The following is a 48,727-nucleotide window of genomic DNA, read 5'->3' on the forward strand; positions in this document are numbered from 1 at the left end:
TCCGACGTGATCGCAGGCGCCCTTGCCGGGGCCAAGGCGGACGCCTTCTGGGCCCGGATCCAGCGCATCCGCTCGGGCAACGGCGCGATCCTGGGGCCGTTCGAAGCCTACCTGCTGATGCGCGGGATGCGAACGCTCCACCTCCGCATCGCCGCCCAGATGGCGAATGCCGGTGCGCTGGCGCAGCGGCTCGACGCCCATCCGGCGGTGGCCCAGGTGCTGTATCCGGGCTTGGCCCGGCATCCCGGCCACGCGGTGGCGGCGCGCCAGATGAACGGCTTCGGCACCATGCTGTCGATCCGGGTCGCGGCGGGCGAGGCGGCGGCGATCGCGACGGCGGCCCGGGTGGGCCTGTGGAAGCGCGCCACCTCGCTCGGCGGCGTCGAGAGCCTGATCGAGCACCGCGCCTCGATCGAAGGCCCGAGCACCCCCTGCCCGCCGGACCTGCTGCGCCTGTCGGTCGGCATCGAGGATGCCGACGACCTGTTCGCCGATCTCGATCAGGCCCTGCGGCACGGTTGAGGGATCCGGCCGAGGGAGCTTCCGGCGCGGTCTGCGCGTTGAACCGGCGACGCTTCTTCGTCTCCGGTTCATGGGAGCCCCGCCATGCCTGCCGCCCTGCCCCTCGCGCTCCTCGGCGCGCAGCTCGTCCTCGTCGCGGCGGATGGCCCGCCGCGGCTCGACATCTCGGCCACCTGCCACTCCCCCGGCCGCGCCTCGGTCAGCCAGGAGGCGGGCGCCGATGGCTGCCTGCGCTCCGAGCGCTCGGCCGGCGACGAGCTGCGCAAGCGCTGGGGCGAGTTCTCCGGTCCGGCCAAGACCCAGTGCTCGCAGCAATCCCGCGCCGGCGGCTTCCCGAGCTACGTCGAGATGCTGACCTGCCTCGAACTCGCCAGCGGATCCGTGCCGGTGACGAGCCCCACCAACCGCGCCACCGCCGGCCAGGGCAGCCCCGCCACCACCGGCAGCGTCCGCGGCCGGCCGGCGGAGCGCGCCGACAGCATGACCGCCGAGCCCTCGGCGAGCCAGCGCACCGACCCGCTCACGGTGCTGGGCAAGCCTGCGAGGTGAATGGTCATTTTTTGAAGTGCTATGTATCGTCTGATGGGCTCGGCCGAAGTAGAAATTTGATTATTCTGCTCTATCCAGCCCGTCAACGATGGAGATACCTGTATTCACGAATTTTTGTTTTTACAGTGTAGCGAATTATGCTCTAGCCACGGCACAAAAAAGGGCGCCCTTGCGAGCGCCCCTTGAAACCATCAAAACAAATGTCGTAAGACAAAACAAAATTCGATCGCGTTACGATCAACAGCGCCCTTAAATTAGAACACCTTTTCGATAATCGCCGCGATAAGATAGATCAACGCAGTAATCAATCGATTCACAACATAATGCCTCCTTTCCTGTGATTCCACAGCGCAGGCCGCCATCGACGGCCGGTCCGCGATGGTTAACGAGTCTTAACGCGAGCTATGCAGGGATGCAACCACTTTTCTGGTCCATAAGGTGACAGTCTCCGGGCTGCCGCATTGGAACGTCACTACGCGCACCTCAGATCTCCCGCGGCGGCGACGCCTTGGCATCGTCCGTGGCCGTCGCGAGCCAGACCGGCGCCTCGCCGCGGACCGGGTGCGGCCGTGCAGGCGCCGGCGGCGCGGCGCGGGCTGCCGCGAGGTCGTGCAGTTCCGGCGCCTGGGCGGTGTCGTCAACGGTGAGGAACAGGCCGCGCCGGCGCGCCGCCTGGCCGAGATCGACGCGGCTGGTGAGCACGCTGAGCGCCGGGCTCGCCAGCAGGGCGACGGCCAGCGGCGCCATCCAGAGGGCGAGCCACGGATCGGCGGCATAGGCGAGCGCCGCCGCCAGCAGAACCCCCGCCACCAGCGAATCGGCCTGGAGCCGGCAGGCTTCCGACCACGGCACCCGGCGGTCGTCGCGGACCTGCGTGTCCCAGCGCACCACCCGTCCGGCGAAGGTCGTCGCCACCGCGCCGGCATTGAACAGGGTCATGACCGGCCAGAGCAGCACCCACAGGGCCTGTTCCAGGGCGGCGCTGACGAGCAGGTTCCGGGTGCCCCCGAAGGCCGCGCGGCGCTCCGGCGACAGCAGGACGTGGCCGAGGCTGAGGAGCTTCGGCAGGGCCAGCACGGCGAGGCTCAAGGCCGCCAGGGTCGCCGCCGCCGGCCCCTCGCCGGTCAGGCCGTAGGCGAGCAATCCGAGATCGCCGCTGCGGATCGCCTGCCAGGTGCCCAAGGCCAGAAAGGCGACCCAGACCGGCGAGACGAGATAGGACAGGATGCCGGCGCCGAGGTGCCAGCGGCTGCCGGCGGTGAGGCCCGGCAGGCCGATGATGCCGAGATGCTGGAGGTTGCCCTGGCACCAGCGCCGCTCGCGGCCGAGCAGGTCGGTGAGGTTGGTGGGCATCTCCTCCCAGGTGCCGGGCTCCTCCGGCAGCAGGCGCAGCTCCCAGCCGGCCCGGCGCAGGAACGCGCCCTCGACCGTGTCGTGGCACAGGATCTCGCCGCCGAGCGGCGGGCGGCCCGGCAGCACCGGCAATTCGGCATTGGCCGCGAAGGCTGCGATCCGCAGGATGGCGTTGTGGCCCCAGTAGCCCCCGTCCGGCCCCTGCCAGGTCTCCAGCGCCCGGATCGACAGCGGGGCGTAGAGCCGCACGGCGAATTGCTGGATGCGGGCGAACAAGGTGTCGCGCCCGGCGGCGTAGCTCACGGTCTGGATCAGGCCGGTCCGGGGGTTCTCCTCCATCAGCCGCACCAGGCGGCGCATGGCGGCGCCGGTCATCAGGCTGTCGGCGTCGAGCACGATCACGAAGTCGTATTCGTGGCCGTAAGTGGTGCAGAACTCGCCCAGATTGCCGGCCTTGCGCCCGGTATTCTCGGCCCTGCGGCGGTAGCGGATTGCCGGCAGGCCGGGCCCGGCGCTCTCGCGCCACGCCTGGATCCGGGCGAATTCCTGCTCCTCGGCCGCGGCGATGTCCGGGTCGCGGGTGTCGCTGAGGACGAAGAGATCGAGGTCGCGCCCGTCGCCGCCGGTGCGGGCGAGTGATCGGGCCATCACCCGGAGCGCCGCAAAGACCGCCGCCGCGTCCTCGGCATGGATCGCCACCACGGCGGCGGTGCGGCTGCGACCGCTCGCCTGCGGCGCGGTCCCGGCGGCCTGCCGCTCCACCGCCGACATCACCCGTCTCCCGAGGGCGGCGGCGATGGCGCCATAGAGGTAGGTCCAGGCGATGTAGCATTGCCACGCCATCGCCAGGCAGAACAGGACCAGCACCGCGGCGTCGAGCGGCCCGTCCGGCATGCCGACGGAGGCGCAGGCCGCCGCCGCGAGGGCAAGGGCCGTCGCCACGGTCGGCAGGACGAGGGCCAGGCGACGCCGGCGCAGGGACGCGGCCTCGCGACGGGACGGGTCCGCGCCGGGCGCAGCCGGCACCGCATCGTGCGGCGGGGGAACAAGGGACATGGGGCCGCGTGAACTCGATGGAGGGGAGCAGAGGGGAAGCGGCGAAGGGCGCCGCCGTTGCGCTATCCCGCTGGTCTGGCTTGGATCGTTCTCCTGGATCAATCGGGCTGAATGACGCCGGAACGATGACACCTGTTCGTGGCGCTCCGCTCCCATAGATACAGCCTGGAGGTATCCAGACCGGCATGGCCGGAACGGGACGAGCCTTGGCAGTACGACCTTTGGCAGTACGACCTTTGGCAGTACGATCCTTCAGGGAGCGCGACGGTTGCCGCAGACCATCCTGATCACCGGCGGGGCCGGCTTCATCGGCCGGGCCGTGGCGCGGGCCCTCGTCGCCCGGGGCGACCGGGTGCGCGTGCTCGATCGCCTGATCGAGCAGGTCCATGGGGACCGGGTGCGGCCCGAGGGGCTGCCCGATGCGGTGGAGCTGCGCATCGGCGACATCCGCGACGGGCGCGCCGTGGCCGAGGCGGTCGCGGGCGTCGATGCGGTGATCCACCTCGCCGCCGAAGTCGGGGTCGGCCAGAGCATGTACGACGTGGACCGCTACGTCGCGGTCAACGACCACGGCACCGCGGTGCTGTTCCAGGCGCTGATCGAGCGGCCGGTCCGGCGGGTGGTGGTGGCCTCGTCGATGAGCGTCTACGGCGAGGGGCTGTATCGCGGCGCCGACGGGCGGGTGCGCGAGCAGGTTGTGCGCCAGCCCCGCTCCAGGCCGGATGCACCGTGGGACCCCCTCGACGAGGAGGGCCGTCCCCTGGTGCCGGTGCCGACGCCGGAATGGAAGCGCCCGGCTCTGGCCTCGGTCTACGCGCTGACGAAATATGCCCAGGAGCGCCTGACCCTGATGCTGGCCCCCGCCTACGGCATGGAGGGTGTGGGCTTACGCCTCTGGAACGCCTACGGACCGGGCCAGGCGCTGTCGAACCCCTATACGGGCGTGCTCGCCATCTTCGCCTCGCGGCTGCACAATGGCGTCCCCCCGGTGATCTTCGAGGACGGGCACCAGCGGCGCGACTTCGTGCAGGTCGACGACGTGGCGCAGGCTTTCCTGCTCGCGCTGGACCGGCCTAAGGCCGCCGGCCAAGTCTACAATATCGGCTCGGGCGAGGACCGGTCGGTGCGCGAGGTCGCGGCCCTGCTCGCCCGCGCGATGGGCCGGCCGGACCTGACCCCCGAGATCGCCGGCAAGGCCCGGGCCGGCGACATCCGCCACTGCATCCCGGATCTCACCAAGGCGCGCGACGAGCTGGGCTATCGCCCAGCCCGCGACTTCACGGACGGGCTCACGGAACTCGCCGCCTGGGTGGCGGCGCAGGAGGAGGCCCGGGACCGGGTCGAGGAGGCGCGCCGCGAACTCGACCGGCGCGGGCTGGTGGCGTGATGGCGCTCCATTCCGGCCTCGCGGCTCGCCCGGTGCTCATCACCGGCGGCGCCGGCTTCATCGGCGCCAACCTCGCCGACGCCCTGGCGGCGGAGGGGCGGGACGTCCTCGTCTACGACGCCCTGCTGCGCCCCGGCGTCGAGGCCAACCTCGCCTGGCTGAAGGCGCGCCATCCCCGGCGGATCTCCGCCGTGACGGCGGACGTGCGCGATGCCGGCGCGCTGGCGGCGGCGGCCTCGGATGCCTCGGCGGTTGTCCACCTCGCCGCCCAGGTCGCCGTGACGACGAGCCTCGCCGATCCGGCGGCGGATTTCGCCGTCAATCTCGGCGGGACGCTCACCCTTCTCGACGCCCTGCGGCGGCGCCCCGACCCTCCTGCCCTCGTCTTCGCCTCGACCAACAAGGTCTATGGCGACCTCGCCGACCTGACCTTCCGGCGGGTGGGCGACGCCTACGCACCGGAAGACCCGGCCCTTCTCGCCCACGGCATCGGCGAGGACCGCCCCCTCGACTTCCACACGCCCTATGGCTGCTCCAAGGGCGGCGCCGACCAGTACGTGCTCGACTACGCCCGCAGCTTCGGAGTGCCGACCTGCGTGCTGCGGATGAGCTGCATCTACGGTCCCCGGCAGATGGGCACCGAGGACCAGGGCTGGATGGCGCATTTCCTGATCCGGGCGATGGAGCACGAGCGGATCACCGTCTACGGCGACGGCTGCCAGGTGCGGGACGTGCTCGATGTCGGGGATGCGGTCGCGGCCTACCGGGCGGCGCTCGCGCGGATCGCGCAGGTGAAAGGCCGGGCCTACAATCTCGGCGGGGGGCCGGGCAACGCGGTATCGCTGCGCCAGGTGCTGGCCGCCATCGAGGCGATCGTCGGCCATCCCCTCGATGTCAGGTTCGAGGACTGGCGCGCCGGCGACCAGCGCTACTACGTGTCCGATGCCCGCCGCGCCGTCGCCGATCTCGGGCTGCCTCCACCGCTGCCCTGGCGGCAGGGCCTGAGGCGCCTGGCGGACTGGATCGCCGAGAGCCGGGGCCGGCCCACGGCGCGTCAGGCGGCGCCGGGCTGACACACGCGCGAGACGCGCTTCGGTTCCCGTCTCGCGCCCGCGGCGACGGCATGGTCGAGCGCACGCCATGCACCTGCGGCATGACGGACGCCCCATTGGTATCAATCGCTTAACGGCATTCGGGCGAAAAGCCCTTGTCGTGCGGAGCGGCCCCGCCACTTCCTCCATAGTCGCTACCAGTATCTGCGATGCCCGTTCCCGGTCCAGGACAGCCGCTTTGAGAATCGCCCTCGTCAATCCGACCTGGAGCTTCGAGAACAGCATCTATTTCGGGTGCCGTTCCCCGCATCTCCCCCTGGAACTCGGGGCGTGCAAGGTGTTGCTGGAACGAGCGGGCCACACGGTGCTGATGCTGGACGGAGCCCTCGACGGGCTCTCGCTCGCCGGCTTGGCCGACCGGGTGGCGGAGTTCGCCCCGACGATCACGGTGGTGACCACCGCCCCGACCTACCTGTTCTGGCGCTGCGCCCAGCCCGAGTTGCGGGTGCCCCGCGCCTTCCTGGACGCGCTGGGCAACCGCGGCGGCCGCACCGTGGCGGTGGGCCCGCACGGGTCGGTCACGCCGGAGACGACGCTTGCCAAGCTCGCCTGCGACATCGTGGTGCGGGGCGAGTGCGAGGAGGTGGTGACGCGCCTCGCCGAGGGCGGGCTCGACCGGCTCGGCTCCGTGCCGGCCCTGGCCTTCCGCGACGCCTCCGGGACGGTCGTCACCGGCAGCCCCGCGGCGACCACCTTCACCGACCTGCCCGCCCTGTCCTGGCCCGACGAGTGGGTGGCGCGCCACACGCACCACCACCACCGCTTCGACCGGGCGCCGGAGGGACCGGGCGCCGAGATCGAAGCCTCGCGCGGCTGCCCTTATTCCTGCACCTTTTGCGCCAAGATCGACTTCCGGGACGCCTACCGGCGGCGCGCGCTGCCGCTCATCCTGGAGGAGGTCGACCGGTTGATCGCGCAAGGGGTGACCTACCTCTACTTCATCGACGAGATCTTCCTGCCCCAGGCGCCGCTGCTCGAGGCGCTCGCCGCCCGCAAGGTGGAGTTCGGGGTGCAGACGCGGATCGACCTGTGGAAGCCCGACATGCTCGACCTGCTGGGTGCGGCGGGCTGCGTCTCGATCGAGGCCGGCGTCGAGAGCCTGACCGAGGCCGGCCGCGCGATGCTCGACAAGAAGTGCCGCGCCTCGACCGACGACCTCGCCGAGCGCCTGATCCATGCCCGCCGCTCGGTGCCCTTCGTGCAGGCGAACCTCATCAAGGTCGCGGGCGACGATCCGGAGATGGTGGCGTCCTGGCGCGACCGGCTGCGCGCGGCCGGCGTCTGGGCCAACGACCCCGTGCCGCTCTATCCCTACCCGTCCTCGCCCGATTACCGCCGCCTCTGGGGCGAGCCGGACGGCGAGGCGTGGGAGCGGGCGCACGCTCATTACCTCGGCCAGTTCGACCGCTTCAGCGACATCCAGGAGGAGCGGCCGGCCCCGTTGCGCGAGTTGGAGGCGGCATGCTGCCCAGCCTGACGGTTCCGGCCGGACGACCCCTCCCCTATCGGGGGACGCCGGCCCTCAACCTGTTCATGACCGTCGATGCGGTCGGCGGAATCTGGCAATACGGGCTCGACCTCGCCGAGGAGCTGACCCGCCAGGGGGTCGGCGTCACTCTGGCGGTGCTGGGGCCGGAACCGTGCCAGGACCAGCTCCGTGCCGCCCGCGCCATCCGCGGCCTCGCCCTGTGCCCCCTCGGGGCGAGCCTCGACTGGACCGCCCTCACCCCCGGCGAGGTCGAGGCCGCCGCCGCCCTGGTCGCCCGCGAGGCCGAGCGGGCTGGGGCCGACCTGATCCACCTCAACAGCCCGGCGCTCGCCGCCATCACGGGGTTCTGCGCCCCGGTCGTGGCGGTGGCCCATTCCTGCGTCGCCACCTGGTGGGCGGCGATGCGACCCGGTCCGCTGCCGCCGGACCTCGCCTGGCGGGCGAGCCTGGTGGCGGAGGGCTACCGCCGGGTCGACACGCTGCTCTGCCCCACCCACGCCTTTGCGGAGGCGACCGCCGCGACCTACGGCATCGCCCCGCCCCGCGTGGTGCCGAACGGCCGGCGCAGCGCCGCCGCGCGCGGGCCGCGCATCCCGGCGGGCGCCGCCGCCTCGCCCTTCGCCTTCACCGCCGGCCGGCTCTGGGACGAGGGCAAGAACGCCCGCACCCTCGACCGGGCCGCCGCCCGGATGCGGCTGCCCCTGGTGGCCGCCGGCGACCTCAAGGGCCCGAACGCGGCGCAGTTCTCCCCCGAGCATCTCCGGCCGCTGGGGCGGCTCAGCGACCAGGACGTGGCCCGCTGGCTCGCCGGGGCCCCGATCTACGCCTCTGCTGCCCGCTACGAGCCCTTCGGCCTCGGCGTGCTGGAGGCAGCGAGCGCCGGCTGCGCCCTGGTGCTCTCCGACATCCCGACCTTCCGCGAGTTGTGGGACGAAGCCGCGATCTTCATCGCGCCCGACGACGAGGCGGGCTTCGCCCATGCCATCGAGATGGTGGCGGCCGATCCGGCGATCCGGGCGCGGCTCGGCGCCGAGGCGCGCAGCCGGGCCGAGGGCTATACGGTCGAGGCGATGACGGCGGGGGTGCTCGACGCCTACCGGGCGGTCCTGGAGGCACCGCCCCTGCGGGCCGGGATCCCGGCGTGAGGGTCGTCGCCTTCACGCAGTCCCTGCGCTCGTGCTGGAACCACGGCAACGCCCATTTCCTGCGCGGCGTGCTGCGCGAGTTGCAGGCCCTCGGCCATACGGTCGCCGCGCACGAGCCGGAGGGGTCCTGGAGCGTCGAGAACCTGCTGCGCGACCACGGCGCGGCCGGCCTCGCCGCCTCCCTGGCGCCCTATCCCGAGCTGACCGCCCTCATCGACCCGCCGGGCTTCGGCCAGGAGCACGCTGACTCGGACGCTGACTCGGACGCCGCCCTGGACGCCGCCCTCGACGGCGCGGACCTCGTGCTGGTGCATGAATGGAACGCGCCCGCCCTCGTGGCCGGCCTCGGCGCGGCGCGGCGCAAGGGCGGCCGCTTCACGCTGCTCTTCCACGACACCCACCACCGGGCGGTGAGCGAGCCCGCGGCGATGCGGGCCTACGATCTCTCCGGGTACGACGGCGTCCTCGCCTTCGGCGAGACGCTGGCCGAGGTCTATCGCGGCTGGGGCTGGGGGAATCGCGTCGTCGTCTGGCACGAGGCCGCCGATACCCGCCTGTTCCGCCCGCCCGCGGTGGAGGGCCCCCGGGAGGGGCTGGTCTGGATCGGCAATTGGGGCGACGGCGAGCGCAGCGCCGAGCTGGAGCACTTCCTGTTCGGGCCCGCGGCGCGCGCCGGGCTGCCCCTCGACGTCTGGGGCGTGCGCTATCCCGACGAGGCGTTGGCGACCCTGCGGCGCTCCGGGGCCCGCTACCGCGGCTGGCTGCCCAACGCCCGCGCGCCCGAGATCTTTGCCCGCCACCTCGCCACCGTGCACGTGCCGCGGCGCTTCTACGTCGAATCCCTGCCGGGCATTCCGACGATCCGGGTCTTCGAGGCCCTGGCCTGCGGCATCCCCCTGGTCTCGGCGCCCTGGCGCGACAGCGAAGCTTTGTTCACGCCGGGGAGCGACTTCCTGGTGGCGCCGGACGGCGCGGCGATGGAGCGCCACCTGCGCGACCTGGCGAACGATCCGGGCTTGCGGGCGGGACTGGCGGCCCACGGCCTGCGGACGATCCGGGCGCGCCACACCTGCGCCCACCGGGCGGCGGAGCTGCTGGCGGTGGCGGAGCGGCTGCGGCGGTGATCCGATTCCGGCGCTCGCGCCGGCGCCCCCGATCGCTGCCCTGTGCCTCGCCCTGTGGATGCGGCGTCAGCCCGCGTCCCGATCCTGGCGCCGCGTGGCCGTTACGCGGACAGATCCCGCCGCATCAGCGCATACATCCGGCCCCGATACGCAAACGTCTCGACGTTCCGCCATCCGATCTGGGCATAGAGCGCTTCGGCGCTGCGGGTATAGAGCCACAGGGTCGCGATCCCGAGGGCGGCGGCGTCCGCCTCGACCGCGGCGACCAGCCGGACGGCATGGCCCCGGCCCCGGGCCTGGGGCGCCACGAAGACGCCGGCGAGCCAGGGGGTCAGGTCGGGCCGCGGGTCGAGGTCGTGGGCCACCAGGCTCGCCATGCCGACGGGCTCGTCGTCATCGAGGAGCACGAAGGTGCGGGGCATCGGGCCGGGTCCGGCGGCGCCCGCGGCCTGCGCCGCCATCATCTCCGCGAGGCTGTCATCCTCTTCCTGCCGGAACGCCTCCCAGCGCCAGCGCCCGGTGAGGGGCGCGAGGTCGGGCCGCTCGGCGGTGGTGACGATCGCGTGGCGCATCGGGCGCTCCTTCCGCAGACGTGCGGTGGCCGATCGACGCACGTCCGACGAGATTCTTGTGTTGTCACGGATCATCCGTCGCAACACCCGCGACCGCGTCCGCGAGATCCGCCGAGGGTCGGCGGTGCTCGGCCCGATCGTGCCTGCTTCCGTCCTCGGTGCCACCCTCGTCAATGCCATCCTTGGCCGAAGCGACCGGTCGAGTGCATCAGGGTGTGCCCGCATTCGAGGCAGAGATAGCGGGTCTCCACGCCGCCGCCGAACGCCTCGACCACCGGGGTCGAGGCCACCACCATCAGCCGGGCATGGGGCCGCTCCTGCCAATGCGCGCGCATCTGCCCGCAGCAGGCCCGGCAGGCCGCATCGTCGGCGCTCATCGGGGGCGGCGGCCCGGGGCGGATCTGGAAACTCTGCTGGGCCATGCGGCGTCGGCCTCGTGCGGTTCAAGCCGCATCCGAAGCGATCCCGGGATGGGATGCCCGTCGGCCCCGCGGGATCAGCAAGAACGGGACCGGCGTCATGAGGCGGGTCGAGCGGGCGGAAGACCGTCCGCTCGGGGAAGAACCATGCGGAAGCGCCACCGCTCGACCGATACGGCCAAGCCAGATCGGCGTCGCTTCGCCGACGGGACGATAGCATTGTTTCGCGGGATTGCGGCAAGACTGTGCGGAAGGGGACCCTGCATGCCACGGTGGGTCTCCGGTAACCGTGGCCGGGGCACCGGGTGGCCCGCAGAGGGGAGAGGCTTCCGGGGCGGCTCCGTCGGGGAGCGATGCCGATCGCTCATGCCACCGCACCGGCGCGCGCCAGCGGGGTCGCCATCGCGCCGATCCGGGCCTCTGGCTCGCGGGATCAGGGGGCTCGTGCGGAGCGTGGTAGCTGGTCGGGCGACGGATCCCGATCCCGCTCTTCCACGGTGCCGGTACGGTGCCGGGGCGCGCGGTGCTGGCTGCCCTCACGGAACCGGAGACCGGTGCCCTGGTCGAGGTGAAGGACGACCGGCCGCTGAGGCGCTTCACGCAGACCGAGGTCGAGGCGGTGAGGGAGGCGGTGGCGCTCGTCGATGCGGCCGGGGCGTCGTTCGGCGCAATCCGCATCGCAGGCGGGGCCGGATGCCGTCACCTCGATCCCCCGGGGCTGACGCCGCCGGCCGGGCGGGTGACCGGCGCGGTCCGACGGATCAGTACTCGACGAACTCGCCGAGCCGGCCGGCGAGGCGGTAGGCGCGCTCGCGGGTGAGGCCGCGCAGGATCACCCGGGCATCGCTGTAGAGCGTGAAGGTGCCGTCCGCGTCGGCCTGGATCCGGATGCCCTCGTGCATCGCCTGCTTCATGGCTCGACGCCCTCCCCTGTCGCTGCGGCCCCTGTCCGGGGCGCGGAGGGAAACGCGCGGGAGCGCCGGAGGGTACGGCACCCGATCATATTTTTTAAACCATCGCGCGCGCGAAAAATGATCGCCCCCCGGAACCTTCGCCGTGGGATGAACCTTTCCCGTGACCCGCCCCGAGCGGGAAAAACCTCCCGCCTCGGCGGGCCGGCTCGCGCCCCGAGGGCGGGAGCCGCGCAAGAGGAGACACCAAGATGAAGACGCTGACTCTGGGCCTCGCGGCGGCCGCCGTTCTCGGCGCCCTCACCTTTGGCGGCGCGGCCTCTGCGGCCCCGGCGAGCCCGGCTGGCCTCCAGGCCGCTCCCATGGTGGAGACCGTGCAGATGACCCGCGGCGAGCGCCGGATGATGCGTCATCACCGGATGCACCGGCACATGATGCACCGCCGCCACATGATGCACCGGCGGCACATGATGCGTCACCGCCACATGCATCGCCATATGCACCGCATGTAATACCAACGGTCGTTGAAGACGACCGTTGGCGCCGGTCTCGGATTTACGCCAAGCCCAATGTCACGGACATCTGGGCTTGGCATTGGAACTTCGAGATCGAGCCAACGGCCGCGTCGATCTTTGGCCTGGCCGAGATCGGATCGATGCGTCAGCATCTTCGGCCGTTGGCATCAGGTCATCCGCTCCGCCCGATGCTCCCATCGGGCGGAGTCGTCTTGCGTCAGAACGGCCGATTGGCGAGGGCCGGCTTGCCGGCCAGGATCCGCTCGTCGACCTGGCGCACGTCGCGCAGGCCGCACATCGCCATCGTGACGTCGAGTTCCTTGCGGATGATGTCGAGGCACTGGGTCACGCCCGCCTCCCCGCCGGCCCCGAGTCCGTACAGGAAGGCCCGGCCGATGAAGACGCCGTGGGCGCCGAGCGCCAGCGCCTTGATGACGTCCTGGCCCGAGCGGATGCCGCCATCCATCAGCACCTCGATCCGGTCGCCCACGGTCCGGACGATGTCGGGCAGGGCCGCGATCGACGAGATTGCCCCGTCGAGCTGACGGCCACCGTGGTTGGAGACGATCAGCGCCTCGGCGCCGCTCTGGGCGGCCAGTTCCGCATCCTCGGGATCGAGGATCCCCTTGAGGATCAGCTTGCCGCCCCAACGGTCGCGGATGCGCTTGACGTCGTCCCAGTTGAGGCGGGGATCGAACTGCTCGGCGGTCCAGGACGAGAGCGAGCGGAGATCCCCCACCCCTTGCGCGTGCCCGACGATGTTGCGGAAGGTGCGGCGCTGGGTGCGCAGCATGTTGAGGCACCAGCGCGGCTTCGTCGCCAGGTTGACGATGTTGGGAATCGTCATCCGGGGCGGGGTCGAGAGGCCGTTCTTCACGTCCTTGTGGCGCTGGCCCAGGATCTGGAGATCGAGGGTGAGCACCAGGGCCGAGCATTGCGCCGCCTTGGCGCGGTCGATCAGCCGGTCGATGAAGTCCCGGTCGCGCATCACGTAGAGCTGGAACCAGAACGGCGCGTCGGTATTCTCGGCCACGTCCTCGATCGAGCAGATGCTCATGGTCGACAGCGTGAACGGCACGCCGGCCTTGGCGGCGGCGCGGGCGGCCAGGATCTCGCCGTCGGCGTGCTGCATGCCGGTCAGGCCGGTCGGCGCGAGCGCCACCGGCATGCTGACGGGCAGGCCCACCATGGTGCTGGCGAGCGTGCGGTTCGTCATGTCGACGGCGACGCGCTGGCGCAGCTTGATCGTCGAAAAATCGTCCTCGTTCGCCCGGTAGGTGCCCTCCGAGTACGAGCCGGAATCGGCGTAGTCGTAGAACATCCGCGGCACCCGCCGCTCGGCGAGCACGCGCAGGTCCTCGATGCAGGTGACGGGGCCGCTCGTGAAGAACCGCGACGTCCAGGAGGGCGGCCGCGACGAGGGCATTCGGGTGGCGTGCATGGCGTCTCGCTCGTTTCCGTCTCTTCTCGCCCCGCGCCGGGACAGCCTTTGGCCCGGCACGCGGGTTTTTGGTCTCACGCCCGCCCGGGATACAATCAACCGTTCGGGTCTGACCATCGTTTTCGCCCTGCGCCCGGCGCGGCCCGACACCGCGCGGATCAGGGGACGACCTCCTCCCGCGGGGTCGCGCTGAGTTCGGCCCAGTCCAGTTCCTCTTCGAGGCGCAGGTAGGCGTCGTCGCCGATCTCGTCGCGCTCGCGCAACGACAGGATCACCGCCCGGGCGGCCTCGACGGCGCGGCGGCGCAAGCGATCGGCGGGCAGGCTCGCCGGGGCGAGGCCCTCGTCATGCTCCTCCGCCTCGCGCAACGCCACGTCGAATTCCCGCCGCAGGGCCTCGGCATGGGGCGAGGTCTCGTCGGCCAGGCTGTCGCGGGCCGCCCGGTAGGCCGCGGCGCGGGCCCGGCCGATCTCGATCCCGACCGGATCGTCGTCGCCGAGCGAGAACCAGGCGAGCAGCGGGCGCAAGGTCAGGACCTGGATCACCAGGGTGCCGAGCACGACGCAGAACGCCGTCAGCACCACGAGGCCGCGATGCGGGAAGTCGCCCGGCAGCGCCAGGGCGAGCGCGATGGTGACGACGCCGCGCATGCCGCACCAGGCCACGATCGTGCCCGAGCGCAGACCGATCGGCTGGGGTCCGACAGGCCCGGCGAGGCGGTGCCAGAGCCGGGCGGCGGCCCGGGCGCCGAGCACCCAGGCGAGACGCACCGCGACCGTGGTGCCGAACACCGCCGCGGCGACGACCGCCGTGCGGCGTCGCTCCTCCGGGCTCAGGCCCTCGAGGATCGGGCCGATCTGGAGGCCGATCAGCACGAAGGCGAGCACGTTGAGCACGAACACCGCCGTCTCCCAGACGGTGTTGGAGGTGACCCGGAGATGGGCCGGCATGGTCTGGGGCGAGAGCCGCGACACCGTCAGCCCGAAGCTCACCACCGTCAGCACGCCCGAGACCTCGACCCGCTCGGCGGCGAGCCAGAGGCCGAAGGTGGCGACGAATTGCAGCACCACGGCGCTCGGCGGATCGGTGACCCGGCGCATCAGCCGGACGTAGAGCATCGCCAGGACCGGCCCGGCGATGATCCCGCCGACGATGCCGATCAGGAAGGTCGGGGCGACCTCGGCGACCGAGAACGAGCCGGTCGCCACGGCCCCCAGGCCCAAGCGGTAGATCAGCAGCGACGAGGCGTCGTTGAACAGGCTCTCGCCCTTGAGGATGGTGACGAGGCGGTGCGGCAGGCGGACATGCGCCAGCACCGAGAGCGCCGCCACCGCATCCGGCGGCGCCACGATGGCGCCGAGCACGATGCCGGCGGAAAGCGGCATGTCGGGGACGAGCCAGTGCACCACCAGGGCCACCGCCACGGTCGTGACCCCGACCGCCCCGACGACGAGGCCGGCGATCGGCAACCCGTTGCGCTTCAGGTCGCGCAGGCTGGTGTCAGAGGCGGCGTCGAGCAGGACCGGGGCGAGGAACAAGGCCAGCGCCAGGTCGGGATCGAGGCCCGGCCGCGGCACCTGCGGCACGAAGGCCAGCATCACCCCGCCGATGGCGAGAAAGGCCGGGAACGGCGCCCCGAGGCGCCGCGCCACCCCGGCGAGCAGGACCGCGACGACGAGCACGCCGGCGATCCATTCGAAGATCAGCATCATCCCTCCCGTCTGAAGGAGGGCAACGCGCGCGGGGCGTGGGTGGTTGAGGGACGCTCAGTCGCGCGGCAGGGCGGCCTGCAACTCGGCGATCTGGCCCGGGCGCAGGATGTGCCCGTCGGCGAGGACGATCCAGACCATGCCCGTCTCGATCCGGCCCGCCTCGACCACCGCCTCCCGCAGGGTCACGGTCGGGCGATCGCCGGTCTCGTCGCCCGGCCAGACGACGAGTTGCGCGGGGGTGCTCCAGTCGATGCGGGTGGGGTCGCTCATCACCGCGTCATCACCCTCCATTGCGGCCGGGCCGGGGCGGAATTGGTGCAACGGCGTGGCTGACGATACCCCACCGGTCGCTTGGCCATGTCGCTCTGCCGTCGCGGCTGCGATGCGGAGACCGGCGGCTCTCGCACGCCGCGCGGGGGGTCAGGCCGCGTTGGTGGCGCCGCCGAGACGCTCCATCAGGCTGCGCTCGTAGGCGACCAGCTCGCGCCCGATCTTCAGGGCGCGGTGATATTGCTTGGCCGCGAGTTCGTCCTGGATCGCCACCAGGTAGGGCGCGCTCGTGGGCATGCTGCGCAGGATCTCCATCGATTGCCGCACCAGGAGGTCGTCGGCCTCGATCGGATGGTCGGCGAGGTAGATCAGCTGGAGCGTCACGCACAGGCGCTTGCAGGCGGTGTCGGCGCCGCTCTCCGGGATGATCTCGCTCTCGCGCAGGAACTTGCAGGTGTTCTCGATCAGCAGGTTGGTCGAGCGCTCGCCGTTGCGGAGCGCCGCACCGTTGATGATCAGGCGCTCGAACGGCTTCAGGTGGATGCGCAGGGGCATGGGCGTCGGTCCGTATCAGCTTGAGCGAAGGGTGCGCCTTCCGAGTCTGGTTGCATCCGCTCCGTCACCCCGACGGGCCGGCGGAGGACCGCGCCAGCGGCGCCGTCCCGTGCCGCCCGCCCCCGTCCGGCGCCCGGCCACGGCACGAGGACCGCACGACCGGCCCCACACCATCCGGAGATGGAAGCGGCCGGCGGGCCTGCCCTCGCGGCAGGGCGTTGGAGAGGGAATGGGTGAACATGGGCCCGACGCTAGGGCGCGGACGATTAAGAATTCACTGTATGGATGATCGGAACAACTCGCACAAAGACGGATTTATTGACCATTAACCATAACAGCACGGATCTGATCGGCGCAGCCGTTAGGCTTAAGGAAGAAGAAAGGCCCGCACGGCGATGGTGACGGCGTCGTCAAAAAGACGCCTCGCCCGACGATCAAAAAGGTCGCCACCATGTCCGACATCACCCTCTCGGCCGCCACCCGCCAGAACCTCCTGTCGCTCCAGGATACGGCCGCGCTGCTCTCGACCACGCAGACGCGCCTCTCGACCGGCAAGAAGGTCAACAGCGCCCTCGACAGCCCGGTGAACTACTTCACCGCCCAGAACCTGAATTCGCGGTCGGCGTCCCTGACGAACCTGCTCGACGGGGTGTCGAACGGCATCCAGACGATCCAGGCCGCCAATACCGGGATCACCAAGCTGCGCGGCCTGACCGATCAGCTCAAGGCGATCACCCAGCAGGCGCTGTCGGCCTCCAACGCCTTCTCGGCCAAGGCCAGCATCTCCTCGACCGCCCTTTCCGGCGCTACCGCCAACAACCTTCTCTCCGTCGGCGCCACCACCGCCGTCGCCGAGGCCGCGATCGGTGCCGCCACCGGTGTCACTCAGAAGACCGTGACCGGCACTGTCGACATCAGCTCCACCGCCAACATCCAGACCAACTTCTTCACCGCGGCAACGTCGGTCAAGACTGTCACGATCGACGGCGTCAACGTCACCCTGACCAAGGGCATCGACGACACCAGCCCGGCGGACTTCATCACCTCGATCAACACCCAGCTCAAGGCCGGCGGTTCCTCCGTCGTCGCGTCCTTGAGCGGCAGCAACATCCGCATCACCGGCACCGCAGACGGTGGCACCTTCTCGATCGGCACCGATGCGGGGACGACCTCGCTGTTCGGCGCCACGCCCACCGTGGTCGCCAACGTGTTCGTGCCGACCGCCACCTCGCTCGCCACCGGCGCCGGCTTCAACGTCGGCGACAACTTCACCGTCAACGGCCAGATCGTCACGGTGGGCCGCACCGACACCCTGAGTTCCCTCGCGCAGAAGGTGAGCACGGCCACCAACGGCACGGTCAGCGCCACCTACGACGCCGCCGCCCGCAAGTTCAGCTTCACGGCGGCGGATTCGGCGACCGGCATCGTGCTGGGCGACGGCAGCACGGCGACCGCGAAGGTGTCGAACCTCGGCTTTGCGATCAACAAAACCTACGGGGCTGGGCAGGGCTCCACGACGGCGTCGCTGGTAGGCGGCGTCGTGACCCAGAACTTCACCAAAAGCGCCCTCGACAGCAAGTCCATTTCTGTCAAGGTGGGCAGCGGCAACCCGATCACCCTGACTTTCGGCACGGCTGCGGGCCAGATTGCGACGCTCAACCAGCTCAACGCCGCCCTGGCCCCAGCCAACGCGATGGCAAGCATCGACAGCACCACCGGTGCGCTGAAGATCAGCACCACCAACGAGTCGGGCGCCGACAACCTGACGCTGTCGACGGCGACCGTCCCCGGCAACCCGTTCAGCACCGCGACCTCGAGCGCGATCATCAGCGGTGACGGCGCCAACACCCGCAACGGCTTGGTGAACACCTACAACGGCCTGCTGAGCCAGATCGACCAGATGGCGGCGGATGCCGGCTTCAACGGCACGAACCTGTTGGCCGGCGACACGATCAACGTCAGCTTCAACGAGAAGGGCACCTCTTCGCTCAAGATCGCCGGCACGGCCGTGACGGCGTCGGGTCTCAATCTGATTGCGGTCGGCCAGACCGACTTCCAGGACGGCAACTCGATCAACGCCGTGATCGCCACGATCAACAGCGCCAATGCCGCGCTGCAGAGCCAGGCCTCGGCTCTGGGTGCGAACCTGGCGGTGGTGCAGAACCGGCAGGACTTCACCAAGCAGATGATCAACGTGCTCGACACGGGCGCGGCGAACCTGACGAACGCCGACCTGAACGAGGAGGCGGCGAACTCGCAGGCTCTCTCGACGCGCAACTCGCTCGGCATCTCGGCCCTGTCGCTCGCCAACCAGGCCCAGCAGGGCATCCTCCAGCTCCTGCGCGGCTGATCGCGCAAGCGGAACAGGCTCGGGCTCTCCGCCTCTCGTATGAGAAGCGGGGATACCGGGCTATTTTGCGTCCCGAACGGCTCCGCTACGATGGGCCACGGGACATGTGGCCCATTGCTTCACATCGTACTGCGCCGATTCCAAAGAATCCCAAGTAGATGCGTATGATGCGCGTCTGCTTGGGATTTTTCGTTGTGCCCGAGGCTGCTCAACTCGTCGCGCCAATTATCCACACAGGAAATGACACGGCGGGTTGGGCGGTGGGGGGCGACGGTAGCAGCACCACGGGCCACCGGACCAGCTGGCCACAGGAGCGACAATATCTGCCGTGGAGATCGCAGTCGCATCCTTCCAGAGGCCGCTGGTGCCTGACGAGGCCCTTACCAGCGCAAGCCATTGCCATCTCACATTCGATCCCTTGGCCAATCGCTCTCAGCCGCGCACGAATCATGGTAACCTCCGCATTAAGGTAAATCGATCAGTAGAGACGAGCATGAACATTAACGTTTTGAAAGTCATGACCTTCGGATCCAGGGGATCGGTGGCCTTTTCAGCTTTGCGGTAAGGACCGGGCAAGGGCGGCTGGACCAATCTGATCTCGCCTTCAAAACACGAAGGTCTTCCGATCAATAGGATCGTCTCATGTCTTCCGGCATCACCCTCTCGGCCGCCACCCGCCAGAACCTCCTGTCGCTTCAGGGCACTGCCGACCTGCTCTCGACCACGCAGACGCGCCTCGCGACCGGCAAGAAGGTCAACAGCGCCCTCGACAGCCCGAGCAACTACTTCACCGCCCAGAGCCTGTCCTCGCGTTCGTCGGCCCTGAGCAATCTGCTCGACGGGGTGTCGAACGGCATCCAGACGATCCAGGCCGCCAATACCGGCCTCACCAAGCTGCAAGGGCTGACCGACCAGCTCAAGTCGGTCGCCCAGCAGGCCCTCTCATCTTCCAACGCCTTCACCGCCAAGGCCAGCATCGCCTCGACCTCCCTGTCCGGCGCCACCGCCAACAACCTCCTGTCGGTCGGTGCCACCACTGCCGTCGCCGAGAACGCGATCGGCGCGTCGACCGGCGCCGCCGCCCGGGTCCTCACCACCACCGTCGACGTGAGCACCCAGTCGAACATCCAGACCAACTTCTTCGGCGCCTCGGCCTCCAGCAAGACGGTTACGATCGACGGCGTCGGCGTCACCCTGACCAAGGGCATCGACGACACCACGCAGGCGAACTTCGTCTCTGCGATCAATACGCAGCTCAAGGCCGCCGGCTCTTCGGTCGTGGCGGCCGTCAGCGGCAACAACATCTCCTTCACCGGCACCGCCGACGGCGGCACCTTCTCGCTCGGTACCGACGCGCAATCGGCCTCGCTGTTCGGCGCCACGCCCACCGTGACCACCGCCGGCGTGTTCGTGCCGACCGCCACCTCGCTCGCCACCGGCGCCGGCTTCAGCGTCGGCGACACGTTCACCGTCAACGGCCAGGCCGTGACCGTGGGCCGCTCCGACACTCTCAGCTCGCTCGCCCAGAAGGTGAGCACGGCCACCAACGGCACGGTCAGCGCCAGCTACGATGCCACCGCCCGGAAGTTCAGCTTCACGGCCGCCGACTCGGCGACCGGGATTGTGCTGGGCGACGGCAGCACCTCGACCGGGAAGGTGTCGAACCTCGGCTTCTCGCTCCTAAAGACCTACGGTGCCGGCCAGGGCTCCACGACGGCAACACTGGTCGCCGGCGTGGCGACTCAGAGCTTCACCAAGAGCGCACTCGACAGCAAGTCGATCACCGTCAAGGTCGCGAGCGGCAACTCGGTCAGCCTGAGCTTCGGCACGGCTGCGGGCCAGATCTCGACCCTCAACCAGCTCAACGCCGCCTTGGCTCCGGCCAACGCGATGGCGAGCATCGACAACACAACCGGCGCGATCAAGATCACCACGACCAACGAGTCGGGTGCCGACAACCTGACCGTGTCGGCGAGCGGTGCTGGTAACCCGTTCAGCACCAGCACGTCGAGCGCGATCATCAGCGGTGACGGCTCCAACACCCGCAACAACCTGGTGACCACCTACAACAACCTGCTCTCCCAGATCGACCAGATGGCGGCGGATTCCGGCTTCAACGGCACGAACCTGCTGGCCGGCGACACTGTCAACGTCAGCTTCAACGAGAAGGGCACCTCCTCGCTGAAGATCTCAGGCACGCAGGTCACGGCCTCCCTGCTCGGCATGACTGCCGTCGGTCAGACCGACTTCCAGGACAGCAATTCGATCAACGCTGTGATCTCGAACATCAACAGCGCGTCGAGCCAGCTGAAGAACCAGGCTTCGACCCTGGGCGCGAACCTGGCGGTGGTGCAGAACCGGCAGGACTTCACCAAGCAGATGATCAACGTGCTCGATGCGGGCGCGGCGAACCTGACGAATGCGGATCTGAACGAGGAAGCGGCGAACTCGCAGGCGCTCTCGACCCGCAACTCGCTCGGCATCTCGGCCCTGTCGCTCGCCAACCAGTCGCAGCAGGGCATCCTCCAGCTCCTGCGCTGACCCCTGCCCGAGCGGCCTCCGCAAGACCCGCACCCGGTCCTGCGGAACGGTCCCTCGCAGAAGACCGCCTCGCGCTACGTCCCCTCGCGGACACTCACCGCGGCGGGACGAAAACGGAAGCGGCTTCCGCGGCCCTTCGGGACCGCGGGGCCGCCGAAACCCTGAAGACCAGGCGGCCGGGGCGCGAGCCCCGGCCGCTTCTCGTCGTCAGGTGGGGCCCACCAGCCCCTCCGGCCGCTTCACCTCGATCTCCACGAAGGCGATCGGATGGTCGGAGCCGTTCTGGACGTCGTGGCGGATGCCGGCCGGGCGGCGGTAGGACTGGCCGTGGGCGAGCGGCACCTCGGTGACCTGCGTGCCGTCGTGGACCCGCAGGGTGCCCGCCGTGATCATCACCACGAAATAGGGCCAGCCATGCTCGTGCCAGCCGGTGACGGCGCCGGGCGAAAAATCCCAGCGGGTGATGCGGACAATGTCGTCGTCGTGCTGGACGGTCGGAACCGCGGGAATCGTGCAGGCGAAGGCCATCGGGGAACGCTCCTCAGCGGGCGGATTCGAAGCCGGCGAGAAAAGCCGTCAGGTTCCGGCCCAGCAGGTCGGAGAGGTAGCCGCCCTCCTGCACCAGCACGGTCGGCAGGTTCAGGCGGGCGAGCGCGGCGCCGATCCGCGAAAACCCCTCGGTGGTGATGGCGAGGCCGGCGAGCGGATCGTGCTCCGAGGCGTCGAGGCCCAACGCCACCACGAGCGCCGTCGGCGCGAAGGCCCGGATCGTGCGGCTCGCCACGCCCTCCAGCACCGCCATGTAATCGTCGTCGCCGGTGCCGAGGGCCAGCGGCAGGTTGAGGTTGGCGCCAATCCCCTCCCCGTCCCCGCGCTCGTGGGCGTAACCCCAGACGAAGGGGTAGAAGCCGCGCGGATCGGCGTGGAGCGAGACGGTGAGCACGCTCGGATCACGGTAGAAGATGCCCTGCGTGCCGTTGCCGTGATGCACGTCGACGTCGAGCACCGCCACGCGGGCGTGGCGTTGGCGCAGATGGGCGGCGGCGACCGCGCTGTTGTTGAAGTAGCAATGGCCCCCGGCCCGGTCGCGATAGGCGTGGTGGCCGGGCGGGCGGCACAGCGCATAGGCGGCGTCCTCGCCGTCGAGGACGAGTTGCGCCGCGCTCGCCGCCACATCCGTTGCGGCACAGGCCGCCGCATAGGTGCCCGGGCCGATCGGGCAGGCGGTGTCGACGGTGTGCCAGCCGAGCCGGCCGACGATGTGGGTCGGGTAGGTCGCGGCCGCGCGCACCGGGTGGATGTTGGCGATCATCTCGGGGCCGTGGTCGGGCAGCGCCTCCCACGCTTCCCATGCCTCCGCCAGGAAGGCGAGATAATCGGGGCTGTGCACCCGCGCCCGGGCGCCCGCGCCGTGGTCTTGCGGCGCCACCACCGCATGGTGCCCGGCCGCGAGGCCGGCGAGCAGCCGGTCGGCCCGCTCGGGCTGGTCGGCGGCGGGCTTCACCTGGCCGCGCACCAGGAAGAATTTGGGGTCGTGGCGGCGGTGGTCCTCGGAATGGACGGCCTTCATGGGATCTCCGGGATCAGGCTTCGGGAGGGAGGATGCGGGACGGCTTCGGAGGGGCGAGGCTCTCGAGCAGCCGGACGACCTCCCGGCGGGCGACGCCGAGATGGTGGTCGACATGCGCGACGATGCGCTCCGGGTGGCCGGCCTCGATGGCCGCCAGCACCGGCTCGTGGGTGCGGGCGATCTCGGCGGGGTCGTCGTAGAGCCGGCCGATCAGCCCGATGACGATCCGCAATTCCGAGGCCAGGCCGTCGAACAGGCGCAGCAGCCGGCCGTTGCCGGCGGCCTCGCAGATCAGGCGGTGGAACTGGTAATCGGCCTCGACGATCGTCGCCGGGTCGTCGCGCCGGGCGATCTCGTGCATCAGGTCGAGCTGGCGGCGCAAGGCGTCCCGCCGCGCGGGCGTCAGGCGCCGGGCCGCCTCGACCGCGGCGTGGCGCTCGACGCAGAGGCGCAAGTCGTAGAGTTCGTCCACCTCCTGGCTCGAGAGTTCGCGCACGAAGAAGCCGCGCCGCGGCGACGCCTTGAGCAGCCCCTGGCTCTCGAGCAGGCGCGCCGCCTCCCGCACCGGTGCCCGGCTGATGCCGAGTTCCCGGGCCACCGCCGCCTCCGCCACCTTGGCGCCGGGCGGAAGCCGCCCCTGGACGATCGCGTCGGTGAGCCGGCGCGCGACCTGGCGCACGAGATCGCTCTCGGCCAGGACCGGCAATCCGACGGGTCGGGACATCGCGCGCATCGCACCTCCGTGGGCTCATTGTGCAATGCGTAGGCGTCGATTGTCGACACTTTTGGCTTGATCGACGGCCGAGGCCGGGCCAGTCTAGCGTGGCGCCGGATGATCAACACACCCATTCGGGCCCGGCCTGGCCGTCAGTGGCGAGATCTCGCCGCTACGCCGCCGGTTCACGAGCAAGTCATGCGGCAGGGCCGATCGGCCCGACATTGCCCGCGAGGAGGTCCGATGGCGTCGTCTGCTCATTCTCCCGCCGACGAGACTGCGCGGCGCATCCGCGTCGACCTGGCGGCAGCCTACCGGCTGATCCACCGCCTCGGCCTCGACGACAGCATCTACACGCATATCTCGGCCCGGCTGCCGGGGCCCGAGCACCGCTTCCTGATCAACCCCTACGGCCTGCGCTTCGAGGAGGTGAAGGCCGGCAACCTCGTCACCGTCGATCTCGAAGGGCGGGTGGTCGACGACCCCTGCGGGCTCGGCATCAACCCGGCCGGCTTCACCATCCACAGCGCGGTCCACGCCGCCCGGGAGGACGCGCTGTGCGTGCTCCACACCCACACGGTGGCGGGCGTCGCCGTCTCCTGCCAGGAGGAGGGGCTGCTGCCGTTGAACCAATGGTCGATGCAGTTTGCCGGCCGCCTCGCCTACCACGATTACGAGGGCATCGCGCTCGACCTCGACGAGCGCGAGCGCCTGGTGGCCGATCTCGGCGACAAGCCCGTGATGGTGTTGCGCAACCACGGCATGCTGACCTGCGGCCGCTCTGTCGCCGAGGCGTTCAAGCTGATGCACAACCTGGAGCGCTCCTGCCGCGCCCAGCTCGCGCTGCAAGCCGCCGGCGCCCCGCTGATCCGCCCCTCGGCGGCGGTCGCGCAGAAGACCGCCGGGCAATACGCCTCGTTCTACGACAAGATGGAGACGGGCCAGTTGCCCGACACCGAGTGGGACGCCTTCAAGCGCATGCTGGCGCGCAGCGACCCGGATTATCAAGACTAAGCAGATTTCGCCGAAGCGGTCACCGGTTCGGCGGCAAAAATCTGCGGCAAAGCAAGAGACTAAGCGGACGAAGCGTTGGCCTGCCAACGCAAGTCTGCTTAGAGCCAGGCTGATCTCGATCGGGCAGGCCGCCACCCTCATTCCTCTCGGCCTGATCGGTCTCACCGTTCGAAACATCGTGCGCCTGCCCTCTCCCTTAATCAGGAGGGAGCGGTGCTTGCACGTCCACCGCAGCGACAGGGACCAAAGGGAACTCGACCGATGCTCAAGACGCTCATGGCCGGCACCGTGCTCTCCCTGGCGCTCGCCGGCACGGCGCTGGCGCAAGGCACGCCCTCATCCGCGACCCCGAAGCCCGGCGGCACCGCCAACGCGGTGATCCAGCCCGAGCCGCCCGGCCTGATGCTCGGGATGGTGCAGAACGGCCCGACCCAGATGGTGGCCGGCAACATCTACGAGGGCCTGCTGCGCTACGATTCCGCCCTCAAGCCCCTGCCCGGCCTCGCCGAGAGCTGGAGCGTCTCCGAGGACGGCAAGACCTACATCTTCAAACTCGTGAAGAACGCCACCTGGCACGACGGCAAGCCGTTCACCGCCGACGACGTGGTCTTCTCGGTCGAGCTGCTGCGCCAGACCCATGCCCGGGCCCGCGGCAACCTCACCCGGGTGGCGAGCGTGACCGCACCCGATCCGTACACGGTGGTGTTCACCCTGTCCGAGCCGTTCGGTCCCTTCCTCGGCATCTTCGAGGTCGGCTCGCTGCCGATGATCCCCAAGCACATCTATGCCGGCACCGACTACAAGACCAACCCGGCCAACAACACGCCGATCGGCACCGGCCCCTACATGTTCAAGGAGTGGAAGAAGGGCTCCTATATCCGGCTGGTCAAGAACCCGAACTATCACGTAGCCGGCAAGCCGTATCTGGACGAGATCTACTGGCACGTGATTCCCGATGCTGCCGCCCGGGCGGTGGCGTTCGAGACCGGCAAGGTCGACATCCTGCCCGGCGGCTCGGTCGAGAATTTCGACGTGCCGCGGCTCTCCAAGATCAAGGGCGCCTGCTCGACCACCAAGGGCTGGGAGTTCTTCAGCCCGCATTCCTGGCTCTGGCTCAACAACCGCAAGGGCCCGACCGCCAACAAGGCGTTCCGCCAGGCGGTGTCCTACGCCCTCGACCGGGATTTTGCCCGCGACGTGGTGTGGAACGGGCTCGGCAAGCCGGCGACCGGCCCGTTCTCCTCCACCGTGCGCTACCACGACCCGAAGGCGGCGAAGTATGCCTACGACCCGGCCAAGGCCAAGGCGCTGCTCAAGGAATCCGGCTACAAGGGCGAGACCGTGCGGCTCCTGCCGCTGCCCTACGGCGAGACCTGGCAGCGCTGGGCCGAGGCGGTGAAGCAGAACCTGGAGGATGCCGGCATCAAGGTCGAGATGGTGGCCACCGACGTCGCCGGCTGGAACCAGAAGACCTCCGAGTGGGATTACGACATCGCCTTCACCTACCTCTACCAATATGGTGACCCCGCCCTGGGGGTCGGGCGCAACTACGTCTCGTCCCAGATCGCCAAGGGCTCGCCGTTCAACAACGTCGAGGGCTACTCGAACCCGAGCGTCGACGAGGCGTTCGCGAAGGGCGCGGTGGCGGTGGGCGACGACGCGCGCCGGCCGATCTACGAGGCGGTGCAGAAGACCCTGGTCGAGGACGCGCCGGTGGCGTGGCTGCTCGAGCTGCAATTCCCCACCATCACCCGCTGCAAGGTCCACGACCTCGTCACCACCGGCATCGGGGTCAATGACGGCTTTCGCGATGCCTGGATCGAGCGCTGACGGCCGCGTTCGGATCTGACGGATCATGGCTCGGGGGCTGAAGGATAACGCATGGTGAGCTTCGTCGCGCGGCGGATCGCGAAGGGCATCGTGGTGCTCCTCGCGATCGTGGTCCTGAACTTCTTCCTGATCCGCCTCGCCCCCGGCGACCCGGCCCTGGTGATGGCCGGGGAGGCGGGGGCGGGCGACGAGGCTTTCATCGCCCAGCTGCGGGAGAAATTCGCCCTCGACCAGCCGCTGCCGAGCCAGCTCGCCGCCTATCTCGGCAGCATGGCCAGGCTCGATCTCGGCTATTCGGTGCGCCAGCAGATGCCGGTGGCGACGCTGATCGGCGAGCGGCTGCCGGCGACGCTGCTGCTGACCGGCAGCGCCTTCGCGATCTCGCTCTCGCTCGGGGTGCTGTTGGGTGCCCTTGCCGCACGGCGGGCCGGGACGCTCGCCGATACGGCGATCACCGGGGTGGCGCTCCTGTTCTACGCCACGCCGCTGTTCTGGGTCTCGCTGATGGCGATCCTGCTGTTCTCGGTCCGGCTCGACTGGCTGCCGAGCTTCGGCTTCGAGACGGTCGGCGCCGGCTATGCGGGGCTCACCCGCGTTCTCGACATCGCCCACCACCTCGTGCTGCCGGCCCTCACCCTCGGGCTGTTCTTCATGGCGGTCTATGTGCGGATGACCCGTTCCTCGATGCTGGAGGTCTCGCGGCTCGACTTCGTGAAGACCGCGCGGGCCAAGGGCCTGACGGAAGGGGTGATCCAGCGCCGGCACGTCCTGCGCAACGCGCTCCTGCCGGTGGTGACGCTGGCGGGCCTCCAGGCCGGTACCCTCGTCGGCGGTGCGGTGCTCACCGAGACGGTGTTCGCCTGGCCGGGCATCGGGCGGCTGATGTACGACGCCCTGCTCCAGCGCGACTACAACCTGTTGCTCGGCGTCTTCGTGGTCTCCTCCGCGATGGTGCTGGTCTTCAACCTCGTCACCGACGTGGTCTATCGCGCGGTCGATCCCCGCATCGAGGTGGCGTGATGAGCGAGGCCCTGCCCCTGACCGCCGCCGCCCCGGCCCGCCGCCGCGGCCCGCTCGCCGCCTTCCTGCGCCATCCGGGCGCGGTATTCGGCCTCGTGATCCTGACGATCGTCATCGCCGCGGCCCTGCTGGCACCGGTCCTCTACCCGACCTCGCCCTGGCGGATGGTGCAGCGGCCCTTCGTGCCGCCCTTCACCCTGGAGCGGGTTCCCCTCGGCACCGATGCGCTGGGCCGCGACATCGCCGCCGGGCTGATGCACGGGGCCGGCGTCTCGCTCCTCGTCGGTCTCGTCTCGACGCTGGCCGCCCTCGTGATCGGCGTGCCGCTGGGCGCGCTCGCCGGCTATCTCGGCGGACGGGTCGACGACGCGCTGATGCGCTTCACCGAGCTGTTCCAGACCGTGCCGAGCTTCGCCCTCGCCATCGTGCTGGTGGCGATCCTCCAGCCGTCGCTCTCCTCGATGATCCTCGCGATCGCGCTGGTGAGCTGGCCGCCGGTGACCCGGCTGGTGCGGGGCGAGGTGCTGTCCCTGCGCTCGCGCGACTACGTCCAGGCGGCGATCGTGACTGGGCAGACGACCTTCACCATCCTGCGCCGGGAGGTTCTGCCCAACACCCTCTCGCCGATCGTGGTCCTGGCCTCCCTGATGGTGGCGACCGCGATCCTGCTCGAATCCTCCCTCTCGTTCCTCGGCCTCGGCGACCCGAACCGGATGTCCTGGGGCTTCATGGTCGGGGCCGGCCGCACCGTGATCCGGCAGGCGTGGTGGATCACCGCCTTCCCAGGGCTCGTGATCCTGCTCACCGTGCTTGCCCTCAACCTGATCGGCGAGGGGCTGAACGACGCCCTCAACCCGCGCCTGTCCCGGGAGCGCTGACGATGGATGCCGACACGAAGCGGGTCGCCGTCGCGGTCCGCGCCTTGAGCCTCGCCCTGCCGGAGGGCGGCGACCGGGCCAACGCCGTCGACGGCGTGTCGTTCGATCTCGTGGCCGGGGAGATCCTGTGCCTCGTCGGCGAATCGGGCTCGGGCAAGTCGATGTGCGCCCATGCCCTGATGGGCCTGCTGCCGAAGGCGGTGCGTCCGGTCGGCGGCACGATCCGCCTCGGCGAGACGGACCTCCTGGCTCAAGGTGACGCGGCCTGGCGCGACACCCGCGGCCGGCGGATCGCGATGATCTTCCAGGAGCCGATGACGGCGCTCAACCCGCTGATGCGGATCGGCGACCAGATCGCCGAGATGTTCGAGGCCCACGGGATGCTGACCCCGAGGGAGCGGCGGGAGCGCGCGGTGGCGCTCGCCGGCGAGGTCGGGCTGCCGAACCCGGAGCTGATCGTCCGGTCCTATCCGCACCAGCTTTCCGGCGGGCAGCGGCAACGGGCGATGATCGCCATGGCGCTCGCCCTCGAACCCGCGGTGCTGGTCGCCGACGAGCCGACCACCGCCCTCGACGTGACGACCCAGGCGCAGATCCTCGCGCTGATCCGCGACCTCCAGACCCGCCGCAACATGGCGGTCCTGTTCATCACTCACGATTTCGGCGTGGTGGCGGAGATCGCCGACCGGGTGCTGGTGCTGCGCCACGGCCGGGTGGTGGAGGAAGGCCCCGCCGCCGCCGTGCTCGGCCGGCCGCAGGCCGCCTACACGAAAACCCTGCTCGCCGCCGTGCCGACCATGGACCCGCCGGCCCGCCCTCCCCTCGCGGGGCCGAAGGCGGTGGAGGTGGTGGGCCTGACCAAGACCTACGTCACCGGCGGCGGCCTCTTCCGCACGCCGAGGCGCACGGCGGCGGCGCGGGACGTGGGCTTCACGCTTCATCGCGGCGAGACCCTCGGCCTCGTCGGCGAATCGGGCTCGGGCAAGTCCTCGGTCGCGCGCCTCGTGATGCGGCTGATCGAGCCGGATGCGGGCCGGGTGCGCCTCGGCGACACCGACCTGACCGGGCTCACGGGCGAGGCCCTGCGCCAGGCCCGCAGCCGGATCCAGATGGTGTTCCAGGATCCCTTCGCGTCGCTCAACCCGCGCCGCAGCGTCGGGCGGATCATCGCCGACGGGCCGGTGGCGCATGGGGTGCCACCGGCCGAGGCGATGGAGCGGGCGCGCCGCCTCCTCGCCCTCGTCGGGCTCGACGAGAAGGCGCTGGAGCGGTTCCCGCACGAATTCTCCGGCGGCCAGCGCCAGCGCATCGGCATCGCCCGGGCGCTCGCCCTCGAACCCGAGGTGCTGGTCGCCGACGAGGCGGTCTCGGCCCTCGACGTCTCGGTCCAGGCCCAGGTGCTGGCGCTGCTGGAAGACCTGAAGGCGCGGCTCGGCCTGTCGATGCTGTTCATCACCCACGACCTGCGGGTGGCGGCCCAGATCTGCGACCGGATCGCGGTGATGCGCCAGGGCGAGATCGTCGAGCTGAAGACCGCCGGCGCGCTCTTCGCCAACCCGGAGCACCCCTATACCCGCGCGCTCCTCGACGCGGTGCCGGGGCGGGTGCGGCAGGCGGCATGACGATGGACCGCCTGCCCTGCGTGCTGCTCAGCGCCACCGCCGACCTGCGCGGGCTGTTCGGCGCGGCGCTGAGCCAGATCGCCGACCGGGTCGAGATTCTCGATCATCCGGCGGAGAATCCCGAGCGGGTGCGGCTGGCTCTGGGCTGGCGCCCGCCCGCCGACGCGCTGGCGCGCTACCCCAATCTCGCCGCCCTGTGCTCGATCGCGGCGGGGGTCGACAACCTGCTGGCCTGCCCCGGGCGCCCGCCGGACCTGCCGGTGGTGCGGGTGGTCGATCCCGATCAGGCACGGGCGATGTCGGGCTTCGTGCTCTGGCACGTCATCGGCCACCAGCGCGGCTTCGCCGTTTACGCCGCCAACCAGCGTGACCGGGTCTGGCGCCGGCTGCATCCGCGGGACGCGAGCGCGGTGCCGGTCGGCCTCCTCGGTTACGGACAGATCGGCCGGCGGGTCGCCGGTGATCTGGCCGCCCTCGGCTTCCCGGTGCGGGCCTGGAGCCGCACGCCGCACGAGGCCGATCCCGGCATCACCCACCATCACGGCCCGGACGGGCTCGGGGCGATGCTCGGCGCGAGCGAGGTCCTGGTGAACCTGCTGCCGCTGACCCCGGAGACGCGCGGCCTCCTCGATGCGCGCCTGTTCTCCCGCCTGCGCCCGGGCGGCTATGTGATCCAGGTCGGCCGCGGCGAGCATCTGGTCGAGGCCGACCTGCTGGCGGCGCTCGCATCCGGCCATCTCGCCGGCGCGGCCCTCGACGTGTTCGCCACCGAGCCGCTGCCCGCGGGCCATCCGTTCTGGGATCACCCGGCGATCCGCATCACCCCGCACGAGGCGTGCGAGGCGAGCCCGCAAGCGGTCGCCCGCACCCTGCTCGCCACGGCCGAGGCCGTGCGCGCGGGCCGGGTGCCGCCGGATACGGTGGATGCGGCGCGCGGTTATTGACCGCCCTTACTTGCGGATTGCCGCGCTTCTTCCCTCGCGGTATGATCGCTTCGTGGACCGGGACTGGACCCGGCAGGAGGGCGAGCCATGGAATCCATCCATGCCCGCCCCGTCCTCTGACGGGGCAAAGACGCAAGGCTCCCCGCGCGTGCGGCGGACCGGCGTTCTGACGCGGCGAGGCGGCTTGTCCGCCCGCTGAAGCTCGTCTTCAGGTCGCTCCGGCGGCCCCGGAATCCACATCCCTCATGGGCAATTCGATCATCGCCACGCGCGCCCCTGGCGTTCGCGTGGTCGCCTCCGCCTCGACCTGGATCGAGGGCGAGGCCCTGCGCCAGCTCGACGAGACCGGCGCCCTTCCCGGCATGCGCGAGACTGTCGGCATGCCGGACCTCCACCCCGGCAAGAACGGCCCGGTCGGGGCGGCCTTCCTGTCGGAGGGCCTGATCCGGCCGACCCTGGTCGGGTCCGACATCGGCTGCGGCATGGCGCTGTGGCAGACCGACCTCCCGGCGCGCCGGGCCGATCCGGAGCGGATCGCTGCCCGGCTCGACGGGCTCGACGCGCCGTGGGACGGCGACGTCGCCGGCTGGCTTACCGAGCGCGGCGTCCCGCCCACGCCCTACGACGCCGCCCTCGGCACGGTCGGGCACGGCAACCACTTCCTGGAGGTGCAGGCGGTCGCCGAGATCCGCGATGCCGACGCGGCGGCGCTGATCGGGCTCGATCCTTCCCGCCTCGCCCTGCTGGTCCATACCGGCAGCCGGGGCCTCGGCGAGTCGATCCTGCGGGCCCATACCGAGCGGCACGGGGCGTCGCCGCTCCGCGCCGACACGCCGGAGGCCGAGTCCTATCTGGCGGCGCACGACGCGGCCGTGGCCTGGGCCCGGGCCAACCGCGACCTCGTCGCCCACCGGGCGCTCGCGGCGCTCGGAGCCGAGGGGCGCTGCCTCCTCGACCTGTGCCATAACGGCATCACGCCGGTGGACGCGGGCGGCTGCCGCTGCCACCTCCACCGCAAGGGCGCGGCCCCGGCCGATCGCGGGCCGGTGGTCGTGCCGGGATCCCGGGGCGACGTGAGCCTCCTCGTCGAGCCGGTCCCGGACCGGGCCGACGCCCTGTGGTCGCTGGCCCATGGCGCCGGGCGCAAGCTCGGGCGGCACGAGGCGAAGGCCAAGCTCAAGGGCCGCCTGCGCCGGGAGGACCTCGCCCGCAACCCCTTCGGCGGCGTGGTGGTCTGCGGCGACGAGCGGCTGCTGTGGGAGGAGGCGGCCCCGGCCTACAAGCCGGCCTCGTCGGTGGTCGGCGACCTGGAGGCGGCCGGGCTCGTCCGCATCGTCGCCGTGCTGCATCCGCGCGTCACCTTCAAGTGCTCGCTCGATCCGGACGGTCCGGCCCGGGCCGACAAGCAGGCCCGCCTGCGCGAGCGCCGCAGCGCCCGCGCGGCCAAGCAATCCGCCAAGCACCCGGAGCGCTGAGATGACGGTCCTGCTGCAACTCAGCGCCGGCCGCGGACCCGGGGAATGCCGGCTCGCCGTCGAGGGCCTGTGCGGCGTGCTGGTGCGGGAGGCCGCGTCGAGCGGCCTTACCGCCACGGTCGTGGAGACGGTGCCGGGGTCCCCCGGGCTGCTCTCCGCCCTCGTCCGCCTCGACGGCGGGGAGGCCGAGGCCGTGGACGCCTGGGCCCGGTCCTGGGAGGGCACCGTCCGGTGGACCTGCCCGAGCCCGCTCCGGCCGGAACACGGGCGCAAGAACTGGTTCGTCTCCGTCGCCCGGGTGGTGCCGCCGCGGATCGAGGATCTCGGCATCCGGGAGGCGGATCTGCGCTGGGAGACCTTCCGCTCCTCCGGCGCCGGCGGCCAGCACGTCAACACGACGGACAGCGCGGTGCGCCTGCGCCACCGGCCGAGCGGCGTCACGATCACCTGCGACACCGAGCGCAGCCAGCACCGCAACCGGGCCCTGGCGCTGACCCGGCTCGGCCTCGCGCTCCGCGCCCGGGCGGACGCCCAGGCGCAGGACGGCGCGCAGGCCCGCTGGGCCCTGACCGTCACGGTCCCGGATCGGGGCGGGAGCGCGGTCCGCGCCTATGCGGGACCGGATTTCGCGCGGGTGCGATGAGCCGCGGCAAGGCCCACGACAGCCGCGCTACGTATCGTTAACCATTCAGGGCGCAGAGTCGCTGTGGCAGAGTCGACACGCCGCAGAGATTCTTTCGGGCGGCTGACTTCGTTTCGCCGTGTTGCGGGGATAAGCTCTGCCATGGCTCACGGCCAAAGGGGGATGGACATGCTCGGGACAGTGACGGCCTTCCTGGCAATCCTGATGGTTCTGGCCCTGCGCAACCTCGCGAAGGCGGCGCTGATGCCGGTCTATGCCGTGCGCGATATCCACCGCGGCCGCTACGTCCGCGGGCTGGTCCTGCTCTCCTGCTCCGGGCTCGCCGCCTGGTCGATCTGGGCCATGACCCACACGGCGTCGAGCAAGCCCGCTCCGGTGGCGGCGGTGATGTATACCGGCTGATCGCGCCACCGCTCCACCGTTTCTTGCACTGCGGCATCGACGCGGGCGCTTCGCGCTGGCGTTCTGCGTCGTTCGGGGCCATATCCTCGCTCGCGTCGCGCGCCCGCCCCTCGGAGGCAGGCCCCGACCAGGCGCCCGAAGGACCGCCATCGTCTGATCGATCCTCCCCCTCGCGGCGCGGGCCGCACGCCAGCGTGGCCTCACGGGCTGCGCTGTCGCGCCGTGCGCCCCCCCGCCAAGAAGAGTCAACCACCATGCTGCGTTCGAAGCAGAAGCCGAAGGTGCAGGATACGGGCTTCGTCCTGTTCGACGTCTATTACGAGGACGGCTCGCGCCGCTCCAACCGCCGGGTCCCCCGGACCGCCATGCTCGACCACGATGTCGACGCCGCCGTCCGCCAGGTGATCGAGGAGCAGGACCGCGACATCGCGGAAAAGTCCGGCCGGCCCCCGCTCGCCATCACCAAGATCCTGCGCTCGGCCGACTGAGCCACCCGCGCGACCGATCGGTGCCGGCCCAGGGCCGGCACCCGCCCACGGCCCCTTATCGTGTCCCGCCGACCCTCGCGGCGGAGGGTTTCGACAGAGCGCGATGGAGCCGCTTCAGGCCCGCATCGTCCCGCGCGCACAGGTCGTGCCGCGTCATCGCGTCGAGGTCTCGCTGGATCTGGTCCCGTGGACCGGGCGGGCCGGCCAGGGCCGCCCCGGTGAGCCACAGCGTGCCCAGCACGGTCGCCACACCGCCCCCGATCCGCCCGCCCATGCCGCTCTCCCTGCAACCTGCGCTTAGCGTGGGGCGAGAGGCGTGAACAACTCATCAACGACACGGACACCGTGAGCCGTTTCATCAGGGGATGTCGCGAGATCGGAAATCCTCCCCTCCGCCTCAGGATGAGGTAATACCAACGGCCGTTGAAAACGACCTTTGGTTCCGTTCTCGAATTTTCGCCAAGCCTTTGGTTTGATATCGAAAATTCGAGATGGGCCAACGGTCCGATGCGTCAGCATCTTGGGCCGTTGGTATAAGGGAGTGGGAGACCCCGTCACTTCCACGTCTTCGATATCAACGGACCTTCAGGGCCGGAGCAGAGCGTAGACATCCCCGGAATTCGCCGCCTGCGGCAGCGCCATCAGATGCGCCGCCATCTCGTCGCGGCCGACGAAGCGGCCGAAGCTTACGCTCTGGCTCTCGCCGAGCGCGACGTCGAACCCGTAAGCGCCGAGAGACGCCAGCCGGTCGAGGCAGCGCAAAGCCACATCCCGGGAGATTGTGGTGAACTCGAAGGACAGGGCGGGGAGCGGAGCCGAGAGACCCGCCAGGACCCGGTCCTCGAACCCCTCGACGTCGATCTTCACGAAGGCCGGGCGCCCGTGCTCGGCCACCAGCCGGTCGAGGGTGGTAGCCGGCACCGTGATCGTCCGGTCCCAGACCTGCCCTTCCCAGCCCGGTGCGCCCAAAGCCCCGGCGACGAACGCTGCGGAAGCCGAGGAGACGGTGGGGTTCGCCACGTTGAGGTGGAAGACGACCTCGCCGGCTTCGTCGCCGGCCGCCGCCGCGACCAGGGTGACGTCGGGATCGCGGCCATGGAGCAGGCGCAAGGCCCGGAGCGGACCGGGCTGCGGCTCCAGGGCGACGACCCGCGCGCCGCAGCGGCGAAAGGCTGCGACGCGATCCCCGACATGGGCGCCGATGTCGAACACGAGATCGCCCGGCCGCACGAAGCGGCGGTAGAGCGCATCCATGGCGGCGTGGGGCGCGTCCGCGCCGCGGTAGATCCGCAGCGAGCGGCCGATCGCGGCGGCGGTGCCTTTCGGGCGGGTCATCGGCGTGCTCCGGGTTCTCGCCCGGAGCCCTATCAGTAGATCGCCGGCTCGGGCACCGGGGCGCCGTACTCGGTGCGCAGGAAGTCGAAGTCGCAGCCCTCGTCCGCCTGCTGGATGTGGCGCGAGAACATCACGCCGTAGCCGCGCTCGTAGCGGGGCGCCGGCGGGGTCCAGGCGGCGCGGCGGCGCTCCAGCTCGTCGTCGGACACCTCCATGCGGATCGCCCTCGCCTCGACGTCGACGCTGACGATGTCGCCGGTGCGGAGCAAAGCCAGCGGCCCGCCGATGAAGGATTCCGGCGCGACATGGAGCACGCAGGCGCCGTAGCTGGTGCCGCTCATCCGGGCATCCGACAGGCGCAGCATGTCGCGATGCCCCTCTTTCAGCAGCTTCTTCGGCATCGGCAGCATGCCCCATTCGGGCATCCCCGGCCCGCCCTGCGGTCCGGCATTGCGCAGGACCAGGACGTGGTCGGCGGTGACATCGAGAGTCTCGTCGTCGATCGCCGCCTTGAGCGACGGGTAGTCGTCGAAGACCAGCGCCGGGCCGGAATGCTTGAGGAAGCGCTGGTCCATCGCCGCCGGCTTGATGACGCAGCCGCTCGGCGCGAGGTTTCCTTTCAGCACCGCCAGCGAGCCCTGGCCGTAGACCGGGTTCGAGAGCGGCCGGATCACGTCGGCATTGTAGACCTTGGCGCCTTCGATCGCCGCGCCGAGCGTCTGCCCGCTGACCGTCAGGCAATCGAGGTTCAGGTGCTCGCGGATCTCGTTCATCAGCGCCCGGATGCCGCCGGCGTAGAAGAAATCCTCCATCAGGTAGGCGTTGCCGCTCGGGCGCACGTTGCCGATCACCGGGACGCGGCGGCTGAACCGCTCGAAATCGTCGAGGCCGATGGCGTGGCCGGCCCGGCGCGCCATCGCGATCAGGTGGATGATGGCGTTGGTCGAGCAGCCCATCGCCATGGCGACCGCGATGGCGTTCTCGTAGGCCGCGCGGGTCTGGATCCGTTGCGGCGTCAGGTCCTCCCACACCATGTCGACGATGCGCCGGCCGGATTCCGAGCACAGCCGGATATGGCCGGCATCCGCCGCCGGGATCGACGAGCCGCCGGGCAGCACCATGCCGACCGCTTCGGCGATCGCCGTCATGGTCGAGGCGGTGCCCATGGTCATGCAGGTGCCGTAGGAGCGGGCGATGCCGCCCTCGATCCCGAGCCAGTCCTGGTCGGTGATCCTGCCGGCGCGCAATTCGTCCCAATACTTCCAGCTATCGGAGCCCGAGCCCAGCACCTTGCCCTGCCAGTTGCCGCGCAGCATCGGCCCCGCGGGAATGTAGATCGCCGGCAGGTTCATGCTGGTGGCGCCGAGCAGCAGACCGGGCGTGGACTTGTCGCAGCCGCCCATCAGCACCGCGCCGTCGACCGGATGGGAGCGCAGCAGCTCCTCGGTCTCCATCGCCAGCATGTTGCGGTAGAGCATGGTGGTCGGCTTGACGAAGCTCTCGGAGACCGAGATCGCCGGCAGCTCGACCGGAAAGCCGCCCGCCATCAGGATGCCGCGCTTCACGTCGTCGACGCGATGCTTGAAGTGCGCGTGGCAGGGCTGGAGGTCGGACCAGGTGTTGACGATCGCGATGACGGGTTTGCCGGTCCATTCCTCGGGGGCGTAGCCCATCTGCATCGCCCGCGAGCGATGCCCGAAGGACCGCAGGTCCGCCGGACCGAACCAGCGGGCGGAGCGCAAGGAAGCGGGGTCGCGGCGCCGGACCTGCGGCCCATCGGGAATCGCGCCGGGCTCGAGTTCGGACGGAGGGAGCGGGTCGCGGGCCATTTTTTCCAGGCTCCTGTTGGTGTTCGACGTGTCGTGGCGGGCCGCTCTGAACCGTCCCCCGGTGCGGGGAAGGGCTGGCGTCAGTGCTGCAAGCCCCATTTCTGCACCGTCCGCCGCTCCAGCGTGCGGAAGATCAGGTTCTCGACCACGAGGCCGATGATGATGACGGTCAGCAGGCCGGCGAAGACGGCGGGAATGTCGAGGAGGTTGCGGTTCTCGAATATGAACCAGCCGAGGCCCCCCGCCCCCGACGACACGCCGAAGACCAGCTCGGCGGCGATCAGCGTGCGCCAGGCGAAGGCCCAGCCGATCTTGAGGCCGGTGAGGATGCTCGGGAACGCCGCCGGGATCAGGATCTTGGTGACGTAGGGCAGACCCTTGAGGCCGTAGTTGCGCCCGACCATCCGCAGTGTGTTCGAGACGCCGCGAAAGCCTGAATGGGTATTGAGCGCCACGGCCCACAACACCGAATGGACCAGCACGAAGACCAGGCTGCCGTTGCCGAGCCCGAACCAGATCAGCGCCAGCGGCAGGAGCGCGATGGCCGGCAGCGGGTTGAACATCGCCGTCATCGTCTCGAGGAAGTCGGTGCCGATGCGGGTCGAGATCGCCAGCATGGTGAGCGCGGCCGCGAGCAGGATGCCGGCGGCGTAGCCCATCAGCAGCACCTTGATCGACGAGAGCGCCCGGTTCGGAATCGTGCCGTCGAGGGTCTGCTGCCACAGCGTCGTGACGGTGTCGGAGAAGGTCGGGAAGAGCAGCGGGTTGTCGAGGACGCGCGCGTAGATCTCCCAGACCAGCGCCAGCACGACGATGATCACCGTCTTGCGGACGAACCCGCTGTTCCAGAGGATCTCGGCGGTGCCGAGCTGGCGCTCGACCGCGCCGTCGGCGGCGGGCGCCGCCTCGCTCAGGATGATGCGGGCCGGCATGGTCGTGCTGATGGGGGTGCTCATGGCTTGCCTCTCGGGCGCGACGGTCGATCAGTGATGGGCGGGCGCGTCGGCGAACAGCAGGTCGTGGATCTGCTGTTCGAGCTGGCCGGCGCTGCCGTCCTGGGCCGACACCTTGTCGACGTCGCGCACCTCGGCCTTGACCCGGCCCGGATGCGGCGAGAGCAGCAGGATGCGGTTGCCGATCTTGATCGCCTCGGCGATCGAGTGGGTGACGAAGAGCACGGTGAACTTCGTCTCCTCCCAGAGTTGCAGGAGTTCGTCCTGGCAGGTGCGCCGGGTCAGCGCGTCGAGGGCCGCGAAGGGCTCGTCCATCAGCAGGATGTCGGGCTCCATCGCCATGCCGCGGGCGATCGCCACGCGCTGCTTCATGCCGCCCGAGAGGGTATGGGGATAGCTGTCGATCGCCCGGGTCAGCCCGACCTTCTCGATATAGGCCCGCGCCCGCTCCTCGGCCTCGCGGCGGGGCATTTTTCGGGCGTTGAGGAGCGGGAAGGTCACGTTCTCCAGAACCGTCTTCCAGGGCAGGAGCTGGTCGAACTCCTGAAACACCATCATCCGGTCGGCGCCGGGCTCCTTGACCACCCGGTCCTTGATGCGGATCTCGCCCTCGCTCGGATGCAGATAGCCGCCCACCGCCTTGAGCAGGGTGGACTTGCCGCAGCCCGACGGCCCGAGCAGCACGAAGCGGTCCGAGGTCTCGACCCGGAAGCTGACGCGCTCGGTCGCGGTGACGAGCACGTTGGGCGTCTTGTAGCGCAGCGTGACGCCGCGGACGTCCAGGAGGGTGGTCATGATGGCGTATCCTCCCGTCAGCTGCCGGAGAGGTCGTGGGCGACCGGCAGGTAGTAGTCGGTCCAGGTCTTCGGGCGGTTGCGCAGGGTGCCGATGCGGCCGAGATGCTCGGCGAAGCGCATCGTGCCCTGCGGCTGGAGGTTGAACTCCATCATGCCGGGCTCCTTGAGATAGCTCAGCAGGTCCTCGACGGAGGTCTTGTCGCCGGTGACCTCGCGGTAGATCTCGACTGCCGCGCGCGTCTCCGACCGGATGAACGCCTGTGCCTCCTCGGAGGCCGCGCGCACCGCCTGGATGATCTTCGGGTTGGCGTCGGCGAACTTGGTGGTGGTGAAGAACTGGCCTTGCGTCAGCGGCCCGCCGATGATGTCGGGCGAGCGGGCGACGATGTGGGCGCCCGGGACAGTGCGCAGCTCCACGTACTGGAAGGGCGGCGCGGCGAAGTGGGTCTTGATCTCGTGGGTGGGGTTGGCGAGCGCGATCGCCGCGTCGGGATGGCCGAGCTGCACCGTGTTGGCGTCGAGCCGGCCGGACTGGTCGGCCCCGTAAGCCTCGCCCGCCGCCATCTGCAACAGAATGGCCTGCGTCGAGACCTTCACGGTCGGCACCGCGACCTTGTCGCCCGGTGCGATGTCCTTGATCGTCCTGATCTTCGGGTCGCGGCTGATGAGCAGCAGCGGCAGCGCCGAGGTGGCGACGATGCCCTTCACCCCGCCCCGCGTCCGGTCCCAGAGCAGCAGCAGGTTGCCGGTACCGGTATTGACGATGTCGACCCCGCCGGCGAGCAGCGCGTCGGTCTGGCTGCCGCCGCCCGTGAAGGTGAGCCACGTCGTCTTCACGCCGGACACGCCGAGCCGGGCGGCGTGCTTCTCGATCAGCCCCTGCTTCTCGATGACGTGGGTCGGCAGGTAGATGATGCCGGGCTGGCGGGTGATCGCGATCTCGCTCTTCTGCTGAGCGTGCCCCGGACCGGACAGGAACAGGCCGGCAGCGAGGAGGCCCGCCGCAAAGGCGCGGCGCGCGGGCGCGTGTGTCATTGAGCGTTCTCCCGAAGCCGCCACGGGCGGCGCAAGCCGGCTTGTTGTCGAGGCGCCGATCCAGCCTCACCACTAAAATGGTAATGCATTAGTATGTCAACCAGCACCCGGTCGTGCTAGGTGTCCCGGGGGCCGCTCCGGCGGCGCCGCGGTCCCTTTCGAGTTCGACCCGCCATGAACGCCGTCTTTGCCGGTGCGCAGCGTCTGCGCGACCGCTCGCGCCACGCCGCGCCGCAGGTCTTCGACCTGATCCGGGAAAAGATCGTCTCGCTCGATCTCGCCCCGGGCACGGTCCTGTCACGGCCCGAACTCCAGGCGAGCTTCGGCCTCAGCGCCACCCCGATCCGCGACGCGCTGCTGCGGCTCCAGGAGGAGGGCCTGGTCGACATCTTCCCGCAATCGGCGACGGTGGTGAGCCGCATCGACCTTGCGGCCGCCCGCCAGGCGCAGTTCCTGCGCCGCGCCGTCGAGCAGGAGGTGGTCCGCACCCTGGCCCTCGCGCCCGACCCGGCCCTGATCGCGCGGCTCGACGCCGTCGTGACCGAACAGGCGGCCTTCGCCGGGCAGGGCGACCTCGCGCGCCTGTCGGCCAGCGACGAGGCGTTCCACCGCACCCTGTGCGAGGCGGCCTCCGTTCCGGACCTCTGGGACCTGATCCGCCGCCGCAGCGGCCATATCGACCGCCTGCGCCGCCTGCACCTGCCGGTGGAGGGCAAGGCGCAGCAGATCGTGGCCGATCACCGGCGGATCGTGGCGGCGTTGCGCGCCGGAACGCCCGAGGCGGCGCAGGAGGCCCTGCGCGAACATCTGTCGAAGTCGATCGCGCTCGGCGACGAGATCCGGGCGCGGTGGCCAGCGTATTTCGCCTGACGCACTCGGTCAGAAGAAGGTCCCTGGGTTGACGCCGAAGCGCTCCGACAGGCGGGCGATCTGGTTCCTGTTCAAGTCGCGCTTGCCGCTCAGCAGTTCCGAGACGACACCTTGGCTGCCGATCTCGGGCAGGTCGCCCTGCTTGAGCCCGTGCTGCTCCATCAGCAGGCGCAGCACCTCGGCCGGTGATGCGTCCGGCGGGGTGACCGTGGTCACCTCGTAATCGGCGATGAACTCACTCAGGAGGCCCAGGAGGGGCGCCAAGGCATGGGCTTCGTCACCTGCGCCGGCGTCGATGAGACCGTTCATGGCGGCGGTCGCTGCCTCGTACTGCACGTCATCGGCGATGGGATGCAGCGGGATCCGCTGGGCGATGACCTGGAAATGATGGGTGAGCGTGGCGATGTCGTCGCGGCTCAACATCAAGGGCTCCATGCATCATACTCCTTATGTGCAAAAACATGCCGCACGAACAGCTTTTGCGTATTAAAATATATCGATGCCACAATCCGATATTTATTTCCGCCAATATCAAATATATGGAAGGCCCCCACTCGATCGGTGGCATTGAAGGTCAATTTCAACTCGGAAAAGTTCGAAAACGCATTGGCCTCGACGATCTTGCGCCAGGCGTGGAGTGGCTTTGTGGCACCCGGATGGATTGCCGCAAACGCCAGAAGGCTCCTATTCGAGATGACGCGCATCGTGTCAGCGCCCTCGGTTCGGAGCATTTGAAATCCCGAACTCGCGACTCCAGCGCGAATCGCTCAGTTGCAAGAAGGGCCAGCCGAGGGACGTGTCGACGGATATCTCATTTTGAGATTCTTTCAAGCCTTACCGCCGCCCCACCACCGTCCGGATGGCGAAGCTCGACTGGATCCGCGCCACCCCCGGCAGGCGCGACAGCACCTCCTTGTGCAGGCGCTCGTAATCGCCGGCATCCGACACCTCGATCCGCATCAGGTAATCGGACAGGCCGGTCATCAGATAGCAGTCGCGCACCTCCGGGCAGCGGCGCACCGCCGCCTCGAAGCGGTTGAGCGATTCCTCCGTCTGCCGCTCCAGAGTGATCTGGGTCAGCACCACGAGATGCGCCTCCCGCTCGTCGGCCTCGATCAGGGCGGTGTAGCCGCGGATGGTGCCGTTCTGTTCGAGCAGCCGCAGGCGGCGCAGGCAGGCCGAGGGCGACAAGCCGACCTTGGCGGCGAGATCGGCGTTGCTGATGCGCCCGTCGTCGCGCAAGACGCGCAGGATCCGCGCGTCGATCTCGTCCCGCCCGGCCACCGCGCAATCTCCTGTCGTTTCGTCGCAGATCCTTGCGCATCATAGCATGATCTCGCACGCCATGCGTCGATCCGGCGAGAAATTCGGCGATCCTTGCGCGACAGTAGGGCTCTCGACAGGGCGCCGGGTCGGGCAGCGACGGACGGCAGGGCGCGGCAGGGATTTTTGGCGATGCGCGTTCTGATCCTCGGCGGCGGCGTGGTTGGCGTCACCTCGGCCTACTATCTCGCCAAGGCCGGCCACGAGGTCACGGTGCTCGACCGCCAGCCGGGCGCCGGCCTCGAGACCAGCTTCGCCAATGCCGGCCAGGTCTCGCCGGGCTATTCGGCGCCGTGGGCCGCGCCGGGCATCCCCGTCAAGGCGATGAAGTGGCTGATGATGCGCCACCGGCCGCTGGTGCTGTGGCCGAGCCTGGAGCCCAAGCTCTACGGCTGGCTCGCCCGGATGCTGGCGAACTGCACCGAGGACGCCTATCGCCGCAACAAGGGACGGATGGTGCGGCTCGCCGAGTACAGCCGCGACGTGCTGCGCGACCTGCGCACCGAGACCGGCATCACCTACGATCACCGCGAGAAGGGCACGCTCCAGCTCTTCCGCACCCAGAAGCAGCTCGACCATGTCGGCGACGACACCGGCGTGCTCGACGAGTACGGCGTTCCCTACGAGGTGCTGGACCCGGCGGGCTGCATCGCGGCCGAGCCGGCCCTGGCCCGGGTCTCGGGCAGCTTCGTGGGGGGCCTGCGCCTGCCGGGCGACGAGACCGGCGACGCGCATCTGTTCACGCAGCGCCTTGCGGCGATCTGCGAGCGCATGGGCGTCACGATCCGCTACAACACCACCGTCACCAGCCTTCGCCAGGAAGGCGGCCGGATCGCCGGCGTGGGGCTGGCCGGCGGCGAGGTGCTGACGGCCGATACGTATGTCGCCGCCATGGGCAGCTACACCCCGATGATGCTCAAGCCGCTCGGCATCGCGCTTCCGGTCTATCCGGTGAAAGGCTATTCCCTGACCCTGCCGGTCACCGATGCCGAAGCCGCCCCGGTCTCGACCGTGATGGACGAGACCTTCAAGGTGGCGATCACCCGGCTCGGCGACCGCATCCGGGTCGGCGGCACGGCGGAACTCGCCGGCTTCAGCCAGGCCCTGCGCGGCCCGCGCCGGGCGACCCTGGAGCGGTCGGTCCTCGATCTCTTCCCGCAAGGCGGCGACGTCTCGCAGGCGACGTTCTGGACGGGCTTGCGCCCGATGACCCCGGACGGCACCCCGATCGTCGGCGCCACGGCCTACGACAACCTCTACACCAATACCGGCCACGGCACGCTCGGCTGGACCATGGCCTGCGGCTCGGGCCGGCTCCTCGCCGACCTGATCGGCGGCCGGGCGCCGGAGATCGCCCACCAGGACCTCGCCGAGTCGCGCTACGCCAAGGCGGCGTGAGCGAGACGGCGTGAGGGCGGCTTCGCCCTCGATCCCGGACCGTCCGTCCGCGATCGCCCCTGGGCCGCAGGGTGGCCCCGGGGCGATCGCGTGAGCGGCGATCCGCGCCGGCCCGGCCTGCCGACGCCCCCGTCAGACCGGCGCGTCGAACCCGTAGAGCTGGGCCGGATTCTCCACCAGCACCCGGTGCCGGTCGGCCTCGTCCGGCACCCACTCGGCCAGGAGGTCGAGGAGATCGCCGACATTCATCATCGGCCCCCAATGCGCGACATGCGGCCAGTCCGAGCCCCAGACGCAGCGCCCGGGCGCCGCCGCGTGGAGAGTGCGGGCGAAGGGCACGGTCTCCGCGAAGGGAGGACCGGCGACGGCGTTGCGGTAGGCGCCCGAGAGCTTGACCCAGGCCCCGTCCCGCACGAGCGAGACCAGGGTGCGGAAGCCCTCGTCCGCGACGCCGCAGGAGGTCGGAAAATGCCCCATATGGTCGATGCAGAACGGCACCGGCAGCCGGGCGAGGCGCCCGGCGAGCGGCGGCAGGGCGCGAGCGTCGATCAGGAATTGCAGGTGCCAGCCCATCTCGCGGCAGAGCGCGCCATACGCCTCCACCGCCTCGAAGCCGACCCCGCCGCCATAGAGCACGTTGAGCCGCAGGCCGACCACGCCGGCCGCCTTCAGCGCCGCCAGTTCCGCCTCGGGCAACCCCAGGGGAATGACCGCGATGCCGCGCAGGCGGTCCGGGTGCGCCCGCAGGGTCTCCAGCATCAGCCGGTTGTCGGTGCCGTGGACGCTGACCTGGATCAGCACGCCGCGGGTCATGCCGGTGGCGTCGAGCATGGCCAGATAGGCGTCCGGCGTGGCTTCCGGCGGCGTGTAGCTGCGCGCCGGCACGAACGGATAGGCCGGCGGCAGCCCGATCACGTGGGCATGGGTGTCGACCGCGCCCGGCGGCACGGTGAAGCGGCTCGGCCCACGGGGATGCGGGGCGGGCCCGGGACAGTCGCGGATCTCAGTCATCGGCATGCAGCACCTTTCCGCGGGTCTCCGGCAGAGCATAGGCCGTGAGGAAGAACACCCCGTAGGCGATGGCGGCGAAGATCGCGATGGCACTCGCCAGGCCCATGCCGGCCGAGAGATAGCCGACGAGAGCCGGGAAGAGCGCGCCGATGCCGCGGCCGAAATTGTAGCAGAAGCCCTGGCCCGAGCCGCGCAGGCGCGTCGGGTAGAGTTCGGTCAGGAAGGCGCCCATGCCCGAGAAGTAGCCCGAGGCGAAGAAGCCGAGGGGAAAGCCCAGCACCCACAGGACCGCGTTCGAGAGCGGGAGCTGCGTATAGACCAGGATCACCGCGACGGCGCCGAGCGAGAAGATCAGGAACAGGGGCCGCCGGCCGAGGCGGTCGGCGAGCCAGGCGCCCGCGAGATAGCCGGCGAAGGACCCGACGATCAGGGCGGCGAGGTAGCCGGTCGAGGAGACGATCGACAGGCCGCGCTCGGTGGTGAGGAAGCGCGGCAGCCAGGTGGTGATGGCGTAGTAGCCGCCCTGGCAGCCCGCCGACATCAGCGAGGCGAGCAGCGTGGTGCGCAGGAGCGGGCCGGAGAAGATCTCCCAGATGGCCGGGCTGTCGCCGGCGGCCCGGGCCTTCGCCCGGGTCTCGGCGGCGACCTTCGGCTCCTCGACGTAGCGGCGCAGGTAGAAGACGAGGAGGGCCGGCGCGGCGCCGATCACGAACATCCAGCGCCAGGCGGTCTCCGGCGGCAGGGCCGAGAACAGGATCGCCTGCGCCAGAACCGCCATGCCCCAGCCGATCGCCCAGCCCGACTGAACCGAGCCGACGGCCCGGCCGCGATACTGCGCCCGGATGGTCTCGCCCATCAGCACCGCGCCCGCGGCCCATTCGCCGCCGAACCCTAAGCCCAGCAGCGCCCGGGCGATCAGAAGCTGCGAGAAATCCTGCGCGAAGGCGCAGACCAGCGAGAAGAACGAGAACCACAGGATGGTGATCTGGAGCGTCAGTACCCGGCCGATCCGGTCGGCGAGGTAGCCGGCAAGCCAGCCGCCGAGCGCCGAGGCGAGCAGCGTCACGGTGGCGGCGAGCCCGGCGGTGCCGGCATCGACGCTCCACAGCGTGATGATCGTGCCGATCACCAGCGGGTAGATCATGAAGTCCATGCCGTCGAGGGCCCAGCCGGCGGCGCAGGCCCAGAAGGTGTGACGCTCGGGCGGGGTCATGTCGCGGTAGAAGGCGGTGAGGCTGGCATCCTCCACCGCGACCGCATCGCTGGCAGGCGTGGGCATCGTGACGTCGCTCCCTCGGATCGATCGGCGATCTCGGGCCCCGTCGAGACCGGTCTCGCGGGCCCTGCCGGGAGCAAGCACGATTTCTCGGCGCATGCCACGGCGGCGCGGCGAGGCGCACCCGCAAAAGCCGGGTGACGAGATCGTTTCTCGTGGACAGCGATCGGCCCGGCCGCCTCACGCGACGAAGCGGACCCCGATCTCGCAGCCGTGCTGACGCACGACCTCGCAGGACCGTGCCGCCTGTCCGTCGATCTCCAGCAGGATCCGGGTCGGCAGAAGGACCGGCCGGTCGAGGGCGAGCTTCGCGCCGGACTTGGACAGGTTGAGCACGAGGCAGGGCATCGCCTCCACCGGCCCCGCGCCCGGCGGCAGCGCGATCCGGCTCGGCAGCGAGGTCCGCACCCGCTCGTCGGCCCGCCGCTCCTCGAGGCCGACCAGCCACTCGTCGAGGGTGGCGGCGATCTCGGCGACGCTCGCCGCGGTGGTCTGGACGTTGCTGTTGACCTCGCCGGTGGCGCTGCGCTGCTGCTCGCTCGTGGCCGTGGTCTCGGCGATGAAGCCCTGGACGGCATCGACGGCGCCGCGGATCGCGCCCAGGGCGTCCGCGACCTCGCGCGACACGCCCTGCATGGCGCCGATCTCGGACGAGATCCGGGCCGTCGCCGCGCCGGCCTGGCCGGCAAGGCTCTTCACCTCCGCGGCCACCACCGCGAAGCCGCGGCCGGCGGCCCCGGCGCGCGCCGCCTCGATGGTGGCGTTGAGGGCCAGGAGGTTGATCTGCTCGGCAATGGCGGTGATCGCCTCCACCACGCCGTTCATCGCCTGGGCGGCCCGGTCGAGCCGCGCGGTGGCGGCGCCGGCCGCCTCCATCCGCCCCTGGATCTCGTCGACCGCCCGGCGCGATTCCCCCATCCGGGTCGCGATCGACACCGAGGTCCGGTGCATCTCCTCGGCGGCGGCGGAGACCGCCTGGACGCGGGTCAGGGTCTGCTCGGCCGCCGCGATCGCCGTCGCCCGCACAGTCATGCTGTGGGTGACGTCGGTGGCGAACTTGATCACCTTGGACGGGCGCCCGTTGAGGTCGAGGACGGGCGTGTAGGTCGCCTGGATCCAGACCGGCCGGCCGCCCTTGCCGAGCCGCTGGTACACGGCCGATCTGTAGCGCCCGGCACGCAACGACTCCCAGAACTCGGCATAGGACCGGCTCGCCGCCTGGTCGGGGGCGACGAACAGGCGGTGATGGCGCCCGACGATCTCGTCGAGGGCATAGCCCATCGCCGTGAGGAAATGGTCGTTGGCGTCGAGGACGATGCCGTCCATGTCGAACTCGATCACCGCCTGCGAGCGCAGCGCCGCCTGGATCTTGCCGGCGGTGTCCGCCGCGTGCTGCTTGGCGGCGGTGATGTCGGTGGCGTACTTGACGATCCTGAGCGTCCGCCCGGCCGCGTCGAGGATCGGGTTGTAGGTCGCCTGGATCCAGATCTCGACGCCGTCCTTGCCCCGGCGCTTGAACTCGCCCGCCTGGTACTCGCCCCGGGCGAGCCGGGCCCAGAACGCGCGGTAGTCGGCGCTGGCGGCCTCCGCGTCGGTCACGAACAGGCGGTGGTGCCGCCCCGCGATCTCGTCGGCACGGTAGCCCGTCGCCGCCAGGAAATGCGGGTTGGCGTCGAGGATCGTCCCGTCGGGGGAAAAGTGGATCACCGCCTGGGAGCGGTTGATCGCGATGATCTGGCCGGCGGCATCGGCCGCCGCCTGCTTCTCGGCGGTGACGTCAAGGGCGCACTTCACGATTTGGATCGGCCGGCCGAAGACGTCGAGCACCGGATTGTAGCTGGCGCGGATCCAGACCTCGCGCCCGCCCTTGGTCACGCGCCGGTACTCGGCGGTCTGGAACTCGCCCCGGCGCAAGCCGGCCCAGAATGCCTCGTAGGCCGGATCCGCCGCCTCGGCCGGATCGACGAACAGGCGGTGGTGGCGCCCGCGGACCTCGTCGAGCGTGTAGCCCATCAAGGTGAGGAAAGTCTCGTTCGCCTCGATCAGCCGGCCGTCGAGGCCGAAGGTCACGGTCGCCTGCGACCGCTCGATAGCGTCGAGCTTGGCGGCTTTGCGAGATCGACGCGCTGACGGAAACATCGTTTGTCCCAGACAATCGTGGGCATTTTTCCTGTTGGACCACGCCGTTCTTAACGCCACGTAACATTTGATGCTCTCGAGCCAAAACGCCGCACGCAGCGTCGCCTCAGGGCCGGGCGAGCATCGCGCGGATGCGCAGGGCCAGGGCCTCGACCACAAAGGGCTTGGTCAGCACCTGCATGCCGGGCTCGAACTGCCCGATGCCGAGCGCCGCATTCTCCGCATAGCCGGTGATGAACAGCACTTTCAGGCCCGGCCGCCGGGCGCGGCCGGCATCGGCCATCTGGCGTCCGTTCATGCCGCCCGGCAGGCCGACATCGGTGACGACGAGGTCGATGCGCGCGTCCGACTGCAAGACCGTCAGGCCGGCCGCGCCGTCGGCCGCCTCGATCGCCGTGTAGCCGAGATCTTCCAGCACCTCGGCCACCAGCATCCGCACGGTCGGCTCGTCGTCGACCACCAGCACGGTCTCGCCCTGCTCGGCCCGGGGCGCGTCCGCGAGGGTGGCGTGCGCGGGATCCGCCTCGGAGGCGCCGTGATGGCGCGGCAGGACGAGGCGGACGGTGGTCCCGTGCCCGACCTCCGAGGCGATCCGCACCTGTCCGCCGGATTGCTGGGTGAAGCCGTAGATCATCGACAGGCCCAAGCCCGTGCCCTGGCCGATCGGCTTCGTCGTGAAGAACGGCTCGAACACCCGGGCGATCACCTCGGGCGCCATCCCGGTCCCGGTATCGGTCACGGCGAGCGACAGGTAGTCGCCGGGTGGAAGGTCGTCTGCGCGCGCCGCCGCCACGTCGAGGCGCAGGTTCGCGGTCTCGATGGCGATGCGCCCGCCATCCGGCATCGCGTCGCGGGCATTGAGGCAGAGATTGAGCAGGGCGTTCTCGAGCTGCGGCGGGTCGACGAGGACGGTCCAGAGATCGGGAGCGCCGTCGACCGCGATCTCGATCGCCGGGCCGACGGTGCGCCGGATCAGTTCCTCCATCCCGGCCACCAGGTGGTTGACGTCGGTGGGGCGCGGGTCGAGCGTCTGGCGGCGCGAGAAGGCCAGCAGCCGGTGGGTCAGTGCCGCAGCGCGCCGCGCCGCCCCCTGCCCCGCCACCCCATAGCCCCCCACATCCTCGAACCGGCCCTGGC

46 protein-coding genes (1 of these 46 only partly in view) are annotated in these 48,727 nt (G+C 70.3%); 22 read left to right on the forward strand and 24 right to left on the reverse strand.

The features are described from left to right. Together VP06_RS11315 and VP06_RS11320 are read left to right on the forward strand one after the other, a co-directional pair. Positions 1–522: the 3' portion of a trans-sulfuration enzyme family protein gene (locus VP06_RS11315; protein ID WP_048463861.1), read on the forward strand. The gene continues 630 nt to the left of window position 1, outside the view; only the last 522 of its 1,152 coding nucleotides appear in the window; its start codon lies beyond the left edge, outside the window; the stop codon is at positions 520–522. 84 nt (positions 523–606) lie between these two features. Beyond that, positions 607–1,071 (forward strand): hypothetical protein, encoded by a 465-nt coding sequence (locus tag VP06_RS11320; RefSeq protein WP_048463862.1) that lies wholly within the window; start codon positions 607–609, stop codon positions 1,069–1,071. A 483-nt stretch (positions 1,072–1,554) separates the two neighbouring features. Here the strand turns inward: VP06_RS11320 and mdoH are convergent, their stop codons facing one another. Further along, positions 1,555–3,480, reverse strand: a complete 1,926-nt coding sequence (mdoH, locus tag VP06_RS11325; RefSeq protein WP_082167339.1) for a glucans biosynthesis glucosyltransferase MdoH — start codon at positions 3,478–3,480, stop codon at positions 1,555–1,557. A 268-nt stretch (positions 3,481–3,748) separates the two neighbouring features. Here mdoH and VP06_RS11330 point away from each other — a divergent pair, with 268 nt between their 5' ends. The 5 genes from VP06_RS11330 (at position 3,749) to VP06_RS11350 (ending at position 9,737) form a co-directional block, all read left to right on the forward strand. Next, entirely contained in the window at positions 3,749–4,867 is a 1,119-nt protein-coding gene (locus VP06_RS11330; protein WP_048463864.1) for an NAD-dependent epimerase/dehydratase family protein, read from the forward strand. Then, positions 4,867–5,940, forward strand: coding sequence for an NAD-dependent epimerase/dehydratase family protein (locus VP06_RS11335; protein ID WP_048463909.1), 1,074 nt, complete (start codon positions 4,867–4,869; stop codon positions 5,938–5,940). Before VP06_RS11330 ends, VP06_RS11335 begins: the two co-directional genes overlap by 1 nt. 217 nt (positions 5,941–6,157) lie before the next feature. Further along, the gene (locus VP06_RS11340) at positions 6,158–7,456 is read left to right on the forward strand and encodes a TIGR04295 family B12-binding domain-containing radical SAM protein (RefSeq protein ID WP_048463865.1); all 1,299 of its coding nucleotides are present in this window, start codon (positions 6,158–6,160) and stop codon (positions 7,454–7,456) included. After that, on the forward strand, positions 7,441–8,613 hold the full coding sequence (locus tag VP06_RS11345; RefSeq protein ID WP_048463866.1) for a glycosyltransferase family 4 protein: 1,173 nt from the start codon (positions 7,441–7,443) through the stop codon (positions 8,611–8,613). Before VP06_RS11340 ends, VP06_RS11345 begins: the two co-directional genes overlap by 16 nt. Then, a complete protein-coding gene (locus tag VP06_RS11350; RefSeq protein ID WP_048463867.1) occupies positions 8,610–9,737 on the forward strand; it encodes a CgeB family protein in 1,128 nt (375 codons plus the stop codon). Before VP06_RS11345 ends, VP06_RS11350 begins: the two co-directional genes overlap by 4 nt. 101 nt (positions 9,738–9,838) lie before the next feature. Here the strand turns inward: VP06_RS11350 and VP06_RS11355 are convergent, their stop codons facing one another. The 3 genes from VP06_RS11355 to VP06_RS36235 form a co-directional block, all read right to left on the reverse strand. Beyond that, on the reverse strand, positions 9,839–10,309 hold the full coding sequence (locus tag VP06_RS11355; RefSeq protein WP_053081714.1) for a GNAT family N-acetyltransferase: 471 nt from the start codon (positions 10,307–10,309) through the stop codon (positions 9,839–9,841). A gap of 170 nt (positions 10,310–10,479) precedes the next feature. Further along, on the reverse strand, positions 10,480–10,731 hold the full coding sequence (locus tag VP06_RS11360; protein ID WP_048463868.1) for a hypothetical protein: 252 nt from the start codon (positions 10,729–10,731) through the stop codon (positions 10,480–10,482). Positions 10,732–11,489: 758 nt separating this feature from the next. Further along, entirely contained in the window at positions 11,490–11,642 is a 153-nt protein-coding gene (locus VP06_RS36235) for a hypothetical protein (RefSeq protein ID WP_156295549.1), read from the reverse strand. 248 nt (positions 11,643–11,890) lie between these two features. Between VP06_RS36235 and VP06_RS11365 the strand changes: the two genes are divergently transcribed. Continuing rightward, complete coding sequence (locus VP06_RS11365; RefSeq protein ID WP_048463869.1) at positions 11,891–12,151, forward strand: hypothetical protein; 261 nt, start codon at positions 11,891–11,893, stop codon at positions 12,149–12,151. A gap of 220 nt (positions 12,152–12,371) precedes the next feature. Here the strand turns inward: VP06_RS11365 and VP06_RS11370 are convergent, their stop codons facing one another. The 4 genes from VP06_RS11370 to VP06_RS11385 all read right to left on the reverse strand — a co-directional run bounded on the left by VP06_RS11370 (position 12,372) and on the right by VP06_RS11385 (position 16,132). Continuing rightward, on the reverse strand, positions 12,372–13,580 hold the full coding sequence (locus tag VP06_RS11370) for an alpha-hydroxy acid oxidase (protein WP_048463870.1): 1,209 nt from the start codon (positions 13,578–13,580) through the stop codon (positions 12,372–12,374). Between the two features lie 173 nt (positions 13,581–13,753). Then, on the reverse strand, positions 13,754–15,304 hold the full coding sequence (locus VP06_RS11375) for a cation:proton antiporter (RefSeq protein WP_048463871.1): 1,551 nt from the start codon (positions 15,302–15,304) through the stop codon (positions 13,754–13,756). Positions 15,305–15,361: 57 nt separating this feature from the next. After that, positions 15,362–15,577 carry a hypothetical protein gene (locus tag VP06_RS11380; RefSeq protein WP_048463872.1) on the reverse strand — a complete coding sequence of 72 codons (216 nt, stop codon included), beginning with the start codon at positions 15,575–15,577 and terminating at the stop codon, positions 15,362–15,364. A gap of 150 nt (positions 15,578–15,727) precedes the next feature. Beyond that, entirely contained in the window at positions 15,728–16,132 is a 405-nt protein-coding gene (locus VP06_RS11385) for a flagellar biosynthesis repressor FlbT (protein ID WP_048463873.1), read from the reverse strand. A 451-nt stretch (positions 16,133–16,583) separates the two neighbouring features. Here VP06_RS11385 and VP06_RS11390 point away from each other — a divergent pair, with 451 nt between their 5' ends. Next, positions 16,584–18,482, forward strand: a complete 1,899-nt coding sequence (locus tag VP06_RS11390) for a flagellin N-terminal helical domain-containing protein (RefSeq protein WP_048463874.1) — start codon at positions 16,584–16,586, stop codon at positions 18,480–18,482. Between the two features lie 642 nt (positions 18,483–19,124). Then, positions 19,125–21,023 (forward strand): flagellin N-terminal helical domain-containing protein, encoded by a 1,899-nt coding sequence (locus VP06_RS11395; RefSeq protein ID WP_048463875.1) that lies wholly within the window; start codon positions 19,125–19,127, stop codon positions 21,021–21,023. Between the two features lie 207 nt (positions 21,024–21,230). On the opposite strand, the gene VP06_RS11400 is transcribed toward VP06_RS11395, so the two are convergent. Genes VP06_RS11400 through VP06_RS11410 form a run of 3 tightly spaced genes read right to left on the reverse strand, consistent with a single transcriptional unit; the run spans position 21,231 to position 23,317 of the window. Then, a complete protein-coding gene (locus VP06_RS11400) occupies positions 21,231–21,551 on the reverse strand; it encodes a cupin domain-containing protein (protein ID WP_048463876.1) in 321 nt (106 codons plus the stop codon). A 13-nt stretch (positions 21,552–21,564) separates the two neighbouring features. Then, positions 21,565–22,593 carry a histone deacetylase family protein gene (locus VP06_RS11405; RefSeq protein ID WP_048463877.1) on the reverse strand — a complete coding sequence of 343 codons (1,029 nt, stop codon included), beginning with the start codon at positions 22,591–22,593 and terminating at the stop codon, positions 21,565–21,567. Positions 22,594–22,606: 13 nt separating this feature from the next. Beyond that, a complete protein-coding gene (locus VP06_RS11410; protein WP_245291145.1) occupies positions 22,607–23,317 on the reverse strand; it encodes a GntR family transcriptional regulator in 711 nt (236 codons plus the stop codon). Positions 23,318–23,551: 234 nt separating this feature from the next. Here VP06_RS11410 and VP06_RS11415 point away from each other — a divergent pair, with 234 nt between their 5' ends. The 10 genes from VP06_RS11415 (at position 23,552) to VP06_RS11460 (ending at position 33,624) form a co-directional block, all read left to right on the forward strand. Continuing rightward, positions 23,552–24,322 (forward strand): class II aldolase/adducin family protein, encoded by a 771-nt coding sequence (locus VP06_RS11415; protein WP_048463879.1) that lies wholly within the window; start codon positions 23,552–23,554, stop codon positions 24,320–24,322. A 261-nt stretch (positions 24,323–24,583) separates the two neighbouring features. After that, positions 24,584–26,152 carry an ABC transporter substrate-binding protein gene (locus VP06_RS11420; RefSeq protein WP_048463880.1) on the forward strand — a complete coding sequence of 523 codons (1,569 nt, stop codon included), beginning with the start codon at positions 24,584–24,586 and terminating at the stop codon, positions 26,150–26,152. A gap of 51 nt (positions 26,153–26,203) precedes the next feature. Then, on the forward strand, positions 26,204–27,172 hold the full coding sequence (locus VP06_RS11425) for an ABC transporter permease (protein ID WP_048463881.1): 969 nt from the start codon (positions 26,204–26,206) through the stop codon (positions 27,170–27,172). Beyond that, positions 27,172–28,050, forward strand: a complete 879-nt coding sequence (locus VP06_RS11430) for an ABC transporter permease (RefSeq protein ID WP_048463882.1) — start codon at positions 27,172–27,174, stop codon at positions 28,048–28,050. The genes VP06_RS11425 and VP06_RS11430 overlap by 1 nt, the downstream gene beginning before the upstream one ends. A 2-nt stretch (positions 28,051–28,052) precedes the next feature. Then, the gene (locus VP06_RS11435; RefSeq protein ID WP_048463883.1) at positions 28,053–29,672 is read left to right on the forward strand and encodes an ABC transporter ATP-binding protein; all 1,620 of its coding nucleotides are present in this window, start codon (positions 28,053–28,055) and stop codon (positions 29,670–29,672) included. Beyond that, positions 29,669–30,616, forward strand: a complete 948-nt coding sequence (locus VP06_RS11440) for a 2-hydroxyacid dehydrogenase (RefSeq protein WP_245291146.1) — start codon at positions 29,669–29,671, stop codon at positions 30,614–30,616. The genes VP06_RS11435 and VP06_RS11440 overlap by 4 nt, the downstream gene beginning before the upstream one ends. A 245-nt stretch (positions 30,617–30,861) precedes the next feature. Then, the gene (locus tag VP06_RS11445; protein WP_048463885.1) at positions 30,862–32,091 is read left to right on the forward strand and encodes an RNA ligase RtcB family protein; all 1,230 of its coding nucleotides are present in this window, start codon (positions 30,862–30,864) and stop codon (positions 32,089–32,091) included. A 1-nt stretch (position 32,092) separates the two neighbouring features. Continuing rightward, positions 32,093–32,734, forward strand: a complete 642-nt coding sequence (gene prfH / locus VP06_RS11450) for a peptide chain release factor H (protein ID WP_048463886.1) — start codon at positions 32,093–32,095, stop codon at positions 32,732–32,734. A 168-nt stretch (positions 32,735–32,902) separates the two neighbouring features. Further along, positions 32,903–33,136, forward strand: a complete 234-nt coding sequence (locus VP06_RS11455) for a hypothetical protein (protein ID WP_048463911.1) — start codon at positions 32,903–32,905, stop codon at positions 33,134–33,136. 254 nt (positions 33,137–33,390) lie between these two features. Beyond that, complete coding sequence (locus tag VP06_RS11460) at positions 33,391–33,624, forward strand: hypothetical protein (RefSeq protein ID WP_048463887.1); 234 nt, start codon at positions 33,391–33,393, stop codon at positions 33,622–33,624. 55 nt (positions 33,625–33,679) lie between these two features. On the opposite strand, the gene VP06_RS11465 is transcribed toward VP06_RS11460, so the two are convergent. From VP06_RS11465 to VP06_RS11490, 6 genes are all read right to left on the reverse strand, one after another. Then, a complete protein-coding gene (locus tag VP06_RS11465) occupies positions 33,680–33,898 on the reverse strand; it encodes a hypothetical protein (protein ID WP_048463888.1) in 219 nt (72 codons plus the stop codon). A gap of 311 nt (positions 33,899–34,209) precedes the next feature. Next, positions 34,210–34,959, reverse strand: a complete 750-nt coding sequence (locus tag VP06_RS11470; protein WP_048463889.1) for an FkbM family methyltransferase — start codon at positions 34,957–34,959, stop codon at positions 34,210–34,212. Positions 34,960–34,991: 32 nt separating this feature from the next. Beyond that, positions 34,992–36,788, reverse strand: coding sequence for an L-arabinonate dehydratase (gene araD, locus VP06_RS11475; RefSeq protein WP_082167342.1), 1,797 nt, complete (start codon positions 36,786–36,788; stop codon positions 34,992–34,994). A gap of 80 nt (positions 36,789–36,868) precedes the next feature. Then, positions 36,869–37,720 (reverse strand): ABC transporter permease, encoded by an 852-nt coding sequence (locus tag VP06_RS11480; RefSeq protein WP_156295553.1) that lies wholly within the window; start codon positions 37,718–37,720, stop codon positions 36,869–36,871. Positions 37,721–37,771: 51 nt separating this feature from the next. Further along, complete coding sequence (locus VP06_RS11485) at positions 37,772–38,536, reverse strand: ABC transporter ATP-binding protein (protein WP_048463891.1); 765 nt, start codon at positions 38,534–38,536, stop codon at positions 37,772–37,774. Between the two features lie 17 nt (positions 38,537–38,553). After that, complete coding sequence (locus VP06_RS11490) at positions 38,554–39,573, reverse strand: ABC transporter substrate-binding protein (RefSeq protein WP_048463892.1); 1,020 nt, start codon at positions 39,571–39,573, stop codon at positions 38,554–38,556. A 174-nt stretch (positions 39,574–39,747) separates the two neighbouring features. Between VP06_RS11490 and VP06_RS11495 the strand changes: the two genes are divergently transcribed. Next, complete coding sequence (locus VP06_RS11495; protein ID WP_048463893.1) at positions 39,748–40,443, forward strand: GntR family transcriptional regulator; 696 nt, start codon at positions 39,748–39,750, stop codon at positions 40,441–40,443. Positions 40,444–40,452: 9 nt separating this feature from the next. Here the strand turns inward: VP06_RS11495 and VP06_RS11500 are convergent, their stop codons facing one another. The 3 genes from VP06_RS11500 to VP06_RS11505 form a co-directional block, all read right to left on the reverse strand. Continuing rightward, positions 40,453–40,878, reverse strand: a complete 426-nt coding sequence (locus VP06_RS11500) for a helix-turn-helix domain-containing protein (RefSeq protein ID WP_053081717.1) — start codon at positions 40,876–40,878, stop codon at positions 40,453–40,455. After that, positions 40,866–41,147, reverse strand: coding sequence for a type II toxin-antitoxin system HigB family toxin (locus VP06_RS34840; protein WP_082167344.1), 282 nt, complete (start codon positions 41,145–41,147; stop codon positions 40,866–40,868). Before VP06_RS34840 ends, VP06_RS11500 begins: the two co-directional genes overlap by 13 nt. A 130-nt stretch (positions 41,148–41,277) precedes the next feature. Next, on the reverse strand, positions 41,278–41,727 hold the full coding sequence (locus VP06_RS11505; RefSeq protein WP_048463894.1) for an Lrp/AsnC family transcriptional regulator: 450 nt from the start codon (positions 41,725–41,727) through the stop codon (positions 41,278–41,280). A gap of 171 nt (positions 41,728–41,898) precedes the next feature. On the opposite strand from VP06_RS11505, the gene VP06_RS11510 reads away from it, so the two are divergent. Then, a complete protein-coding gene (locus VP06_RS11510) occupies positions 41,899–43,164 on the forward strand; it encodes a D-amino acid dehydrogenase (RefSeq protein ID WP_048463895.1) in 1,266 nt (421 codons plus the stop codon). A 132-nt stretch (positions 43,165–43,296) separates the two neighbouring features. Here VP06_RS11510 and VP06_RS11515 read toward each other — a convergent pair whose 3' ends face one another. From VP06_RS11515 to VP06_RS11530, 4 genes are all read right to left on the reverse strand, one after another. Beyond that, positions 43,297–44,175, reverse strand: coding sequence for an amidohydrolase family protein (locus VP06_RS11515; protein ID WP_048463914.1), 879 nt, complete (start codon positions 44,173–44,175; stop codon positions 43,297–43,299). Next, entirely contained in the window at positions 44,168–45,454 is a 1,287-nt protein-coding gene (locus VP06_RS11520) for an MFS transporter (protein WP_048463896.1), read from the reverse strand. Before VP06_RS11520 ends, VP06_RS11515 begins: the two co-directional genes overlap by 8 nt. A gap of 177 nt (positions 45,455–45,631) precedes the next feature. Next, positions 45,632–47,590, reverse strand: coding sequence for a methyl-accepting chemotaxis protein (locus VP06_RS11525; RefSeq protein ID WP_048463897.1), 1,959 nt, complete (start codon positions 47,588–47,590; stop codon positions 45,632–45,634). Positions 47,591–47,696: 106 nt separating this feature from the next. Next, positions 47,697–48,727, reverse strand: a 1,031-nt coding sequence (locus VP06_RS11530; RefSeq protein WP_048463915.1) for an ATP-binding protein, incomplete at its 5' end; no start/stop codon positions are given.

Source organism: Methylobacterium aquaticum, from assembly GCF_001043915.1.
Lineage (GTDB): Bacteria > Pseudomonadota > Alphaproteobacteria > Rhizobiales > Beijerinckiaceae > Methylobacterium > Methylobacterium aquaticum.

Bases quoted from the DNA above. Each gene is read 5' to 3' on its own strand.
- VP06_RS11525 (WP_048463897.1), bottom strand. From the start codon at position 47,590: ATGTTTCCGTCAGCGCGTCGATCTCGCAAAGCCGCCAAGCTCGACGCT.
- VP06_RS11465 (WP_048463888.1), bottom strand. From the start codon at position 33,898: ATGGGCGGGCGGATCGGGGGCGGTGTGGCGACCGTGCTGGGCACGCTG.
- VP06_RS11380 (WP_048463872.1), bottom strand. From the start codon at position 15,577: ATGAGCGACCCCACCCGCATCGACTGGAGCACCCCCGCGCAACTCGTC.
- VP06_RS11515 (WP_048463914.1), bottom strand. From the start codon at position 44,175: ATGACTGAGATCCGCGACTGTCCCGGGCCCGCCCCGCATCCCCGTGGG.
- VP06_RS11485 (WP_048463891.1), bottom strand. From the start codon at position 38,536: ATGACCACCCTCCTGGACGTCCGCGGCGTCACGCTGCGCTACAAGACG.
- VP06_RS11370 (WP_048463870.1), bottom strand. From the start codon at position 13,580: ATGCCCTCGTCGCGGCCGCCCTCCTGGACGTCGCGGTTCTTCACGAGC.
- VP06_RS11430 (WP_048463882.1), top strand. From the start codon at position 27,172: ATGAGCGAGGCCCTGCCCCTGACCGCCGCCGCCCCGGCCCGCCGCCGC.
- VP06_RS11460 (WP_048463887.1), top strand. From the start codon at position 33,391: ATGCTGCGTTCGAAGCAGAAGCCGAAGGTGCAGGATACGGGCTTCGTC.
- VP06_RS11375 (WP_048463871.1), bottom strand. From the start codon at position 15,304: ATGCTGATCTTCGAATGGATCGCCGGCGTGCTCGTCGTCGCGGTCCTG.
- VP06_RS11495 (WP_048463893.1), top strand. From the start codon at position 39,748: ATGAACGCCGTCTTTGCCGGTGCGCAGCGTCTGCGCGACCGCTCGCGC.
- araD (WP_082167342.1), bottom strand. From the start codon at position 36,788: ATGGCCCGCGACCCGCTCCCTCCGTCCGAACTCGAGCCCGGCGCGATT.
- VP06_RS11470 (WP_048463889.1), bottom strand. From the start codon at position 34,959: ATGACCCGCCCGAAAGGCACCGCCGCCGCGATCGGCCGCTCGCTGCGG.
- VP06_RS11365 (WP_048463869.1), top strand. From the start codon at position 11,891: ATGAAGACGCTGACTCTGGGCCTCGCGGCGGCCGCCGTTCTCGGCGCC.
- VP06_RS11405 (WP_048463877.1), bottom strand. From the start codon at position 22,593: ATGAAGGCCGTCCATTCCGAGGACCACCGCCGCCACGACCCCAAATTC.
- VP06_RS11320 (WP_048463862.1), top strand. From the start codon at position 607: ATGCCTGCCGCCCTGCCCCTCGCGCTCCTCGGCGCGCAGCTCGTCCTC.
- VP06_RS11410 (WP_245291145.1), bottom strand. From the start codon at position 23,317: ATGTCCCGACCCGTCGGATTGCCGGTCCTGGCCGAGAGCGATCTCGTG.
- VP06_RS11510 (WP_048463895.1), top strand. From the start codon at position 41,899: ATGCGCGTTCTGATCCTCGGCGGCGGCGTGGTTGGCGTCACCTCGGCC.
- VP06_RS11360 (WP_048463868.1), bottom strand. From the start codon at position 10,731: ATGGCCCAGCAGAGTTTCCAGATCCGCCCCGGGCCGCCGCCCCCGATG.
- VP06_RS36235 (WP_156295549.1), bottom strand. From the start codon at position 11,642: ATGAAGCAGGCGATGCACGAGGGCATCCGGATCCAGGCCGACGCGGAC.
- VP06_RS11335 (WP_048463909.1), top strand. From the start codon at position 4,867: ATGGCGCTCCATTCCGGCCTCGCGGCTCGCCCGGTGCTCATCACCGGC.
- VP06_RS11435 (WP_048463883.1), top strand. From the start codon at position 28,053: ATGGATGCCGACACGAAGCGGGTCGCCGTCGCGGTCCGCGCCTTGAGC.
- VP06_RS34840 (WP_082167344.1), bottom strand. From the start codon at position 41,147: ATGCGCGTCATCTCGAATAGGAGCCTTCTGGCGTTTGCGGCAATCCAT.
- VP06_RS11385 (WP_048463873.1), bottom strand. From the start codon at position 16,132: ATGCCCCTGCGCATCCACCTGAAGCCGTTCGAGCGCCTGATCATCAAC.
- VP06_RS11390 (WP_048463874.1), top strand. From the start codon at position 16,584: ATGTCCGACATCACCCTCTCGGCCGCCACCCGCCAGAACCTCCTGTCG.
- VP06_RS11420 (WP_048463880.1), top strand. From the start codon at position 24,584: ATGCTCAAGACGCTCATGGCCGGCACCGTGCTCTCCCTGGCGCTCGCC.
- VP06_RS11490 (WP_048463892.1), bottom strand. From the start codon at position 39,573: ATGACACACGCGCCCGCGCGCCGCGCCTTTGCGGCGGGCCTCCTCGCT.
- VP06_RS11500 (WP_053081717.1), bottom strand. From the start codon at position 40,878: ATGGAGCCCTTGATGTTGAGCCGCGACGACATCGCCACGCTCACCCAT.
- VP06_RS11345 (WP_048463866.1), top strand. From the start codon at position 7,441: ATGCTGCCCAGCCTGACGGTTCCGGCCGGACGACCCCTCCCCTATCGG.
- VP06_RS11455 (WP_048463911.1), top strand. From the start codon at position 32,903: ATGCTCGGGACAGTGACGGCCTTCCTGGCAATCCTGATGGTTCTGGCC.
- VP06_RS11425 (WP_048463881.1), top strand. From the start codon at position 26,204: ATGGTGAGCTTCGTCGCGCGGCGGATCGCGAAGGGCATCGTGGTGCTC.
- VP06_RS11400 (WP_048463876.1), bottom strand. From the start codon at position 21,551: ATGGCCTTCGCCTGCACGATTCCCGCGGTTCCGACCGTCCAGCACGAC.
- VP06_RS11440 (WP_245291146.1), top strand. From the start codon at position 29,669: ATGACGATGGACCGCCTGCCCTGCGTGCTGCTCAGCGCCACCGCCGAC.
- mdoH (WP_082167339.1), bottom strand. From the start codon at position 3,480: ATGTCCCTTGTTCCCCCGCCGCACGATGCGGTGCCGGCTGCGCCCGGC.
- VP06_RS11415 (WP_048463879.1), top strand. From the start codon at position 23,552: ATGGCGTCGTCTGCTCATTCTCCCGCCGACGAGACTGCGCGGCGCATC.
- prfH (WP_048463886.1), top strand. From the start codon at position 32,093: ATGACGGTCCTGCTGCAACTCAGCGCCGGCCGCGGACCCGGGGAATGC.
- VP06_RS11520 (WP_048463896.1), bottom strand. From the start codon at position 45,454: ATGCCCACGCCTGCCAGCGATGCGGTCGCGGTGGAGGATGCCAGCCTC.
- VP06_RS11395 (WP_048463875.1), top strand. From the start codon at position 19,125: ATGTCTTCCGGCATCACCCTCTCGGCCGCCACCCGCCAGAACCTCCTG.
- VP06_RS11445 (WP_048463885.1), top strand. From the start codon at position 30,862: ATGGGCAATTCGATCATCGCCACGCGCGCCCCTGGCGTTCGCGTGGTC.
- VP06_RS11355 (WP_053081714.1), bottom strand. From the start codon at position 10,309: ATGCGCCACGCGATCGTCACCACCGCCGAGCGGCCCGACCTCGCGCCC.
- VP06_RS11480 (WP_156295553.1), bottom strand. From the start codon at position 37,720: ATGCCGGCCCGCATCATCCTGAGCGAGGCGGCGCCCGCCGCCGACGGC.